Source organism: Massilia orientalis (assembly GCF_030411975.2).
Taxonomy (GTDB): domain Bacteria; phylum Pseudomonadota; class Gammaproteobacteria; order Burkholderiales; family Burkholderiaceae_D; genus Telluria; species Telluria orientalis.
The window spans coordinates 1-57671 of record NZ_JASNRB020000028.1 but is presented as its reverse complement, the minus strand read 5'-3'; the positions used below and the strand labels follow the sequence as shown (position 1 = coordinate 57671).

The following is a 57671-nucleotide window of genomic DNA, read 5'->3' as shown; positions in this document are numbered from 1 at the left end:
CAACCTCCCCACCTCGTCATTGCTCTTCCCCGCCCGCAGCCAGCCGATGATTTCGGTCTCGCGCGCGGAGAGCGCACGTGCCGGCGCCCCGTCCACGGCCGTCCGCGCCGCCGGCAGCCGCCCCAGCGCCAGGTGCAGGTGCGGCAGCAGCAGCTCCAGGAAATACGCGTGACGCGCCGTCGGCCGCGCCGCCAGGCCGAACATTAAAAACACGCTGCCCCCGGCGCTCGTCGGCCCGGTGCCATGCGCGAGCACGTTGTCGAACCCCAGCCGCAGGATCTCGCCGCCCAGGCCGTCCGGCGCCTCGTGCGCGTCGATCGCCGCTGCCAGCCGTCCACCGCGCGCGATGCGCAGCGCCAGATCGGTCAACGCCTGCTGCGCCCCCGGCGCCAGCACCGTGCCGTGCAGGCATTCCACCCGCGCCAGCGCGCCGCCATGGCCGAATTGCAGGCACACGAGCACCCGGTGCGGCAACAGCGCCTGCACCTGGCCCTGGGTCCACAGGAAGAACTGGTGCGGGCCGGCCACGCGCAGGCCGGACTCGATGGCGCACAGCAGGTATTCCTGCTCCTGGCGGCTGAGGATGACGACGGGGTCCACGGTCAGGCGACGAAGCGGTAGCCGGTGCCGCGCACCGTTTCGATATGCTCCTGGTGACCGCTCGGCTGCAGCGCGTGGCGCAGGCGGCCCACGTGGGCGTCGACGGTGCGCTCCTCCAGCACGGCGTGCCGGCCCCAGACCTTGTCCAGCAATTGCGAGCGGGTGTGCACCCGCTCCGGATGGTGCATGAGGAAGTTTAGTAAACGGAATTCGACGGGCCCCAGCGCGATGGGGCTCGCCCCGGCCACCACGCGCTGCGTGTACGGATCGAGGTGCAGGCCCGCCATCTGCACGGCGTCGACGGACGCATGCGGCGCACGCCGGCGCAGCACGGCCTGCATGCGGGCCAGCAGCTCGCGCGGGTTGAACGGTTTCGTCAGGTAGTCGTCGGCGCCGGCCTCCAGCGCGAGGATCTTGTCGTGCTCCCCTGCGCGCGCGGACACCATGATGATGGCGATCCCGCGCGTGCGCGCCTGCGCGTGCAGGCGCCGGATCAGCGCTTCGCCCGACTGGCCGGACAGGTCCCATTCCAGCAGCAGCATGTCGGGGACGGCATCGTCGAGCAGGACGAGCGCCGACTCGGCGTCCGCGCACAGGCGGACGTCGTGGCCGGCACGGGCCAGGTTCAGTTCCAGCAGTTGGCGGACGGCCGGGTCGGGGTCCACCACGAGGACATGTGCGCGCATATAAGGTCCTTGTCTCGGCGACAACAGGAACGAATATGCACTAAGCAAAGTCCTCTGAACAATATGATTTCTATTGGAAATTCATATGTTTATCGAATAAATGACCGACACGCAGCCCCGGTCATCCCCGCGCAAGCGGGGATCCATACTGAGCTGGCCTGAGTGGCTCAGCATGGACTCCCGCTTTCGCGGGAGCGACGGTGCAAAGTAACGAATCAGGCGCGGCGCCGCTGCATCGCCCCCAGCAAGACCAGGCCGGTCGCGACGATCAACCAATCCGCCGGCTCCGGCACCGGATTCACGGTCGCGAAGCCGGGATCGACGGCAATCGCCGCCGGCTCCCCCGCCACCAGGCTGATCTGCGCCGCCTGGAACGACAGGTAGTCGCCCACGCTGTCGAGCAGGCTGACCGACAGCCCGATGCTGCCGCCGTCCGTCGGCACGCCGCCGAACGTCACGTCGAAGCCGAATTTGCCGCCCAGCGTGATCGACTGGAAGAACTCCGAGAACGCGTCGCTCGAGAACGTGTATGAACCGCCCGATTGCACCACGTTGTCGAACGACGGCGTGCCCGTGAAGGCCCCGTCCAGGCCGCTGATCGTCGCCGTCAGCACGTCGCTCGTGGCGAACGGCAGGAAGTCGATCTGCATGTAGCCGTCGCCGCTCGTGCCCGTCGTGTCGAGGGCCACGTGGTAGACCGGGTTCGCGCTCGCGGCGCCGGCCAGCAGGGACAGCGCCAGCAGCGCGCGGGAGAAGAAGGTTTTCAGGTTCATCATGTGCGGTCTCTCAATCAAAAGGTGCCGGAATACAGTTTGGACGTGAACGTGATGCTCGTCTTCGACGGGTTCGTGAAGGTCAGCGCCACGGTCACGGCCGCGCCCGGTGCGAGGGTCGTGCCCGGCAAGGTCACGTAGGGCGCGCCGTTGAAAGCGCCGCTCCGGTTGTCGAGCGTGACGCCGGCCGGCAGGCCCTGCAGCACGTATTGCAGCGGGCCGGACAGCGCCGCACCGCTCGTGTTCGTGAACGTCACGTTGCCGCTGAATTTACCGGTGACGCGGTTGTAGCCGAGCGTGCCCGGCACGATCTTCACGCTGGCCGTGACGTCGGCGTAGGCCGGCGCCAGGTTCAGGCTCACGACGACCGGATCGTGGTCGGACGCGCGGAACGGATTGTTCACGTACGGGTCGTCGGCGGTGTCGCCGAGGTTGTAGTCGATCGCATCAGGCTCGTCCGCATTGTTGTGCCACTCGGTCACGCCGGCCACCTGCGGGTCGAGTGCGCCGCTGGCCAGCGCGTGGTCGAGGTAGCCGCTCTGGCCGTCGAACACGTACGAATACGGGGTGCCGTTCGGCCGCACGAAGCGCTCCAGCTCGTTGACCATGCCGTTGTCCGTCAGGTACGCGATCGGGTCTTCATGGCCGTACGCGTTGAAGTCGCCCACGGCGAGCACGTCCGGATCGCCCGCGGCCGCCACGACGGTCGGGATAAAGTAGGTGAACAGGCGCTTGGCCTGCAGTACGCGGGTGGCGGTCCAGCAACCCTGGCCGTCGCCGCCGTCCGTGTCGCCGGCACCGGCGCCGCCGCAGCTGCCCTTCGACTTCAGGTGGTTGACGATCAGCGAGAACTTCGCGCCGTTCGCGTTGACCTTGAACGTCTGCGCCATCGGCGGACGGTTGTTGACGGCGTCGCCGTCCGACAGCGCGCCGCCCACCGGCGTCAGCACGGCCGGTTTGTAGATCATCGCCACGCGGATCGCGTCCGTGCCCGTCGCGGCCGGTTTCGCCACGTAGGCGTACGTCGGCGTGGGCGCGCCGATCGCCTGGTTCAGCGCGTCGACGAGGTAGCTCACCGTGATGTCGCCGTTGTTCTGGATTTCCATCAGGCCGACGGCGTCCGCGTTCATCGCTTTCAATTCATTGACGATCTTGTCGCGCTGGCGGTTGAACTCGGCCAGGTTGTCGGCGCCGCGGCAATTGCTCCTGGACGGTGCGGACGAGCCGATCGTGCAGCCCTGCCCCGTGCGGCCCCATGCGTCGGTGCCGTCCGTGAACGTCGTGAAGAAGTTCAGCACGTTGGCGCTGGCCACGCGGACATTGCCCGCCACGACGGTCGGCGCATCCTCGCGCGCGTTCGTGCGGCTGAACACGGGCGTCTCGGTCGGTTGCAGCTTGTACCAGCCGCCGCCCCCGCCGATGGCGCCGAAGTCGAGTACGCCGACGAGGTCCGTCACCGTATCGCCCGCGCGCACGGTCTTGTCGGCAGCGAGGTAAGGGATGTGCGGCGGCACGGTGAAGATGCCGTCGTCCAGGACCACCATGTTCTGCGCGTTGGCGGCGATCAGCGCGTTCGCGTCAAGCGTGCCGGCGCGGTAGCGGTTCGTCGGCGTCTCGCGGCGGCCGTTGGCCAGCACCAGTTCGCCGCGGTCGCCCAGGTAGCTGTTGCCGTTGACGGTCAGCGGACTCGTGAAGCGCACGAGCATGCCTTCGTAGTGGCTCAACTCGGTCGGCAGGTCGATGTTGACGGGCTGGATCGTGTTGCCGCTGCCGAGGACCGTGGCGGCGCTGACGTCCTTCAGTTCCGTGTACGAGCGTTTCGCACCGTTCGGCGTGAACTCCGTCACGGTGCCCGTCACGCGCACGAGGTCGCCTTCTTTCACCGCGGCTGCGGTCGAGGCGCCGAACACGAAGATCGCGTCGGACGTGTCCGGGTCGCCGTCGCCCTGCGGATCCTGGATGGTGAAGCCGCTGCCCAGTTTCTTCGTGACGACGCCGGACGTGGTCTGCACCGTGTTCACGTACGGGCTCGCCAGGCCGCTGCCCTGGATCTGCGGGATCTTGACGAGGCCGCTGACGGCCACGTTGACGGTGCAGCTCGCGGTCTGGCTCGCGTCGTTGCCGAACGTGATCTCGACCGGATATGTGCCGGCCGGCAGGCTCGCGTCGACGACGAGGGTCGCGGTCGCCGTACGGTTATCAGAGGTGGCCGGCGTGAAGCCCGTCAGGCTGATGCCGGACACGGCGCCCTTGCTGATGGCGGCCTTGTCGACGAGGCTGTCGGCGTCGCTCGCCTGCAGCGGCGCGGTCGTGCCGGTGCCCACGTCGATGCCCACGCTGCCCGGGCAGGCCAGCACGATCGGCAGCGGCAGCGGTCCGCCGCTGCACGACATGCGTTCGCTGGCCGTGGTGCGCGGGCTTGCTGCGCCGGTGACGAAGTCGCTGCTATTGTCGTTGGAGTCCAGGCAGCCATTGTTCTTGCGAATCACGGCCAGCGTGTTCGACGGCGCCGGCGTCGCGCCCGAGCCTTCGTAATAGCCGGCGGTGGTGCCGAAGCCGACGAGGTCGACGACATTGTCGACCGGCTTGCCGCCCGCCAGTGCCGTGATCGAGTTGACGAGCGCGACCTTGCCGGCCGTCGCGCTCATCGGGATGGTGCCGGTGGTGTCCGGCGTCAGCGCATCCGTGCCGCCGCTGCCCATCGCCTCGTGCACGAGGTAGTACTGGCCGGCGGCCAGCGTGACGCTGGCGGGCAGCTTCGTCACCTGCCAGGTCGTCCCCGTGGCCGATGCGTATTGCACGCTCCAGTTGGTCAAGGTGACGGCCGTGTCGCCCGTGTTCAGCAGCTCGATGTAATCGTTCTTGTAGGTGGCGCCGGAATTGCCGCCGCCGCCATAGACCTGGCTGATGACGACACCGCCCGGCGCGGCGAACACGGGGGCGGACAGGCCGGCCAGCAGCGCGGCCAGCACGGTCATGCGTCCTGGAGAATGCAAATGTGTCATGGGTTATCCTGGAAATGATTTGTCAATGCAACACTTAACAAATGTATATTAAATGCACAAATTGACAACATCATGACCACGGATTAGTCCGAACGGACCAATCAGCGTTTGCGGTAGGGCGCAGCCAAGGGTTCGCCGATGAACAGGCCCTGCGTGGGCCAAGCGACGCTCTTCCAGTAGGCCTCGATTGCGCTATTGCCCTGCACATAGTGCTTGAGCAGCACCGCCGGATTCGGGAATTTCTGCCAGTGGTTGCAGGGCTCGCTGACGGTGCCGTAACTGGCGGTCGCGCCCGCTTCCAGCCAGCGCAGGCTGCTCATCTGCTCGCCGCCGAGCAGGTCGCCGCCCAGCGACGTCAGGTGATCCGCCAACGCGCCGGGCAGGAAATGCAGCGTGTCCAGTTTGGCGACCTCGGCCATGCCCGTCTCGTAGATCATGACGTCCTGCGCGCCGTCCAGCACGTCGGCCTGCATCGTCTTCGTCGCCAGCTTGCGCGCGGCGATCCTGCCGGCTGGCGGGAAGAACTGCGCGCGGGAATTGCGCGCCTTTTCCGACGTCGCCAGGAAGTAGGCGGTGGCCGGCACGATCCGGAAACCCGCGCTGGCGCCGCGGTCGATGAGGGCTTTTGCCTGCTCCACGGATTCCGTCGGCAGCAGCATCGAGATGCGGATCTTCAGGTCGGTGTAGGGACGAGGAGAACTGGAATTGAAGTAAGGGCTCGGCCGCCCCGGCAAACACGTCTTGATGCACTGGTCGGGATCGAACCCGAGGCTGTAGGCGCCCGTGATCGAATTGCACGCGACCTTGTACGGCGCCGTCCATACCATCAGCACGGCCTGCACCTCGGGCCGCAGGTGCGCGTCGATCTCTTCCTTCAATTGCGCGAAGCGTTCCGGACTGATCTCGTGCGGCTTGCCGGGAATGCGCACGTGCACGACATTGGCCGCCGGGATGCCGCGCCGCTTGCGGTAGTACTCGCCGACCTTGACGCTGTTCGGCTCGGCATCGTTGATGACGATCGCCAGCTGATCCGGCTGGAGGTTGGAAGCGCTGACGAACTGGGCGCGGGCCGGTGCCGTCAGGACGGCGGCGAGGAGCAGAAAGAGGCAGAGTCTCGGGATCCGGATCATAGGCAGTGGCAACGTAATGAAAGACGGGAGCGCGAGGCTCCCGTTCATCATGCCACAGCTTGCAAGGCAAACAACTTAGGAACGGCTTAGCGTACGCTTGCGCACGGTAACGCCGAGGATGCAGATGCCAGCCAGCAGCATCGCGACGTTCCCGGGCTCCGGCACGGGCGAAATCGCGAACACTTCCATTGCATTCAGCTTCACGATCTCGCCGTGCAGGCTGCCGTCGATGATGCTGTAGCCTTCGTTCGCCGGATTTCCATAGCTCAGTTGCCACGACGTGGCGGCCGTCAACGCGTCGTTGACGTACAGGTCCGGCCCGGAACCGAAGATGGGACCGTAGCCGACCTCGTTGTACGTCTGGCGCAAGCCCTGGCTCGGCAGCACGTAGTCGGTGAGGACTTGCCGGTACACGGCCGGGGTCGTCATGTTGAACAGGAAGGCCGTGCGCTGCCAGTCGCGCTGGGTCTCGTGCCAGCCTTCGCTTGAGGCCCAGCTCTGCGGGTTGTAGCCGCCCACGAGGTAGCTCGCGCCGGCGTCGTTCGTCACGTCGAACAGGGTGAAGGTCGCGCCCTTCCCGTCCGCGCCGGCATGGAAGGCGTCCGACGTATCGCCGGGACGCAGGGTGTACACATTGTTGAGGTTGAATTCGCCGGCGCCGAGCCAGCGTTCGAGTTGGGCGTGGCTGTCCGCGTCCAGCAGAGCAGATCCGCCGATGATATCGCCTGCCGCCGCCGTGCCGCCGACGCCGGCGAGCGCGCATGCCGCGATGATCGTCTTCATCTTCATGATGTTCCCCCGATGGGTTTCGACGATGCATTGTATGCCGCATGCGCGCGGCCATACGCACTGTAGCGCTACGGAATCAAGGGAAAGACGCGTCCGCACGGGCGGACGCGGGGAGACACGCTTACGCGCGTTTGTAGATGTCCTCGAAGCGGACGATGTCGTCCTCGCCGAGGTAGCTGCCCGACTGCACTTCGATCAGGTGCAACGGCAGCTTGCCCGGGTTTTCCAGGCGGTGCGTCATGCCGATCGGGATGTACGTGGACTCGTTCTCGGACAGCAGGGTGACGTTGTCGCCGCACGTGACGCGGGCCGTGCCGGACACGACGATCCAGTGCTCGGCGCGGTGGTGGTGCATCTGCAGCGACAGCTTTTCGCCCGGCTTCACGCAGATGCGCTTGACCTGGAAGCGGTCGCCCGCGTCGATGCCTTCGTAATAGCCCCACGGACGGTACACCTTCGTGTGGTACAGGTGTTCCGTGCGCTCGTTGCCCTTGAGGTGGTCGACGACGTTCTTCACGCGCTGGACCATGTCCTTGTGCGCGACGAGCACGGCATCGTTCGTCTCGACGACGACGAGGTCCTTCACGCCCACGACGGCCACGATGCGGCTCTCGGCGCGCACGAGCGTGTTGCTCGTGCTGTCGAGGTAGACGTCGCCGCGGATCGCATTGCCGTTGGCATCCTTGTCCTGCACGTCGGCCAGCGCCGACCAGGAACCGACGTCGCTCCAGCCGATGTCGGCCGCGACGACGACGCCGTCGCGCGTGTGTTCCATCACCGCGTAGTCGATCGAATCGGACGGGCTCGCGGCGAACGCGGCTTCGTCCAGGCGGCAGAAGTCCAGGTCGCGGTAGGCCGACTGCACGGCGGCGCCGGCAGCCTCGGCGATCGTCGGCGCGTGCTTCTCGATCTCGGACAGGAAGCGGTCGGCACGGAACATGAACATGCCGCTGTTCCAGTAAAAGCCGCCGTCGGCGACGAAGCCTTCGGCCGTGTTGCGGTCCGGCTTTTCGACGAAGCGCTCGATCTTGTAGCAGTCGTCGCAGCCCGGCAGCGGCTCGCCGCGGCGGATGTAGCCATAGCCGGTTTCCGGGGCGCTCGGCACGATGCCGAACGTGGCCAGCGCGCCCTGCTCCACCTGCGCCGCCGCGCGTTCCACGGCAATGCGGAACGCTTCGTTCTTTTCGATCACGTGGTCGGCCGGCAGCACGAGCATCACGGCGTCCGGATCCTGCGCTTTCAGGAAGGCCGCCGCGGCTGCCACGGCCGGGGCCGTGTTGCGGCCCGCCGGCTCGAGCAGGATGCCGTGCGGCGTGATGCCGACGCCGCGCAGCTGCTCGGCCACGAGGAAGCGGTGCTCATTGCCGCACACCACCAGCGGCGCCATCAACCCCGGCCAGCCGCGGACCCGCAACGCGGTTTCCTGCAGCATTGTCTTGTCCGTCACCAGCGGCAGCAGCTGCTTGGGCATCACTGCCCGCGACAGCGGCCACAAACGGGTACCGGCACCGCCGGAGAGGATGACTGGGTAAATTTTCATGCGTTGGCTTTCTCTAATGTCTTGTCTGTTTCTTCGGCCTGCTCTGTGCGCCGGCTGCGGCGACGGTCGCGCGCGTTCAGCCACTCCGACGAGCTGTACTCGGAGGAATGCTTCATCTCCCCGGCACGGTCGATGCTGTAGTCTTTGAAAACGATCATTTCATGTAATGTCACGTCGTTCAGCACGCGAGTGTACTCGAAAAGCACACTGCGGACGACCTCGGCACCCTCGCAGATATGGCTGCCGTGGCCGATCCACGTGGGGCCGATGATCGTGGCGCCGGCCTCGATCTTGACGCCGGAACCGATGTAGACGGGGCCCTTGATCGTCGTGCCCCGCCAGTCGATGCTCGTGTTCAGGCCGGTCCACAGGCCGGGCTCGATCTGGATGCCCGGCACATCCATATGGTTGACCTCACCAGTCAGCACGTTCTGCAGCACTTCCCAGTAATCGCTCACGCTGCCGATGTCCAGCCAGTTGAACGGACGGCCCTGGGCATAGAACGGCATGCCCTTTTCGGCCAGCAGCGGGAACAGTTGGGAACCGATGTCGAACTCCACGCCCGACGGGATCAGGTCGATCACTTCCGGTTCGAAGATGTAGATGCCGGTGCTGATGAAGTTCGACAGCGCGTCTTCCTGCTTCGGCTTTTCCTGGAACTGGGTGATGCGGCCGTTCTGGTCGGTCACGACGACGCCATAGCTCGACACCTTGTCCCACGGGACTTCCTTCGTGATGACGGACGCCATGGCACCCTTGCGGCGATGTTCCGCCAGGGCAGCCTTGAGGTCCAGGTCGATCAGCGCGTCGCCGCACAGGACGATGGTCGTGTCGTCGAAGAAGCCGCCGAATTCCTGGATCTTCTTCATGCCGCCGGCCGAACCGATCGGCACGGCGACGACTTCGCCGTCTTCCTTCGTGTAGCCTTCGAAGGAATAGCCGATCTGGACGCCGTACTGCTCGCCCTCGCCGAAGTATTCCTCGATCTTTTCGTGCAGGTGGCTGACGTTCACCATGATCTCGGTCACGCCGTGCTTGCGCAGGTGCTCGATCAGGTAGGCCATCACGGGCTTGCCCAGCACGGGGATCATCGGTTTCGGCAGGTCATAGGTCAACGGACGTACACGCGTACCTTTGCCTGCTGCAAGAATCATCGCTTTCATGGTTCGGTCCTCATACGTTTATTTTGGGGTAGTCTGGTAGCGCCAGGAATCAGCGCACATCTGAGCGATGTCACGCTGCGCGGTCCAACCGAGTTCCTCGCGCGCTTTCGTCGGGTCGGCGTAGCACTTGGCAATGTCGCCGGGGCGACGGTCAACGATCTGGTAGGCGATCGGCTTGCCGCAGGCCTTCTCGAAGGCATGCACCATTTCCAGCACGCTGTTGCCATTGCCGGTGCCGAGGTTGTACGTGTGCAGGCCGGCACCCTGTGCCAGCTTGTCCAGGGTCTTGACGTGGCCGATGGCCAGGTCGACGACGTGGATGTAGTCGCGCATGCCGGTGCCGTCCGGCGTCGGGTAGTCGCCGCCGAACACGGACAGCTTTTCGCGCTGGCCGTTGGCGACCTGGGCGATGTACGGCACCAGGTTGTTGGGGATGCCGTTCGGCTCCTCGCCGATCAGGCCGCTTTCATGGGCGCCGACCGGGTTGAAATAGCGCAGCAGGGCGATGCGCCAGTCCGGCTCGGCCTTGAACACGTCGCGCAGGATGTCTTCGATCATCAGCTTGCTGCGGCCATACGGATTGGTGGCCGACAGCGGGAAGTCCTCCTTGATCGGCACCGAGGCCGGATCGCCATACACGGTGGCCGACGACGAGAACACGAGCGTCTTGCAGCCGAACTTGGCCATCGTCTCGAACAGCGCGACGCTGCCGTAGACGTTGTTGTCGTAGTAGCGCAGCGGCTGCGCCACCGATTCGCCGACCGCCTTCAGGCCGGCGAAGTGGATCACGGCATCGATCTTGTGTGCACCGAACACGGCTTCCATGGCCGCGCGGTCGCGGATGTCGCCTTCGACGAATTCGAAGGGCTTGCCGGTGATCTTTTGCACGCGGTCTTGCACGGAACGCACCGCGTTGTACAGGTTGTCGTACACGACCACGTCGTGGCCGGCGTTCTGCAGTTCCACGACGGTGTGCGAACCGATGTAACCCATGCCGCCAGTAACGAGAATCTTCATGAATGCTCTTCTTTCTTAAAAGTGTTGCCGCCGCCGTGCCCATTCCTTGAGCCGGCGCGCATCGTTATGTTGTCGGCGCGGAACTCCTCCCGCGCCATCCCTGTCTGGTGTTTTGGTGTACTGCAACCTCGTGGACGCTATCGTGCGCCCTTCAACTTCAACTCCTTGAGGAACAGCCAGATGAAGGCCATGTCCTCGATAAAATACCGACGGAACATACGGCGCGGCTCCTGCAGGAAACGGTAGAACCATTCCAGCCCGGACTTCTGCATCCAGAGCGGGGCGCGCTTGACGTGTCCGATCGCCACGTCGAAGGTCCCGCCGACGCCCATGGCGAACGGCACCTTCATCTCGGCCTGCCAGCGGCCGAGGAACTGCTCCTTCTTGGGCGAACTGATCGCCACGAACAACAGGTCGGGGCGCGCGGCGCGGATCTGCTCGACCACGTCCGCTTCTTCCGCCTCGCCCTTCCAGTAACCGTTGCGGTAGCCGGCCAGCACCAGGTTCGGGTATCTGTGCCGGTACGTGGACGCCACCTTGCTCACCACTTCCTCTTTGGCGCCGAGCAGGAACACGCGCCAGCCCTTCTCGCCCGCGCGCCGCATCAGCGCCTCGAACAGGTCGCAGCCCGCGACCCGTTCCTTCAGCGGCCGGCCCAGCAGGCGCGACGCCCACACGACCGGCATGCCGTCGACATTCACGAGCGCGCAATCGTTGATGATCCGGCGCAGTTCCGGATCGCGGCTGGCCTTGACCAGCTTGTCGACGTTGACCACCACGTGTTGATGGGGCCGTCCGCTATGGATGAACCCCTCGACCGTCTGCAATGTCTCTTCCATCGTCAGGTTGTCGATGGAGCACCCCATCAGCGTGATGCGCTCGTTCATGTCTACTCCATGGCGTTATCCGCGGATTTCCTTCGTCAGGACGTCCACGATGCGTTCCGCCGCCTTGCCGTCCCACAGGTGCGGCCGGCGGCCCTGCTTGCCCTCGCCGCGCAGGATCTTGCGCGCCTCGAGGAGGATCGCGGCCGGGTCGGTGCCGGCCAGCACGTTCGAACCTTCGTCCACGGTCACGGGGCGTTCCGTGTTCTCGCGGATCGTGACGCAGGGCACGCCCAGCGCCGTCGTTTCTTCCTGCAGGCCGCCGCTGTCCGTCAGCACGACAGCCGCGTCCTTCCACAGGTTCAGGAACGCCATATAGGCCTGCGGGCCCGCCAGGGTGATGTTCGGACCGAGGTCGATGCCGAACTTCTCGATGTTCGCGCGGGTGCGCGGGTGCACGGGGAAGATCAGCGGCAGGTCGGCCGCGATTTCCTTCAGCGCGCCGGCGATGCGCGCGAACGTGGCCGCATCGTCGACGTTGCTCGGGCGATGCAGTGTCACGACGCCGTAGCGCTCGCCGGCGCCGTTGCCCCCTTTTTTGCGTTCGGCCTTCCACTTGCTCGTCTCGAACGCGGACGCGTCCGCGCTGCCGAGCTTTTCGGCCTGGTACAGCACGTTGTCGACCATCACGTGGCCGACGTAGTGGATCGCGTCCTCTTTCTTGCCTTCGCGGCGCAGGTGTTCCACGGCCGACGGCTCCGTGACGAAGAACCAGTCGGAGATGCTGTCCGTGACGAGACGGTTGATTTCCTCCGGCATCGCCATATCGAAGCTGCGCAGGCCGGCCTCGACGTGGGCGACCGGGATGTTCAGTTTCTTGGCGACGATCGAGCACGCGAGCGTCGAATTCACGTCGCCCACGACGAGCACGGCGTCCGGGCGCTCGCCCTGGCACAGCTCTTCGAAGCCGATCATGATCTTGGCCGTCTGCTGGGCGTGGCTGCCGCCGCCTGCCGCCATGAACACGTCCGGCTGCGGGATGCCCAGTTCTTCGAAGAACACATCGTTCATCTCGCGGTCGTAGTGCTGCCCCGTGTGGATGATCTTGAACGCCGGCGCATCCGCGCGTGCCTGCAGCGCGCGCACGATCGGCGCGATCTTCATGAAGTTGGGGCGGGCACCTGCGACCAGATAGATGAGCATTTGAAACAATCCCTTTAGTTATGGAAAAACGCTGTTAGAAAAACGTTATTGTAAACTTGCACTCGACCGGAACGGCGGACGATACGGTGCTGATCTTCAGAACGTCGCACGGCTGCCTGCTTTCATAGCAGCGCGAGTACCAGCCGAGCGGCGGATTTTCGTTGCCGCGCACCAGTTCCAGCTTCAGGTCGGCCCCATGCGCATGCATCTGCAGCGCGAAGCGCTTGCCCCGCACGTGCAGGCCGGCGCTGTTCAGGCGCACGTCCAGGCCGGGCGCGAAATGCCAGAACAGCTCGACCTGGTGATGTTTCTTGGCGGCGATCTCGTCGCGCACCGTCAGGGTCGCGCTCGCCGCGTCGAACCGGACACTGCGCATGTGCCGGACGGGATCGGCGAGGCGCTCGTAACCGTCGTGCGAACCGCGGAAATCGAATTCGTGCGGCGATTGCGGCATGCGCTCGATCGAGGCCCGCGCCTTTTTCAGCCACATGAAGCGCCCGCCGGACACCGACTGGTCGAGCCCGTCGATGCGCACCGTGTTGTGCGCCGACGTGCCGCGGAAATAGTCGCGCCACTTGGGTTCCTGCCAGTACGAATACGTGCCGGGATCGACGAGGCACTCCTCGCCGCCGATGGAGAGCGTCAGCGCCAGCGCGTCCGCATGGCCGTGCGCGGCGATGCCGAGATAGCCCAGCGGGCCGCAATCGACCATGCCCTTGATCTCGCCGGGCTCGCCGAAGTGCGACCCGAACAACAAATAGCCCCCGTCCGGGAACGCCCAGCCCGTCTCCGACTCGTGCGGATCCGCTTCCGGCCGCTTGCCGGGCAAGGTGTGCAGCAGCCAGCGCACGCCGGGATGCGTGGGCTGGCTGCGGCGCAGCACGGCGTCGCCCAGCGCCAGCAGTTGTTCGGCGCGGTCGCTGCCGGGAGAATCCAGCCGGAACACGATGCCGTCGTCCGCGTCACCGACCATCGGCACGTTGCCCTCCAGGTCGCGCACGGAGCGCAGGAAGCGCAGCGCGCGCAGCAACGCGGTCCAGTAGGCGCGCGAGAACGGGTGGTCGCAGGCCTGGCCGACGAGGCCCGCCACGAACAGGAATTCGGACGAAAAGATGTGGTACGCGAACGCCTGCTCGCGGTTCACGCCGTCGCGCGAGAACTGCGCCTGCGCTTCGTGCTCCAGCTCGCGCCGCGCCTGTTCCAGCCACGCGCCCGACGACTTCCAGCACGGCCAGATCGACGCGCCCACGTACAGGCCGGCCAGTTCGCCGATCAGGTGATTGTTCGCCGACGAATGGCGGGATAAATGCCGCGCGATCGCGGTGCAGTGGGCGTGGATGCTGTCCAGCCAGTCGGCGCGCAGGCGCTGGCCCTCCTCGCCCGCGAACAGGCCGCTGCCTTCGCCGCCGATCATCTGCCACACGAGGCCCCAGTTGATGAGGCGGATGCCCAGTTCCAGCGAGCTCGTCCAGTTGGGGCCGACGAGCGGCGGGCACTGGTCGAGCCAGCTGCGCAGCTGCGCCTGCAGCGCGTGCAGCCAGGCGACGTCGTTCGTCACGGCCCACGCCTGCGCGAGGCGCACGAGGTGCAGGTGGCGGTTCAGTTCCCACACGTGCTTGATGTCGCCGACCTGTTCGCGGTTCGTGATCGTGATGTCGCCCGCGTAGATGGCGGGTCCGACGACGCCGCTGTCCGGATCGCGGTTCCACACGGGCGGCATGCCGACATCGAATCTACGGTTGGCGAACAGGACGACGTGGCCGGCGCAGATGCTGTCGGCGTCCGCCAGCAATGCGTCGCGCTCGGCCTGCAAGATGGCGGGCAACGCGGTGGGTGCCCCGCGGACGCTGAACGTGCGGGCCCGGGGCAGCGGCGGCGCGGCGCGGGCGCGCATGCGTTTCGCCACGCGCGTGACAGCCGCCTGCTGGATCCGATAGCCGACCTCGGCCACGGACATGCAGCGCAATCGGTTGACCAGCCAGACCATCCCTGTCGCTTCGCTCATCATCGTGTCCCCGCCAGTTCACGGTAGATTGCGGACAATTGCCCGCACACCACCTCGGTTGAGTATTGTTGTTCGATGGTTGCGCGCGCACGTTCCGCCAGCCGGTCGCGCAGGGCGGTATCGCCCAGGAGTCGTGCAAGCGCCCTGGCGAGCGCCCGTTCGTCGCGCGGCGGCACCAGCAGGCCGTTGTCGCCGTCGCGCAGGGTTTCGGGAATGCCGCCGACGTGCGTCGCGACGACGGCCTTGCGCGCCGCCATCGCTTCCAGCATCGACATCGGCAAGCCTTCCGCGTGGGAAGGCAGGCAGAACACGCTGGCCTTCGCCAGCTCGGCGTCGCGCGCCTCGGGGCCGACCCAGCCCAGCAATTCGATGCGTTCGGCGATGCCCAGCTCGGCCGCGCGCCGGCGCACCCCTCGCGCGTCGCCTTCGCCGCCGAACACGAGGCGCAGCGGCGTCGGGCCCGATGCTTCGCGCACCATGCGGGCGCCCGCTTCCAGCAATTCATGCACGCCCTTGGCCGTTTCCAGCCGGCCGAGGAACAGGATGCGGCCGGGCACGGCGGCGTCCATGGACGGCAGCACCGGCAGCGGCACGGCATTCGGCACGACGGCCACGCGGGCGCGCGGCGCGAACGCGTGCACGAACTGGGCCCAGCTTTCGGACAGGGTGATCACGCGCGAACTCGCTTCCAGCGTGTGGCGGATCCAGCGCCGCAGCAGGAAGCCCGCTTCCTCGGCGGCGAACGTGCGGAAGCCGCCACCGTGCAGGTGGAAAATGGTCTTGCAACCGGCCAGGCGCGCGATCAGCAGCACGACCGACTTGCGCAGGAAGCTGGCGTGCGACGCCGCGTGCACGTGGACGACGGCCGGATGCCGCACCAGGCAGGCGACGAGCGTCTGCCAGAACCCGGCCAATGCACCCTGCACCTTCACGAGCGGCGAACCGTCGCGGTGCGTGGTCACGTAGCGCACCGATTCGCGCTCGAACAGGCCATGACGGCGCAGCACGGACACCACTGCCGCCACCCCGCCCCTGCCTTCGAGCGCGGTGCCGACCATCAGGACCCGTGGCGGGGCCTTCGTCCGCATCTGTGCTGGTCGTTCCAACGCTCAAGCCCTTATGAAATGGACAATATTTCGATAGTACATCATGATTTTTCCGCCGTGCGCACGCTTCAACTCTCGATCGCGATGAACTCGAACTTGCCGTTCGGCCCACGCGGAATCGCCGCCACGCGCTCGACGCGCACCTTCACACCGGGCACGCGCAGCAGGAACTTGTCGACCAGCGCCCGCTCGTCCGCATCCGAAAAACCGTCGGCCGTGACGACCCGCAGCACGAACTCGCCGGCGCCGCGGTACAGCACCTGCCCTTCGACGAGGTGCCGGTCATGGCCCTGGAAAACGCGGTCCAGCCGGGCGATGATGCGGCCGTCCGGCAGGGTGACGATCTTTTCCTGGCGCCCGATCACGGCCTTGATCGTCGGGAACACCCGGCCGCAGGGGCAAGGTTCTCCGTCCGGGATCACGGTGTCGCCCGTGCGGTAGCGCACGAGCGGCATCGCGGCATTGTTCAGCGACGTGCCGACCAGTTCGCAGGCACCGCCCTCGGTATCCAGCAGCGCGACGCCGGAATAATCCGTGAGCACGTGGTAACGGCCCTCCTCGCACGTGCCGATGGCGGCCACGCGCTCGGCCTGGCCGTACCAGTCGAACACCTTCACGCCGAATGCCTGCTCCACGGCCGCGCGCACGTCCGGCGCCAGTGTCTCGGACGACGTCATCACGCCCCGGAGGGCGCGTCCGCGATAGCTTCTACCGGCCGCGTTGAGCCACGCGGCCAGCGCCGCGATCGACGACGGGTACGCGTGGATCACGACGGGATCGAAGCGTTCCAGTTCGGCTATGTAGCGGCCGATCGTATCGTTCGACAAATGGTACGAGGACATCATGAGCATATTGCCCACCCAGTCGCGGCACCAGTAACGCCCGTCCGCCGGATGGTCGGGGCAGACGATGTCGCCGCGGATCCACGCGCGCGGCTGGCCTTTGCGCCAGCCTATCCATTGCAGCTGGCGGTGCACGAAACCTTCCTCGCGCACGAGGTTGGCGAGCGACTGCACGATGGTCAGCGGCGAGCCGGACGTGCCGCTCGTCTTGATGGTCGTGCGGATCCACGAACCGGGGCCGCGCGGGCGCACCAGTCGTTCCGGGTGCTGGCGCACGTCGGCCTTCGTCAGCATGGCGCTGCCGGCGGACAGCCGCGGCAGCGCCGTCCCGTTGCCGTCCAGCGGCACGCCGACCTGGCGGGCGCGCCGCGCGACGTACGCGGCGAGCGCCTCGCGCGAGCGTTCGTTCGCGACCAGGCCCGGATAGACGAACGCCCTGCCCCAGACGTTGCGGACCACTTCGCGCACGAGCGAACGCAGCGAGCACTTCAGCGAGTAGGTCCACATCGACATTGTTACCGCGACTCCGTCAGGATTTTTTTGTAAGTTTTTGCAACATTGTTACCGAGAATATCATACGTTCGGTGGCTGGTTACGTACGGTGGCCCACGTAATGCGAACTCGGCGGCAAGCGCCCCATCATTTAACAATTGCAGAACGGCATCGGCGAACGGCACCGGCTCCATGGTCACGCACAGGCCCGCCCCGCTCTCGTCGATGACAAGTTTCTGGTCGGGGATATCGTTGGCGACGCTGGGGATGCCGAGCGCCAGGTATTCGACGAGTTTCGTGGGCGACGACACGTCGAACAAGGTGCCGCGCGGGATCGGCGACAGGCCCACCTCGGCCCGCACGGCATAGCCGAGCGCCGTGCGCTGGGGCAGCCAGCCCGTCAGCAACACGTGGCCGTCGAGGCCGCGGCGGGCGATTTCGCGGCGCATCCACGCCATCTCGTCGTCGGACGGGGCGTCGCCGGCGATCACGAGCAGCACGTCGGGATTGTTTGCACGCAGCCTGTCCGCCACGTCGAGCAGGAAGTCGGAGCGGCGCGAACGGGCGATGCGGCCCAGGTACAGCACGACGCGGCGGTTATCCAGGCGCGGATCGTCGACCGGTTCGACATTGGCGCGGTCGAACAACTGGGCGTCCACGCCCATCGGCACGGCCGTCATGGTCGAACGATCGAAACCTTTCGCGGCGAGCCAGTCGGCCATCGCATCGCTCTGCACGAACACGTGGCGCGCGCCGGGCAGCACGAAGCGGTAGATGGCCGCGCGCGATGCCCACGCGCGCAGCGCATGGCCCAGCCATTTCAGGCCGCGGCCGTGACGCCCGATGTCGTCGCGCCGGACCTCGAAGCCTTCGACGATGGGGAACGACATCCAGTAGAGGAACGGCACGCGCAGCAGCGCGGCCACGATGCGTCCGAGCACGCCGCTGGCGATCTTGTCGCGCACCTGGATGCAGTCGGGCCGGCCGTGGCGCAGCGCACGCACGAGGCCCAGCAGGTCCCACAGCGGCGCGCACACGCTGGCGAAGCGGCTGCGCAGCGAACCGACGACGTGCATGCCGCCGGCCGGCCACGGCGACGCATCGCCGCTGCCGCCCTGCCCCACCAGCTCCGTCGCCACGCCGTAGCGGGGCATCTCCGTGCCGAACAGGGTGCGCACGTCGGCGCGGATGGGGGGCAATGGATCGCGGACGACAAAGAGGATGGAGCGCATGGATTCCTTGCCTTATGAACAACGCATGGAATCCGATTCTAGCTTACTCGTCACTGCGCACAATTGCGCGAGTCTTAAGGAAACCTAGGCGGCCCTGAGCGCGAGCAGGCGCGGCAGCAGCGCGGCGCTGGCCTCGCTGTCGATCTTGCGGCAGAAGTGGGCGCGCGACGCGGCGATGCGCTCGAAGTCGCCCTCGTCGAGGATTTTCGGGTTGCGGGCGCCGTGTTCGGGCCACTGGACGTAGCGGAAATTCTGGCCCAACACGCGGAGCGCGAACGGCGAATTCATCACGAGGGTCTGGAAGAACATCTCGTCCGGACACGCGCAGCGGCGGAAGAAGCGCACGAGGCCGGGGTCGCGCGCGACGCGCGCGAGGATGTCCTGCACGCAGGCGCGCGACAGCGCCCACCACGACGAGCCGCCGTATGGCCGCATGCCGCCAGGCAGGCGGCGCGTGATGCCCGTCGCGCGCATCGCGCGGTTGACGATGCGGCAGGCCCAGCGCAGCAGGCGCGGGCCGTCGTCGCGGTAGAAATACTGGTAACGGAAGCCGGCCGCCCACTGGCGCGGTCCGGTGCCGATGGCGACGGTGTCCAGCAGTTCCTGGTGGGCGTGGCGCGCGAGCGCTTCTTTCAGGCGCGCATTCGACAGCAACGGGAAGTCCTGGGCGGACAGGAAGATGACCTTGTCGAAATCGGGCACCTCGGCCACGATCTGTGCGAGGGAGTTCAGCACCGCCTGCACCTGGCTGAACGTGCCCCAGTGGACGTCGACGCGGTCGCGCACGAGCCGCGCGGACGGGTGCACGGCGGCGGGGTCGAGCGCGCACTTGCGGTCGAGGTTCACAACCACGCGAAAATCGTCGTCGCGCAGCTGCTCGACCAGCGCATTGAGCTGGTCCAGGTCCTTGTGTGCCTGGATCAGGAATACCTGTGTCGTCATCGCGCCGAGTCTAGCACGGGGCGTGACGACACCACGTGACGGCTGGGTCAGTTCAGGTTCACCGACTGCGTACCGACCGTCAGCGTGCGGGTCGTGCCCGACGTGGCGACCTTGGTGGTGGGACGCTTGCAGCCGACGTCGATCAGCACGAGGAACTCGGCCGCCGACTTGCCGTCGTTCTTCAGGTAGAACGCGCCGTGGTCTTCCGTCACGCCGGACTTGGGCGCCGGGCCGCTCCACTTGGCGAACGGCGCATTGCCGTTCAGGTCGCGCAGGCACACCGACTGGCCGCCCGCCGCGATCTTGACGCTCGACGGGCTTTCGACCGTCATCGCCACCGGCGCGTGGAAGTTCCACTCGTACGTGTGGGCGACGACCGCCTGCATCTTGTCGCGCACGACCATCGCGTTCTGGCCGTGCAGGTACCAGATCTGGCGCTTGGCCATCGTCAGCTGGCCGCCGTACGACGGGGTCGCGTCGCCTTCGGCGTAGTCGTAGGTCGACTGGGCCGAGAAGCCGGTGACGCGGCCGTTGCGCTGCAGCTGTTCGCGGTAGCCGGTGACCACCTGGCCCTTGCCGCCGTCGAACGTGACCGCGTTCTGCGACTTGGTCTGGTGGTACCAGTCGGTCCACAGCGGCGAACCGTACCAGTCGTACCAACCGGCCTTCACCAGCAGCGGCTGGCCGGCGACCGACAGCAGCAGGCCGTTCTGGTCGCCGTGGCTGTGGTTGAACGAGCCGTACGGGCTGGACTTGAAGTAGAACGATGTGCGGCCCGTCGAGCCGATGTCGCTGTGCATCGCGACCCAGCCGGTGCTCGGGTAGTAGGCCGAGTTCGAGGGCGGGACCTTCAGCGTCGTGCCGCTCACCGGCATCGGATACGGCGCTTCGACCACGGACAGCGAATCCTCGAGGCCCGGCAGGTTGGCCACGTACCAGGCGGCGCGCGGCGACACCATGCGGTTGGCGAAGGCGCGGAACACGCGCGGGTCCGGCTTCGTCTCGGAGCCGTCGCCGAAAGCGTGGACTTTCGAGCCCGGCGGCGTGAACTGCGTCGCGAAATCGAGGAAGCCCAGCGTCCACGGCTTGGCGTACAGGTTCACGCCGGTCGCCTGGACGATCGGGTCCCACAGCGCCGTCATGTAGCCCGCCGCGTACTCGGCGTAGGCGGTGCCGTTGGCGTAGCCGCCTTCCGCACCGGACCACGGCGACGGGGTGTTCACGTACGCGCGGAACGTGAAGTCGAACCACGTCTGCGCTTCCGGGATGTCGCCCAGCGCCAAGGTCGAGATCAGCGCCATGTAGATCATCAGCGTATTGCCGTGCGAATCGAACGGGTACTGGTCGAGGCGGCCGTTGTCGCCTGCGATGTTGCCGTACATTTCCGTCACGCGCGTCTTGACGACGCCGAGCCACCTGGCCTTGCGGGTCGCGTCCAGGTCACCGGCCAGCAGGTCCATGCCCTTCAGCAGCGACAGCGCGATCTGGCGCGTGGCCTGGTCCTGGTTGGCGTAGCTGGTGGGGCCGGCCGGATTCAGCGAGGCCAGCTGGTCGCCGCGCTTGAGCGCTTCGGCCAGGTGGACCGGGTCCTTCTTCAGGCGCCACAGCACCGCGGCCGCTTCCAGCTGGCGCGACGATTCGTTGATGCGGTTGCGCACGTCGGTCTGCTGCGAGGCCATCTGCGCCGTCAGCGGCGACGCGATCACGATCGGCCAGCGCGAATCGGACAGGTCGGGCAGCGCCGTCATCTGCAGCTTGACTTCGTTGATGATGCGGCTGACGTACGGATCCAGGTCGGCCTTCCTGGCCGAGCTCCACGTCGAGTACGCGGTGAACGACGGGGCCAGCGAACGGGGACGCGCCTTGTTCAGGATGCGCGAACGCAGCGTGGCGTTGTCGGGCACTTCGAACACGGTCGACTTGCTCGTGATCGCGAACGCGCGCGGGGTCGACCATTCCGTCGAACCGGCGGGGCGCACGCGCCACGTGTAATTGCCCAGCGCCAATGCCTTGGTCGGCAGGTACCAGTTGCGCTCGACCGTCGCCTTCACCGGCGAGCCGCCCGACGGGGTGATCTCGATCTCGTAGCTGGCCGGACCGGTCGGATGACGCGCCCAGGCAAATCCCGGCGGGTTCTGTGCCTGCACGGCGCCATTGGCCGGCGCGGGCTGGACGACCAGGGGATCGGTGGATTGGGCCCAGTCGGCGCGCGCGCTGAACGACATCAACAGCGACGACAGTGCAGCGACGGCGACGACGCCCTTCCGGTGAAATTTCATGTACTTGCTCCGAGAAATATTAACTGGACGACTAGAGGGTCAGCCCGTCGGCAGGAAGCCAGGGCCCGATTTGCTTGAAGCGCTCTGCTGATGCAAATGAGCGCTGTTCGATACGAGAAATAGTACCGTAAATAAATTTTCTCGCGGAAAAATCCCCTTAGAAATCAAAGATTTTTCTCGTATACCCCACAAATCGGACGACCCTGTAGACCCCTTATTAACGGTAATATTTCCAGGCAGCTAAAAGCTTTTTTTTAAAAGAAAAGGCTTTTTGAAAACTGTGCAGTTATTTCGGCAAAGTTGATCGATTCGTCATCGAATTAATGACTTCGACAATCATGTTATTTATTTAATCCGGAACAAACATTACGATTGCATTACCGGTACGCCGGCGTGCGCCTCGGCGCGCAGCGCGCGCATGCGCCTGGCGTAGCGCAGGCAATACAGGCCGAACGCGAGCGGCGCCTCCTTCAGGTAGCGGCGCCGGACCTGGAACTCTTCCTGGCGCGCCTTGATCTTGTTGGCGGACGAAACGCTGCCCGCATGGTCGCGGAACACGGTCAAGGGCCGGGCGATCGTGGCCGGCTGCGCCACCTTGCCCAGGCGCAGCCACAGGTCGATGTCCATCGCGTATTTCAGTGTTTCGTCGAACATGCCCACGCGGCCGAACGCGCTGCGGCGGATGAAGACGGCCGGATGCGGCACGGACGCGCGGCCCGCCGCGAACGCGTGGTAGCTGAACGGCACCATGCGGTACGGCGGAACCAGCTGGCCATCCTTTAACACCTGCACGGTGCCGAACACCCAGTCCACGCGTTCGCTGGCGAAGCGCTCCGCGACGACGTGCAGCACGTCGTCGCTGGCGTAGTAATCGTCCGAATGCAGGTGCGCCACGTACTCGCCGGTGGCCGCTTCGATGCCCTGGTTCATGGCGCGGCTGATGCCGCCGCCCACGTCGCGCAGCACGCGCTTCCTGCCCGGGTACGCGGCGATCATCTCCAGCGTGCCGTCGGTGGAACCGCCGTCGACGAAGATGTGTTCGACGTCCTGGCAGGTCTGCCGCTGGACGGATGCGAGGGTGTCGGCCAGGGTGGCGGCGCTGTTCCAGGTGCACGTGACGATCGAAAAGGTCGGTTTGTTCATGGGATCACTCGCGATAGAAGTCCAGGATCTGGGGGACGGCGTGGAACACGTCCATCGGAAAGGCATCGGGCAGCGGCACCGTCGCTGGCGCACGGCCGAGGGTGTGGGCCAGCCGCTCCACGAGCCGCGGCATGGTCTCGGCCAGTTGCAGCTGGCCGTCGTAATACTGGTACGCGGCCAGCTCCGGCGTGCCGCCGCGCGCCAGCGCGAGACACTGCTTGCCGAGGGCCAGCGCTTCCAGCACGGTGGTGCCGCACGGCTCTTCCCACACGGACGGGATCACGAGCACGTGGCTGCGCGCCGACATGCGGATCACCTCGTCGTACGGCAGCCAGCCGAGGAAGCGCACCTGCCCGTTCGCATGGCGGCGCTCCAGCGGGTTCCGCAGCGGTCCATCGCCGATGATGGTGACGCGCGCATGCTTCGGCAGCCAGCCCTGCACCTGCGCGAGGAATTCGCCGAAGCCCTTGCCGGCATCGATGCGGCCGACGAGCAGGACCTCCCCCGCCCTCACCTCGTCGGGCCGCGCCGCGCGCTCGCGCAGGTACGGGTAGCGGATGAAGTTGTGGATCACGCGGGCGCGCGACAGGTCCGCGTCCGGCACGGCGCGCAGGAATGCCTGGCGCAGGAAGTCCGACACGAAGATCGTCTTGTGGCGCGAGAACGCTTCCGCCGTCTCCGACCGGTAGCGGCGCACCGCCAGCCCGGACATCTCGCGCCGCACCGCATTCGGCGCCGGGTGGATGCACGCGGCGCAGTCGCGCGCGTCGAGCGTCGTGCACACGTGCTCCTGCCTGAAGCGCAAATGGATCACGCATTCGCTGCCCTGGTCGTGGCGTGTCTGCACGAAGTTGACGCTCCGCGGCACGTAGCGCCCCGCCATCGGCAAGTGGCCGTGGTAGTGCACGACGTCGTACTTGCCCGCCTCGCGCAAGAGCGCGCGCGCGATGCTGCGCGCGAACCATGGCCGCTTGACGGGATTGAAGAAGCCCAGCTGCGACTCCTTCCACCCCGGCCGGGAAAAATCGAAGCCGGGCAGCACGCGGCCTTTAAAACCGATCTCGGCCGCGCTGCCGCCGTGGAACCGGTCGCTGCGTCCCATGATGTCGACCTCGTGCCCGAGCTCGAGCAGCGCGTTCGACAACGTCACGACATGCTTGCCCAGGCCGCCCACCTGCGTGCCCGGCAAGTCTTCCGACACCATCAAGACTTTCAAGCCGCTTTCCTCATCGATAACAACCCTTTCACCCGCGTCCATGCCGTGCTCATGTCGTCCCGTTCGATCACGAACAGGCTGCCGTACGCGAGCAGCAGGCCCGCCGTCAGCAGCACGAGCAGGAGCAAATCGACCGGGCCGCCGTCGAACAGGCGGTTGCCCGCGTTGGCGGCGACCGCGACGACGGCCACGCCCGCCACGCTGGGCAGGTAGGCTTTACGGACGAGTTCGCCAAGCCGCGCGGGCACCGTGCGGCCGTGCACGGCGACGAGAAAGGCGCAGGTCAGCAGCACCGACGCGACCAGATGGCCCCACGCGGCCCCGTCGATGCCCCAGCCCGCAACGCCCACGTAGACGACCAGCAGGCCGAACACGGCGCGCGCCAGCGCGAACATGCCGGAAAAGCGCGGATGGCCCATGCCGTCGTTCACCAGGGACGGCAGGCTCGTCAGCGAATCGATGAATTGCGACAGCGCCATCACGGCCAGCACGACCTGCCCCGCGCGGGCGAACTGCGGGTTCATCCAGTAGAACAGGATCTGGTACGAAAACACGGCCACGAGCACGAGCACGGACGCGTTGATGAACACGACGTAGCGGCTCGCCTTCAGGTACAGCCGGTTCAAACGCTCGAGCTCGCCACGGGCCGCCAGCGCGCTCGCGGCCGGGAAGAACACGCCGGACAGGCGGTACGTGAGGCTGAGGATGCGGTTCGCGAGCGTGGACGCCACGGTGAAGTAGGCGAGCCCCGTGACGCCGACCAGCGCGCCGATGATGAGCTTGTCCGCGTACGCGTACGAGAGCGTCGCGAAGCGGCTCAGGAACGAGTACGCGGAAAAGCCCAGCAATTCCTTGCGGATCGCCGCGCCCGGCTTACGGTAGCGCAGGTCCGGCAGCAGGCGGCGGATACCGCGCCACAGCACGGCGCAATTGATCGCGCTCGCGATGACGCGCAGCAGGATCACTTCGAAGAGGCCATAGCCCAGCATCAGCACGGCCACCGTCAGCAGCGGCACGGCGGTGCCGAACAGCATCTCGATGCGGCTCGCGATGTCGTAGCGCATCAGCGATTGGGGCACGCTTTGCAGATAGCTCTGCAACTGGCCGAGGAAGAAGCCGAGCGCGGCCAGTTGGAGTGTCGCGACCGCTTCGTGTTCGAGCGCGGCCGGTACGGAGAACACGCGGGTGACGAAGAAGTGGGCGCCGAAGAACAGGCCCAGCCCGCCGACGAGGCCCACCAGCGAGTACACGGACAGGCCGAAGAACACGGTCTCGCTGATGCGTTCCTGGTCCTTGCGGGCGTTGAATTCCGCGATGTATTTCACGGAACCGGCCGTGACGTTGATGTCGATGACGGCGAAATAGCCGACGATCGCCGTCACGAGCGAATACACGCCATAGTTCGCATCGCCCAGCCCTTGCACGACGAGCGGCACGGTGCCCAGCGCCACCAGCGCGGGGATCACGGCGCCCAGCAGGTTCGAGAAGGCGTTGCGGACGAGGCTGAGGTTCATACGTGCGCCGGCACCAGGTTGACGTGGCGGCGCTTGCGGGACTCGACGGGCTGCACGGCCGGCTGCGCGCTCGCCACGGCCATCGCCACGTACGGCAGCGCGAGGCAGATCGCCAGCATCTGCGTCGTGCGCACCTGCGGGAATGGCGTGCCGACGAGCAGGTCGGGCAGCATGAACGCGAGGCCCGCGGCGCCGGCCGTCGCCAGGCCCAGCAGGTCCGGCGGCAACGTGCGCAGCGCGTGGCGCGCGAGTCGGGTGAACGCCCAGATGGTGCCGCCCAGCAGGATCAGCCCAGGCAGCCCAGCCTTCAGGGCGATGTGCAGCACGCCGCTGTGCACGAACAGGCCGCCGTCCTGCCCCGCCTGCCACGAGATGTGCTGGTAGCCCGTGTAGCGGCCCCACGTGCCGATGCCCGTCAGGGGGTGCGAGATGAAATCGGCCAGTGCGAATTTCAGTTCCAGCACGCGCTCGCTTTCCGCGCCGAAGCGCTTCGATTCCATGTCGTAGAACAGGCTCGAGAAGCCGCCGCTCGCGCCCTTCGTATGGCCCAGGCGCCTGAATGCCGCGTACAGCAGGCCCGCGCCGAGGACGGGCGCGCCCAGCGCCATCATGTGGATGCGGCGCTGCAGCGGGAAGCGCATCATGATGATCAGGAAGGCCAGCACGAAGCCGATCCACGCGCTGCGGCGGTACGACAGCACGATGCACGCGGCCGTCGCGAGCAGGGTCGCCCAGTCGATCGCGGTCCAGAACAGCGAGCGCCTGTGTTTCACCACCTGGAACAGGTTGACCGCGGCGATGGCGAACGCGATCGTGCACAGCAGGCTGTCGTTGATGTCGAAGAACGTCAGCTTGATCTTGATGGCGTTCATGTTCGCATACACGTTGTTCGGGTCGCCGCCGAGGAATGCCCAGCGCGCAAGGCCGAACAGGGCGCGCCCGAGGCCCGCCAGCATGATGAAGCGCGACAGTTCGATCGCGTGCTCGCGGGTGCGGAACGCCAGCAGCATCAGCGAGACGAGCGGCGCCATCCAGACGATGTTGGAAAAGCCGGACGGCGCCAGCGCTTCGGCCAGGGTCACGTTGGAGAACAGCGCCACCGCGACGTGGCCGCCCAGCAGCAGGACCCACGCGAGGAACCACGGCCGCAGGTTGCACGGCGGCGCCGGATAGCGCTGGAAGCCGGCCGACACGCGCGCGCAGCACCACGCCCCCGCCATGCACCACAGCAGCAGCGGGAAGAACAGCACGCCCGAGCCGCGGCTGTAGATGCCCGGCGTGGCGGCGGCCGCCAGCGAACCGTAGCTCGTCGAATTCTTGAAGAAGAACACGGCGATGTACACATAGGCGAGGAAGCGCGGCCACACCATCCCGACGCCCATCCCGGCCACGGCCATGATGGCCAGCACCACGACGGCGATGAACGGCAGCGAGGTATAGAAGACCAGGAGGAAGTTCTGCATGTCCCGTCAGCCCTTGTTGGTGGCTGCGCCCAGCAGCTTGGTGCGGTCGTGCGGGGACATGGCGTCCAGCATCTGGTTCACGAAGCGATCCTGCACGCGGTAGGCGCTGTGTTCGTCGGCCTCGATGGTCGACACGCGCACGAGCATGCCGTCGGGGATCTTGCCCGTCAGGCCGTACAGGAAGCGCTGGTATTTCTGGCCCAGGCCCGACATCACGGCCTTGTCGCCGACCGTCACCCAGTACGTGATCGGCTCGTTGCGCGCGTTCTGGCGCGCAACGAGGCGTTTCACGGGGACGCTGCCATAGTGGGTCGGAAGCTCGGCCTTGTGGTCCTGCACCATGTCGAAGCCTTGCGCCACGTAGCAGACTTCCGGCAGGTGCAGCTGCAGCTGCTTGCTCTGGTCGCCGCCGTATGCGATCGACAGCATCACGCGCTGGCCCGCATCGTTGACGTAGGTGCGCGCCAGGGTCTGATCATACAGGGTGGCGATGAGTTCCTTCTGCGTCTCGTCGGGCGTGAGCGGCACGACGGTGTTGTCGACCGTCCAGTTGCCGAAGCGCTTGGGGATCATCGCCTCGAGGTCGAACCGTTCCTGGACGGCGGCCACCTTCTGCTTCGGCGTGAGCGCGCCCGTCAGCGCGGACGTGCCCGCCATCGCCACGCCCAGGAGCACGCTGGCCATGAATCGGCGGTTCATGTTGCCTCCCTGCGCCGGATGAACCACTGCAGCGCGGAGTCGATCGACAGGATCAGCACGAGCGCCGTGACGAACAGGACCATGCCGGCGAACCCGTGCAGGAAGCCCTGCCCCGCCGCGTCGCCGAAGTAATACGTGATCAACGTGAGCACGACGACGCGAATGACGTTGGCGGAGAACGAGATCGGGACGATGAACAGCGCGAGGCCGATGTTGCGGAACGCGGACGGGTGGCGCATCAGGTTCAGGTAGAACAGGCCCAGCGCTTCCAGGGTCAACAGGGTCTGCAGGCCGGCGCACGCATCCGCCACGAGCAGCTGGTACTGGCCGATCTGCAGGATCACGCCGGAGCGGCTGATCGGGTAGCCGAACGCGAACAGCAGGTGTTCCGTCGCCCACGACACGGCCATCTTCATCGGCATCGTCACCGCGGCGACGAATTCGCTGGGCAGCGGCACCATGAACAGCATGAAGAAGAACGGGAACCACAACACCCGGAGGGCGCGGCCGCCCCGCTTGACGAGCAGCACGGCCGCCATCACGAGGATGATCGCGACGATCTGCAGCATCAGGATGTTCTGCGACCGGCCCAGCAGGTGGGCGGCCAGGCCGATGGCGAGGATCGGCCAGCCGGCCCAGCTGGCGCGCGGGGGCGTCGTCGCCTCGATCACGTCCGGCCATTTGCGGTAGATGAGCCACAGCGCGAGGCCGAAGATGATGGGCCCGTGGCCCTGCTCCTCGCCGACCCAGGCGCCGGTGAACAGGTCGTAGAACGTGGGGACGAACAGGATGGCCAGGCCCAGGAAGACCGGCCACCATTCGGGCAGGACGCCGCGCAGTGCGCGCAGGTCCGGTGCATGCTGCCGCACGGTGCTGGCGCGTGCTCCGGTGTCCATGTCAGAACTCCATCACCACCGAGCCGAGGACTTCGCAGCCGGCGTCGACGAGTTGCTCGGCGGCGCGGCCGATGTGCGAGATCCGCGTGTAGTTCTTGCGCGTGACGAGCAGCGCGCCGCCGGCGCGGCTCGCCACCGCGACGGCATCCATGCCGAGCTGGAACGGCGGCACGTCGTACAGCACGATGTCGTAGCGGCTTTCGAGCTGCGTGTTGAGGTTGCGGAAGCCTTCGCGCGCCAGCAGTTCGCCCGGGTTCGGCGGGAGCGTACCGGCCGGCATGATCGACAGGTCGATGAACGCCGGCACCCGCGCGATCACGTCGAGGTCGGCGCGGCCGGCCAGCAGGTCGGACAGGCCCTGGCGCGGCTTGAGCGCGAACGCGTCCTGCTGGCGCGGGGCGCGCAGGTTCGCGTCCACGAGCAGGGTCTGTTCGCCCAACTGGGAAAACACGATCGCCAGGTTCGAGGCGAACAGCGCGGACCCGTCTTCCGGGTCCACGCCGACGATGGCCAGCGCGCGGCGCCCGCGCGCGAACCAGCGCAGCATCAGCTGGCTGCGGATCGCGCGCAGCGATTCGACCTGCGGGCAGAACGGATCGTAGGCGGCGAGCAGCTTCGGCGACAGGCCGGCCTGGCCCTTCTGCAGATACGGGTACGAGAACTGGCGCGCCAGCACCTGCTGGATGTCGTCCTCGCTGACCAGGCCCAGCCGCACGGCCGCTTCGCCGAAGCGGATGCCGGTCTCCTTCTGCATGCGCAGCACGCGTTCGGCGTCTTCCGGCTTGAGCTTGCCCGAGTCGAGCAGCAAGGCACCCATGCTGGTCTCGGGACCGGCGCCGGCGCCGGCGGGGAGCGTGTTGAATATCGGAGAGTTCATGGTGGGATCCAGGATCAGTTAAGACGGAGCAGGCGGCGCGGCGTCATCAGCGAGCGGATGCCCCCCGTCCGTCCACGCGGCGACTTCCATTCGATCGTGCCCAGCACGGGGATGCCCAGCATGTCCTTGACGTCGCTGGCCGAACGCACCGGACGGTTCAGCAGTTCCAGCAGCAGCGCCACGCCGACACCGAGGATCGTGCCCAGCAGGAACCCGATCAGCGTGTTCAGCAGCACGCGCGGGCCCGACGGCTGCGTCGGCGCCACGGCCGGGTTCAGCAGGGAGATGTCGGATTGCTCGGATTGCGCCTCGATGCGCGTCTGCGAGAAGCGCTGCGACGCGGAATCGAACGCGCGCTGGGCGCTGTCGAGGTCTTTCAGCAGCACGCCCAGTTCGTCGCGGGCGCGATTCATTTCAAGTACCTTCGCCTTTTGCTCGGCGACCGCCTGGCGCAGTTCCGCCTCGCGCTGGCGCAGTACCTGGGCGTTCGCACCCACGCTGCGCGAGACAGTGCCCAGCGCGGCATTCAGCTCGCCCTGCACCTTGTCGAGCTCGGCCTTGGCGGCCTGGTATTGCGGATGGTTCTTGCCGTAGCGCTGCGACGTGTCGGCGAACTTGCCGCGCGCCTGGGCGACGTTGGCGCGCATCGTCTGGATCAGGGCGTTGTTGGCGACGTCCGGCGACGTCAGCGCGGAGCCGGCCGCGGCCTGGCGGGAGTTGCCTTCCATCGCGGCCGTCTGCGCCGCCACCAGTTGGGCGGACAGGTCGTTCAGGCGCGCCAGTTCGACGTCGACGCGGTTGTTGTCGAGGCTGACGATGCCCTTCTCCTGCTGGTACTTGGACAGGCGGGCCTGCGCGGCCTCGACGTTGTCGCGCAGTTGCTTGGTCTGTTCGTTGAAGTACGAGGCCGTCTTCTTGGCCGGATCGGTCTTCAGCTGGACGGTGATCTTCTGGTACTCGTCGGCGAACGCATTCGCCACCGCGGCCGCGAACGCGGGGTCCGCGCCCTTGAAGCTGATCTCGACGACGGACGATTCGCGCGACGGCACGATCTCGAGTTTCTTCAGCAGCAGGTCGGCCAGCCAGTCGCGCACCGAACCCTTGCCCTCGGTCGCATCCTTGAACTGTTCGACGACGGCCGGGCTATTCGCCAGGTGCAGCGCGTCGACGACCCGCAGCGCCACGTTCTTGCTGCTGATGATGTCGATCTGCGTGGCCATATACCCCGGCAGCAGCTGCCCTGGCATCGTCAGCCCGGTCAATGGATCCACGCCTTTGTAGTTCAACAGAACGGATGCCGTTGCCTTGTACGTCTTGGCCTGGATCAGGCTGAACCCGAGGGCCAGCGCGACCGTGACCAGCAGGGTCGTCAGGATGATCTTCTTCCGTGCAAGCAAGATCAGCAGGAATTGATGGACGTTCATGATGAACCTTTTAATTCGGAGTGGAACGAAAACCCAAGACCGCGTTACCTATACAAACAACAAAAAGATACTCTGCACACCACTAGCGTATCGGGACCTCGAGAAACCGTAGCGAGCGGAAGCAGCTTTGGCCGAGAAGCGCAGCCGTACATCCGGTACGGCGAGCATCGCAGGCCAAAGATGCGACGCGCAGTAGGTTTATCGAGGTTCCCTCAAAACCAGGACTCTTTGACCGTGATGACGTCGTCGACCTGGACCAGGTCATCGGCCTTCGCTTCGATGGTGTGCGGCGTGCCGCCCGCGTCGCGGCGCGTGATGCGCAGGCCGCGCTGCGTGCCGCGCTGGGTCAGGCCGCCGCCGGCCGACAGCGCCTGCTGGACGGTCATCGCGCGTTCCAGGCGGAACGGTCCCGGACGCTGCACTTCGCCCGTGATGTAGGCACGCGGCGCGCGTTCGACGAAGATGATGTCGCCGCCGGCGACTTCGTAATCGCGGTTCAGCTCGCCCTTGCGCACCATCTCGACGACGTCGATGGTTTCGCGCGTGGTGACGCCGTTGCGGGTGCGCACGAGGCTGACCATGTCGCCGCCTTCCGGGCCGATGCCGCCGGCCAGCGCCAGCAGATCGAGCACCTTGCGCGGACCGTCGACCGGATAGCGGCCCGGACGGTTGACCTGGCCCAGCACGGACACCTGCTGGCTCGCCAGCGTGGTGATCAAGAGGTTGACCTGGGCCTTCTTGAGGTAGCCGCCCTTTTCGAGCAGGCCGCCGATTTTCTTTTCCGCCTGTTGCGTCGTCAGGCCACCGACCTGCACTTCGCCCAGCAGCGGGAACGTCATGGTGCCGCCTTCCGAGACGCGCGTCTCGATCGCGAGGTCGGGGCTGCCGTAGACCGATGCCTTGACCACGTCGCCCGGGCCCAGCAGGATTTCTGCCGCACCGGCCATGCCCGCGCCGAGCATGAGGACTGCCGCAACCATCCAGTGTACGAGTCGTTTCATCTTCTTCACTCCTTATGGGTCGTCAATGTTGGGATTACTTCAGTCCGGCGACGCCGCGGTCCAGCGCTGCCTTGTCGGCCCCGGATGCGTTGTCGGCTGGTGCGTTGTCCGCCGCGGGCATGGCGGCGGGTGGCGCCGCGGCGGGATCGGCATTCGCCACCGCGCTCGCCGGCGCGGCCTTGGGATCGGGCACCATCGATTTGTTCAGGTACTCGATCTTTGCGGTGGAACGCAGGCGCTGCAGCTCGGCCGCGGCCAGTTCCTTGTTCTTGCGGTTCACGAGGAATTGCTCGATCTGGTTCGATGCGACCTGCAGCGAGACCGGCGCATCCTTGACTTCGGCGACGGAAATGAACATCGCGCGCGGCCCTTCCTTGACGACGAACAGCTGCCCCTTGGGCATGCCCAGCAACTTCGAGGACAGCTGCGGCGGCACGTCGGCCGTCGAGCGCGTGACCTGGTTACGGCCGTACTTGATCTTGTGCGTGTCCAGCCACACGGCGACCTCTTCCAGCGACTTGGCGCTGTCGGCCGCGCTGCGTACCTCGGGCGTCAGGTCGTTGGCGGAGATCACGAGTTCGTTCATGCTGAACTGCTTACGATTGGAAAAGAATTCGGGATGCTTGTTGTAGTAGTCCTCGACTTCCGCCGGCGTCGGCTTCGCCACGTTGCCGACGCGCTTTTGCAGATAGGCCTGAGCGATGATCAGCGATCTGGCGCGGTCGATCGCCTGCATGACCTTGGGATCGCGGTCGAGGTTTTCCTTGGCGGCCGCGTCCTGCAGCAATTGGCGGTCGATGAGAACCTGCAGCAATTGCTTGCTGGCGGCATCCTGCTGGGCGGCAGAGACGCCCGCGCGCTGCAGTTCCTCGTTGAGCTGGAGTACCGTAACCTCTTCCCCATTCACGCTCGCCAGCGCCTGGCCGGGTTTCTTTTCTTTCGCCTTGTCGCCGCACGCGCTCAAGGTTGCCGCAACCAGGATCAGCGCGGCGCACAGCACGCGCTTCGGAGTCGTAGGAGAGGATGTGTTCATGTTGGCAGCCACGTGGTTGTTGTTCACTGGGTTTCCTTGGGAATGGGGTGGAACTCTTGTTATAGCCCGCTCATTCTGGGAGCCGCACGACGCGGACTCTGTTCGTCAATTAACACTCTGCCGTACGGCTCCCGCCGCGATCGCTCAGGCGGCGGCCCGCTTTTCCTGGTCCGCCACCAGGTCGACGAAGGCCGCGTACGCGCGCCGCAATCCTTCCGGCAACGGTGTGCGCGCCTGCCAGCCGAGGGATTTCAGCTTGGACACGTCGAGCAGCTTGCGCGGCGTGCCGTCCGGCTTGGTGGGATCGAATGCGATGCGGCCGCGGTAGCCGACGGTCTCGCCGACGAGCCACGCGAGGTCCGCGATCGTGACGTCCTCGCCCGTGCCCACGTTGATGTGCGAATGCATCGGGTCGGTGTACGACGCATAGGTGGCGTGGTCGAGGTTCATCACGTACACGCTCGCTTCCGCCATGTCGTCGACGTACAGGAATTCGCGCATCGGCTTGCCGCTGCCCCAGATCACGACTTCGGGCGCGCCGGCGAGCTTCGCTTCGTGGAAGCGCCGCATCAGCGCGGGGATCACGTGGCTGTTTTCCGGGTGATAGTTGTCGCCGGGACCATACAGATTCGTCGGCATCACGCTGCGGTAATCCGTGCCGTACTGGCGGTTATAGCTTTCGCACAGTTTGATGCCGGCAATCTTCGCCATCGCATACGGTTCGTTGGTCGGCTCCAGCATGCCGCTCATCAGATACTCTTCCTTGATGGGCTGCCGGGCCAGGCGCGGGTAGATGCACGAGGAGCCCAGGAACAGCAGCTTGTTCACCCCGTTGCGCCAGGCTTCGTGCACGACGTTCGCCTGCACCATCATGTTGTCGTAGATGAAGTCGGCCGGATACGTGTTGTTCGCATGGATGCCGCCGACCTTGGCGGCGGCCAGGTAGACCTGGTCGATGCGCTCGTTGCGGAAGAACTCTCGGACCTGGGCCTGGTCGGTCAGTTCGAGTTCCGCGTGGCTGCGCGTGACGATGTTCGTGTGGCCTTGCGCGCGCAGCACGCGCACGATGGCCGAACCGACCAGCCCGTTATGGCCGGCCACATAGATGCGGGGTTGAGTATTCAACGTTCACTCCAGTGAAATTGCAACGTTGTAGCCATGCGAGGCGAGAAGCTTGTGGCGACGCGCCGTCTCGAGGTCGTGCGCCACCATCTCCTGCACCATCGCTTCGAAAGAGGTGCGCGGCTCCCATCCCAGCCGGCGGCGCGCCTTGCCCGGGTCGCCGAGCAGCGTGTCGACTTCGGTCGGACGGAAGTATTGCGGGTCGACGGCGACGATCGGTTGGCCCACCACGACGCCGGTCGCCTTGTCGCCATGGATGGCGGCGATCACGCCGCGTTCGTGCACGCCCTCGCCCTGCCATGCGATCTCGATGCCCAGCTCGCGTGCGGCCACCTCGACGAAGTGCCGCACAGAATACTGGCGGCCCGTCGCGATGACGTAGTCCTCGGGCGTGTCCTGCTGGAGCATCAGCCATTGCATCTCGACATAGTCGCGCGCATGCCCCCAGTCGCGCAGCGCGTCGAGGTTGCCCAGGAACAGTTGCTGCTCCAGGCCTTGCGAGATGTTCGCGAGGCCGCGCGTGATCTTGCGCGTGACAAAGGTCTCGCCGCGGCGCGGCGACTCATGGTTGAACAGGATGCCGTTGCATGCGTACATGCCATACGCTTCGCGGTAATTCACTGTGATCCAGTAGGCGTACAGCTTGGCGACGGCATACGGGCTGCGCGGATAGAACGGCGTCGTCTCGCGCTGCGGGGTTTCCTGGACAAGGCCGTACAACTCCGATGTCGATGCCTGGTAGAACCGGGTCGTCTTTTCCAGGCCGAGGAAACGGACCGCTTCCAGCAGGCGCAGGGTGCCGAGGCCGTCCACGTCGGCCGTATATTCCGGCGATTCGAACGACACCGCCACGTGGCTCATCGCACCGAGGTTGTAGACTTCGTCCGGCCGGACTTCGCACAGGATGCGGTTGAGGTTCGACGTGTCGGACAGGTCGCCGTAATGCAGGTGGAAGTGATTGTCCTCGACGTGCGGATCCTGGTAGATGTGATCGATCCGCTCGGTATTGAAGAGCGAGGCGCGCCGCTTGATGCCATGCACTTCGTAACCCTTGGCCAGCAGCAGTTCCGCGAGATAGGAACCGTCCTGGCCGGTGACACCCGTGATCAACGCTTTCTTCATTGGCTGTTGTCCTGGCGAATTGTTATGCAAAATCAATAAAAAATTGCAATCTCAGCAATTATTTTCACGCAGCCCATCGGGCGCCGCAAGCGCCGATCCGATTGAATCGGCCTCTTTAAGCGGGAGCTAAGCGACCCGGCATGTGCGCGCATTTAACGCGCGGCATCAAGACGCGCGCGTTTCAAAACGCGTTCTCGCGCGTGAGCACCACTTTCACGGTCTTGAGAACGATCCACAGGTCCAGCCACAGGGACCAGTTGCGCAGGTAATCGAGGTCGTACTGGATGCGCGCTTCCATCTTGTCCAGCGTGGCAGTTTCACCACGCAGCCCGTTGACCTGCGCCCAACCGGTGATGCCTGGTTTGACCTTATGGCGCAGCATGTATCCCTTGATCAGCTTGCGATACTGCTCGTTGTGCGCGACCGCGTGCGGACGCGGCCCGACGATGCTCATCCTGCCCTGCAGCACGTTGACGAACTGCGGCAGCTCGTCGAGCGACGTGCGGCGCAGGAAGCGGCCGATGGGCGTCACGCGGTCGTCTTCCTTGCGCGCCTGCACGATGGCATCGCCGTTTTCCATCACCTTCATCGAACGGAATTTGTAGACGATGATCTCTTCGCCATACAGGCCGTAGCGGCGCTGGCGGAAGATCACGGGGCCCGGCGAACTCATCCTGACGACCGCGGCGATCACGAGCATCAGCGGCGCCAGCAGTAGCAGGATCAGGCTCGACAGCACGATGTCGGAACCGCGCTTGATGGTGCTGTTCAGGCCCATGAACGGGGTCTCGCAGATCGCGATCACGGGCATGCCGCCCACGTTGTCGAAGCGCGCCTGCATCAGGTCGAAGATATAGACGTCCGGCAGGAAATAGACGGACGCGGTCGTGTCCTGCAACTCGTCGATGAGCTTGCGGATGCGCGGCTGCGCGGAGATCGGCTGGCTGATGAAGATCATCTTGATGCCGTTATCGCGCACGTACTGCACCAGCTCGCTCGTCTTGCCCAGCATCGGATGCGGCAGCTCGGCCGGGTGCCGTTCGCCGTCGCGGTCGTCGAAGAAGCCGCGCACCTGCATGAACAGGTTCGGATGGCGGTCGCAGATGCCGGCGAATTTCAGGCCCACGTCGTTGACGCCGACCACCACCACCGAGCGCACTTCCTTGCTCTTGCCGGGCCGGCTCGCAATGCGCACGGCGATGTGGCTGCCCAGCAGAATGAGCGGCGTGGCAACGGCCCAGGCCAGCAGCACGCGCTCGTCGTAATAGTATTTGAGGCCGCTGGACGAGCCGAGGAACATCAGCACGGCGATCGTCACGCACCAGCCGAACACGGTGTCGCGCGCGTAGGCCCACATGCGCCCGCCGCGCCACGTGCGGTACGGATCGACGTGCTGGTACACGGCCGACGAAATGAAGAAGGCCAGCACCATCAATACCAGCAGGTAGCCCGAGAACGGCTCATGGAACAGCACCGCCGACAGGTACAGCGTGCCCATGATGATCAGGGGATCGAGTACGCGCTGGAAGAACGAGATCAGCGGTATGTCATTGACCGTCATGAGAATGATCGGAAGCTGCGCATTCAAAACTGCGCATTGGCCGACAGCGACACGCTGTTCGACTTGAAGCTGCCCGTACCGAGCACGGGCGATCCGCTGCGCGCCTGGTGCGCCAGCCCCGCCGACACCTGGATGGTCGGCCGCGGCGTCCACGTCGCGGACAGGCTCTGCGTGCGGATGGAATCGCGGATGTCGCCCGCGCTGGCGAACGACGCGCGCGCGTTGTAGTTGCGCCGTTCGTAGACGGCGTCGGCATTCACCTTGATCTTGGCCGTCGCATCCCATTGCGCGCCGACGCTGGCGCCCTTGTTCAGCGTATAGCTCACGACCGTGCTTTCCAGCGGCGCGAAGTCGCGCCAGACGGCGGCCCGGTACGTCATCTTGCCGCGCGGCTGGTACGTGGCCTTGATCTTGCCGGCCACGCCGCTCGTCTTGCCGGTGCCGAACGACGGCTGGTCGCGCCGCGTGTAGCCGACCAGTGCATCGAACGTCGTGGAACCCGTCGCGATCCACAGCACGCGCGCCTTCAGTTCGTCCTGCGTGAAGTTGTCGTTGAGAAGATTCGGACCGACGGGGCGCGGATAGGGATACTTGCCCTTGACCCGCCGCGCCACGAGGCCGACCGTGCTGCCGCTGCTGGGCAGGTAATCGAGTTCGACCTCGCTCGCATCTTCCGTGCGGTTGTTGTAGCGCTGGGCGAACAGCTCGTAGTCGTACTTGTCGCGCTGGAAGCCCGTGCGCACGCGCCAGGACGAGTGAAAGCGCCACGCGCCTTCCGCGAAGTGGCTGCGGCTGCGGCGCAGGTTGCGCTCGTTGCTCTGGAAATCGGTGTAGGGCGCCAGCACCTGTTGATAGGTGGTGCCGACCTTGCCTTCGAGGCGGTTGCCGAGTTGCCAGAACCAGGTTGCCTGCAAGTCCTTGCCATCGTAATTCAGCTGTTTGAAGTGGTCGAAGTCGTATTTCGACAGCTTGGCCACGATGGAAATCCGCTGGCGGCTATAGGTCTTATCGAAGATCAATCCGCCCTCCCGCATCCACCAGGAATCGGCCCGGGTGCCGTCGAACCCGGGCTGCCCCTCCGGCACACGCAGCAGGTTGTCGTCGTGGCCGTAGCCGACGCCGGCATACAGGTGGAGCGCATCGCTGGGACCGGCGCCGGCCGGCAACGTGAACAGGGTGCAGAGCAACAGGGCAAGGGGACGCACGCGGAAATTCAGCATGATGGTTAGTCTTTTTCTTGAAGTTAATGGCGGACGGCTTACCAGTAAGACCAGCTGCCGGTCCGAACCACCCACACGCCCAGCAGGCCGTTGGTGACGGCGTGCGCCAGGATCGGCGACCACAGGTTGCGGTGACGCATGTACAGCAGGCTGTAGGCCGCGCCCGCGACGATCCCCGCAAGCCAGAGGTTATGTTCGACACCGAACAGCACGACAGTGATGACGAAGCTTTTGATGGAGAGTTGAGAGGGCTCAACCGACGCGAAGTCTGGCGCATCCACCCACCGCATTAGGAAAGAGCGCCAGAACAACTCTTCCATGACGGGCACGACGAGCGCGGCGCCGGCGATGCGGATCGCCACGAGCAGCCAGTCGATGCGGCCGTCGACGCGCGGATCGAAGCCGGACGGGGAACCGAACACCATCCAGCCGGCGTCCAGGCTGATCCACAGGACGAGCACGAGCACGCCCGTCGCCAGCGCGGTCAGAGCGTGCAACGGTGCGAGATAGAAGGGGGTAAATTCGCGGGAAAGTTCTTTGTACTGGCGCCAGAACAGCGCCAGCAACAGGGCCACGAGGGCGATCTTGGCGGGATACAGCCAGCGCAGGGTGTCCGGCGCGACACCCAGGCGTTGCAGCACGTCGCCGATGACGATGAAGGCCAGGTAGGCGGCGAAGGGCAGGATGCGGAGCCAGGCCGCGCGGTTGAACATGGGAGCGTCGGTGCGGATGGCTGCCGTGGCGGGCACGGCGCAGCGGTCGTCATGCTCAGTCATGTCTCTCCGTCAGCGGGCGCCTGGCCCGCGCTCAGCGATGCGCTAACGCATGGGCTAGTCTCCCCGCGCGCGCGCTTCGAGGCCTTCCCAACGCTCCAGGGCGTCGAGCAGAAGCTCCTCGATTTCCGCGTAACGCGCATTGATCCGGCGCGCGTCAGCGGGATTGGTCTTGTAGAAGTCGGGCGCATTCAGCTGTGCCGCGATGGCCGACTGCTCGTCTTCAAGGCTGGCGATAAGCTGCGGCAACTCCTCCAGCTCTCGCTGTTCCTTGTAGCTCAACTTTACCTTCTTGCCCGACGCGTTCTGTGCGTTGGATGACATATCCTGCGCTTTCGCCGGCGCGGCCTTTTGTGCCGCCGCGGGCGCCGGCGCCGCCTTCACGCGCTCCCAGTCGCTGTAGCCGCCGACGAATTCGCGCCACGTCCCCTGCCCTTCGGAAACGATGACCTGCGTGACGACGTTGTCGAGGAATGTGCGGTCATGGCTGACGAGGAACACCGTGCCCGAGTAATCCGTCAACAGTTCTTCGAGCAGTTCGAGCGTCTCGATGTCGAGGTCGTTGGTGGGTTCGTCGAGCACGAGGCAGTTGGCCGGCTTGGCGAACAGGCGCGCCAGCAGCAGGCGGTTGCGCTCGCCGCCGGACAGCGATTTCACGGGCGAACGCGCGCGCTCGGGCGCGAACAGGAAGTCGCCCAGGTAGCTCATCACGTGCTTGCGCTGGCCGTTGATCTCGACCCAGTCGCTGCCCGGCGCGATCGTGTCGGCCAGCGTCGCTTCCTCGTTCAGTTGCGCGCGCATCTGGTCGAAGTACGCGACGTTCAAGCGCGTGCCCAGCTTGACGTTGCCGCTGTCCACCGTCTCTTCGCCGAGAATGATCTTCAACAGCGTCGTCTTGCCCGCGCCGTTCGGGCCGATCAGGCCGACCTTGTCGCCACGCATGATCGTGCCGGTAAAGTCTTTCACGATCACCTTGGCGCCATACGACTTCGAGATGTTTTCCAGTTCCGCGACGATCTTGCCGGAGCGCTCGCCGGTCGCCACGTCGATGCGCACCTGGCCCTGCTGGTCGCGGCGCGAAGCACGCTGCAGGCGCAGGTCTTCCAGGCGGCGCACGCGGCCTTCGTTGCGGGTGCGGCGCGCTTCCACGCCCTTGCGGATCCACACTTCTTCCTGTGCAAGCACCTTGTCGAACTTGGCGTTCTCGACCTCTTCGATCGCGAGCAGTTCCTTCTTGCGTTCCTGGTACTTGCTGAAATTGCCGGGGAACGAGAGCAGGCGGCCGCGGTCCAGTTCGACGATGCGCGTGGCGACGTTGTCGAGGAAGCGGCGGTCGTGGGTGATGAACAGCACGGAGCCGCGGAATTCGCGCAGCAGGCCTTCCAGCCACTGGATCGACGTGAAGTCCAGGTGGTTCGTCGGTTCGTCCAGCAGCAGCACGTCGGGACCGGACACGAGCGCGACAGCCAGCGCCACGCGCTTCTGCATACCGCCCGACAAGGTGCCCATGGTCGCATCGCCCGCGAGGCCCAGGCGGCCCAGCGTCGTCTCGACGCGGTTGCCGAGGTTCCACGCATCCGTCGCATCGAGCTTGGCCTGCAGATCGTGCATGCGCTCCATGATCGCGTCGTCATTGCCCTGGCCGAATTGCCCCGTCAGCGATTCGTACTCGGCCAGCATCGCCTGCTGGTCGCCCATGCCGGTGGCGACGGCATCGAACACGGTCATCTCCGGATCGAATACGGGCTCCTGCTCGACGTACGCGATCTTGACGCTCTGCTGCATGACGAGCAGGCCGTCGTCCAGCTTCGAGCGGCCGGAGATGATTTTCAGCAGCGAGGATTTGCCGGTGCCGTTGCGCCCGATGAGGCCGACGCGTTCGCCGGCTTCCAGCGAGAAATCGGCATGGTCGAGCAGCGCGACGTGGCCGAAGGCCAGTTGCGCGGAAGAGAGGGAAATGACAGCCATGGTGTGAGCGGCCGCGACGCGGATCGTGCGCGGGTATCAGTAAGAGTGTGAGAAAGCAGGCATTGTACCGAAGGGGGACGGCCTGATGCGGCTGGGGGAAGGTGAAACTGGTGTCGCCAGCAGGAATCGAACCTGCATCTAAGTCTTAGGAGGACCTTGTACTATCCATTGTACTATGGCGACACTCTGCGTACTGCAGCCAGCTATTCTACAGCAGCCACGCCCCGCCCACAACGTTCGCCCCCTCTCCCGGCATCCGCGCATTTGGCAGATTCCCAATTCGGCGTTATTTAAAGCAATAAAAATACCCCGAGAAAAACCGCTTTTATTCAAATCCATTCGCCCGAAAGAATTGTAACGTTTGACCGTGCATGCTGGACGCATTTGCAAACTGCATGTTATATTTTTTCCCCGTCGTTTTAACAATCGACGCTCCTGAAAATGCATCGAAACGGTGCATTGCACCGTTTTGGTTCAATCCAAATCAAACGTTCATACATCCGGTTCATCGGCCATAGACCGATGTAAATCGCGATGTAAATCGTTATATCGCCATGCGCAAAACGAATCAGCGCATTCTGACTGACAACCATCGTTCTTCCGTGAGATTCCCATGCATACGAATACCCTCAAGTACGATTTGCCGGCCGGCATAGTAGTGTTTCTTGTCGCCTTGCCCCTGTGTCTCGGTATTGCCCTCGCCTCCGGCGCCCCTTTGTTTGCAGGGATTATTTCCGGCATTATCGGCGGCATCGTCGTGGGTGCCATCAGCGGTTCCCATACGAGCGTCAGCGGCCCCGCGGCCGGGCTGGCGGCCGTCGTCCTCGCCTCGATCACGAAACTCGGCGCTTTCGAAATCCTGCTCGCGGCAATATTGCTTGCCGGCGTAATGCAATTGGCCATGGGTGTCGCCCGTGCCGGCTTTATCGCCAACTACATTCCCTCGAACGTAATCAAGGGATTACTCGCGGCGATCGGCATTCTGCTGATACTCAAACAGATTCCCCATGCGATCGGTTATGACGTCAATCCGGCCGATGAAACGTCGTTCATCCATGCCAATGGCGAAAACACGTTTTCCGCGATTGCGCATGCATTCAGCGCGATCACGCCCGGCGCCATGATCATTGCGCTCCTGTCGATGCTGATCCTGGTGTATTGGGACAGGACGCCATTAAAGAACATTAAATTGCTGCCGGCGCCATTGTTCGTCGTGGCACTGGGTGTTGCACTGAATGTGACATTCGATCGTTTCTTTCCCGCACTGAGTATCGATCCGGAACATCTCGTCGATATTCCGCCCCTCGATATCGGTAACCTGGGTGCCTACCTGAATTTCCCGGATCTCGCCCATTTCACGAACCACGACGTCTGGATCGTCGGCTTCACGATCGCCATCGTCGCGTCGCTGGAAACGCTGCTGAACGTGGAAGCGGTCGACAAGCTCGATCCGCACAAGCGCGAAACGCCCACGAACCGCGAACTCGTCGCACAAGGCGTCGGCAACATCTGCGCCGGCCTGCTGGGCGGCCTGCCCGTCACGTCCGTCATCGTGCGCAGTTCCGTCAACATCCAGAACGACAACCGGACCAAGGCCTCGACCATCCTCCACGGCGTGCTGCTGCTGGCCAGCGTGCTCGTGCTGGCGCCCATGCTGAACCTGATTCCGCTGGCCGCGCTGGCCGCGATCCTCATCGTGACGGGCTACAAGCTGGCCAAGGTCTCGCTGTTCCGCGACATGTACAAGAAGGGCTGGTCGCAATTCGTGCCGTTCGCCGTCACCGTGGCCGCCATCGTGCTGACAGACCTGCTGACCGGCGTGCTGATCGGCCTGGCCGCCAGCCTGTTCTACCTGATGCGCAGCCACTTCAAGAATCCGTTCTCGATGGAGCAGTACCGCCTGCACATCGGCGAGGTCGTCAAGATGGAATTGCCGAACCAGGTGTCGTTCCTGAACAAGGCCACGATCAAGAGCGCGCTGTGGGAAATCCCGGAGAACGCGAACGTGCTGATCGACGCGGCCAACTCGGACTACATCGACCACGACGTGCTGGAAGTCATCAACGACTACCGCGTCGTGGCGGCGGAACGCAACGTCAAGCTGAACGTCGTGGGCCTGCGCGACGAGTACAGCCTGCACGATCCGATCCAGTTCGTCCCCGCCCTCGACAAGGACACGCAGACCAGGCTGGCTCCGGAAGACGTGCTGCAGCTGCTGCGTGACGGCAACGAGCGCTTCCGTGCGGGCCGCACGACGAAGAAATACTATCTGCACCAGGTCGAGGCGACGGCGGGCGGGCAGCACCCGATGGCCGTCGTCGTCAACTGCATCGACTCGCGCACGTCGCCGGAAATCATCTTCGACGCCGGCCTGGGCGACCTGCTGACGGTCCGCATCGCGGGCAACGTGATCAGCCGCGAGATCATCGGCAGCCTGGAGATCGCCCATAAACTGGGCGCGAAGCTGATCGTCGTGAAGGGCCACTCGAGCTGCGGCGCGATCGGCCTCGCGCTGCAGAACGAAGGCGCGCACAGCATGGGGGCGATCACGGGCAAGATCCGCAAGGCGGTCGACCAGTGCAAGTGCGGCGCCCACCATCCGCCCGAGGGCAAGGCAATGCTCGAGGCGGTCACGCGGCGCAATATCGAGAACTCGCTGGACGAGATCATCGCCGGCAGCGCCTTCCTGCGCGAGCGCATCGCGCGCGGCGAGATGGGACTCGTGGGCGCATACCACGACATCGCCACGCGCACCGTGCAGTTCGGGGAACCGGTCACGCTGGACGACGGCCGGAACGACCTGGCCGCCTGATCCCGCCCATTGAAAAGCCCGGGCCGCTCAGGCGGCTTCGGCCCCCGTCTCCGCGCCCACGGTCAGCGCCAGCATGCACCCGACCTTGTCCACCAGCGCGTTCATCGCGAACGGCTTGGTCAGGATCTCCATCTGCGCGGGCAGCTTTTCGTTCTTCATGACCGTGCTTTCCGCATAGCCCGTCACCATCAGCACGGGCAGTTGCGGCCATTGCACGCGCACGTGGTCGGCCAGCTGGCGGCCGTTCATGCCGTTGGGCAGGCCGACGTCCGTGACGAGCATGTCCGGCCGCGTGTCCTTCAACAGGCGCAGCGCCTGCGGCGCATCGCCGGCGACGAGCACCGTGTAGCCCTGCAATTCGAGCACCTCGGTCATCACGGCGCGGATGTCCGCCTCGTCGTCGACGACCATCACGACACCCTTGCGCGTGCCTGCTTCCAGCGGCGGTTCGACGTCGGGGCTCGCGGCCGGCTGCGTCTCCACGAGATGGCGCGGCAGCAGCAGGCGCACTTCGGTCCCCTGCCCCGGCCGCGACTCGATGCGCACGTTGCCGCCCGACTGGTGCGCGAAGCCGTACACCATCGACAGGCCCAGGCCGGTCCCCTGCCCCATCGGCTTCGTCGTGAAGAACGGATCGAACGCGCGCGCGACGACGTCGGGCGCCATGCCGGCGCCGTTGTCGCGCACGCTCACCTGCACATATTCTCCGGGCCGCAGGTCGCCGTGGCGGCGCGCCTGGGCTTGTGTCAACGTGACGTTCTCCGTCTCGATGACGAGCTGGCCGCCTTCCGGCATCGCGTCGCGCGCATTGTTCGCGAGGTTCAGCAGCGCGCTTTCCAGCTGGTTCGGATCGCACAGGGTCGTCCACAGCGCGGCCGCGAGACGCGTGCGCACGGCGATCGACGGGCCCGCCGCGCGCTCGATCAGGTCCGTCATCGACATCACGAGCGCGTTGACGCTGGTCGGCTTCGGATCGAGGGCCTGGCGGCGCGAGAACGCGAGCAGGCGGTGCGTCAGGGCGGCCGCGCGCTGGGTCACGCCGAGGGCGGCGTCGATGCGCGTCAGCAGGTCGCCGCTCTGGCCCATGCGCAGGCGCAGCTTCATCAGTTCCAGGTGGCCCGTGACGCCCGCCAGCATGTTGTTGAAATCGTGCGCGAGGCCGCCCGTGAGCTGGCCCACGGCTTCCATCTTCTGCGACTGGCGCAGCGCTTCCTCGGCCTGGCGCAGCGCGTCGGCCTGGTGTTTTTCCGCCGTGATGTCGCGCGCGACGCCGTACAGCAGCTCGCCTTCCGGGGAGATCGTCCACGACACCCAGCGGTACGAGCCGTCCTTGTGCAGCACGCGCGTCTCGTAGCCGACGAGCGGCGTGCCGTCGGCCAGGATCTGCATCTTGCGCAGCACGTCCTCGCGGTCGTCCGGGTACACCATGTCCATGAACGGGCGCGTGGTCGCTTCCTCGGCGCTCCAGCCGAAGCACGCGGTGAACGCGGGATTCACGGTAAGGAAGCGCCCCGTCGCCAGCGACGCCGCGGCCATCACGTCGGGCGAGATGCGCCACAGGCGTTCGCGGTCGCTCGCGTGCGACGCCACCTGGTGCGTCAGCGCCTCGTTCAGGCGGCGCAGCGACTCTTCCTTCTGGCGCAGGGACGCCAGCGCGCGCACCTTGCCCGTCGTCTCGACGACCGTGCACAGGATGCCGCCGACGGTGCCGTCGTCGTCGCGCACGGGGCTGTACGAGAACGTGAACCAGCGCTGTTCCGGATAGCCGTGGCGCGCCATCGGCACGGGCATGTCTTCGTGGTGGCAGGCTTCGCCCGCATGGGCTTTCGTTGCGATCGGCCCGACGGTGTCCCACACCTCCGGCCAGGCCGTGCGGAACGGCCGGCCCAGCGCGGCCTTGTCGCCGAGCAACGGCATGCAGGCGTCGTTAGGAAAGCTGATCAGGTCGGCGCCCCAGCACAGCAAGGTGGGGAACCGGGAATTCAGCGCCAGGCCCAGTGCCGTGCGCAATGCGGCGGGCCAGTCCTCGATGGGGCCGAGTGGCGTGATGTGCCAGTCATGGTCGGCGATATGCGCGGCCATCTGGCCGCCGCCGGTAAGGAAGGTCAGGCTGGGGGAAACCGTGGTCTTCATAGTCCTCGCTCATGCAATCCCTGGTCGATAGTCCATCCCGACAGTTCTCTGCTGCCGTGCAAAGTCGACTATTTTAATGACAAGCTCGTGACGGACGGCGCGCGCTTGGCGTGGTCCGAACGGGGCAAAAAAGCCGCCCGACAAGTTGCCGTTCTGCCTGGAAGGTGCTGCATGCCGGCCACGGCAAAAGATCAGTATGCCGGATTCCGTGGCCGTGTGGAGGGGTGATTTACAACATTTCCGACAACAATTTTTGTCGTTTTCCAGCAGGAATTTAACGTTGCGGACAGGCGCGCAACCTTACATCGCCAGGTGCCGCGTGGCGTCGGTCTGGCGCAGCACGGCGCGGTGCGCGGCTTCCAGTTCGCGCGTCAGGGCGGCGCCGTCGGGGGCGGAGCGCAAGGCGTCGAAGCCGTGCGCGGCACCGTGCAGGCCCAGCGTACGGCACCCTTCGCACAGGCGCGCCAGGTGGGCGCGGGCGGCGTCGAGCTGGCTCGTGGCCAGCAGCGCGGCCAGGTCGGTACCCGCGCTGACGAGCTGGCGCTGCAGGCCGCCGAGATACAGCAGCAGGCGCGTGGCGTCGATGCCGAGGCGGCGCAGGGTGGCGTCGGGCTGCTCGTCCGGCGCGCGCATCAGGGGTTGCAGGTGCTGCGCGACGCGCGCGGCGTCGAACGGCTTGACGATGTAGCCGGCGGCGCCCAGCGACAGCGCCTGTTCCATCGTCGCGCCGTCGGCCGCGGCCGAAACGAGGACGAACGGCAGTCCGGCGAAGCGGGCGTCCGCCTTCACGCGCGCCAGCAATTCCATGCCGGACAGGCGCGGCATGCGCAGGTCGCAGAACAGCAGCGCGGGGTCCGCGCCGGCGTCCAGCTGCGCCCAGGCGTCTGCGCCATCCTCCGCTTCCAGTACGTCGAACACGCCGCTCGCGGTGTTGTCGATCATGTGCATCAGCATCATGCGCGACACCACGTCATCGTCGACTATCAATACCTTCATCCCTGCCCCATTGTGTCGCAATTGTTAAATGGCAATTATACAGACTGTGAGACGCGCGCACGATTCAGGCAGTCGCCGCCTCGAAGCGGGCCAGCAGGTCCCACAGGCGCGGCAGGCCCGCGCGCACGGCGTCGAGCTGGCCCGCGTCCGCCAGGGCCTCGAGTTCGGCGCACAGCGCGCGCAGCCCATCCTCGCCCAGGTAGCCGGCACTGCCCTTCATGCCGTGCAGGACGCGTCCGGCCGTGTCGCGGTCGCCCGTCGCCAGCGCCTTGTCCAGTTCGATGCGGCGGCGCGGCAGGTCGGCCAGGAAGGCGCCGCGCAGGCGGTCCTTCAGGTCGCTTGCGCGCCGGATCGGGGGCGGCGGCGCGGCGGGCGCAACGGCGTCGCCCGGCACGTCGAACATCGCGTCCAGCTCGGCCGTCGACGGCGCGCGCGCGGCCGGCTCCGGCATCGGTGCGAGTTCGATGCCGCGCTGCAGCTGGCGCTCGATGGCGCGCGTGAGGTGGTAATGCAGTTGCGAATCGTCGATGGGCTTGGTGATGAAGGCATCCATGCCGCAGGCCAGGTAGCGCGTCCGGTCTTCCTCGCTGACGTTGGCGGTGAGCGCGACGATCATCAGGTGCTGGTCCAGCACGGGCGCTTCCAGCGGACCGCCGGCGCGGATCAGGCGCGTGGCCGACGCGCCGTCCATCTCGGGCATGCGGCCGTCCATCAGGATCAGGTCGTAGCGCGTGCGGGCGCAGGCCATCACGGCCAGCAGGCCGTTCTCGACGACGTCGACCTGGTGGCCCAGCTCCTCCAGCATCATGCGCACGATGATCTGGTTGGTCGGATAGTCTTCCGCGCACAGCACGCGCAGGCGGTGCGTGTGCGGCGCGCGCGGCTGGTCGGCGACGGAGTGCGGTTGCACGCCGTCCGCCAGCGGCAGCACGAAGCTGAACGTGGAGCCCACGCCGGGCGTGCTGGCGACGCCGATCGTGCCGCCCATCAGTTCGACGAGCTGGCGGCAGATCGCCAGGCCCAGGCCCGTGCCGCCGTAGCGGCGCGTCGTCGTCGCGTCGGCCTGCTCGAATTTCTGGAACAGGCGCGGCAAGGCGTCCGGCGCGATGCCGATGCCCGTGTCTTCGACCGAAAAGCGGATCATGTTGCGGCCCGCGCGGTCGTGCTGGTCTTCCGCGCGGCGCTCGACGCGCACGGTGACGGAGCCGCTCTCGGTGAACTTGAAGGCGTTGCCGACGAGGTTCACGAGGATCTGGCGCAGCCGGGTCGGGTCGCCCACGACGAAGCGCGGCAGGTCCGGATCGAGGCGCACGGCGAACCCCACGCTGTGCGCGCCGGCCTGCTCCTCGAACAGCGTGCCGACATGCGAAATCGATTCGTCGAGCGCGAAGTCGATGTTCTCGATGGTCAGCTTGCCCGCCTCGATCTTGGAAAAGTCGAGCAGGTCGTTGATGATCGCCAGCAGCGACTGGGCGTTCGCCTGGCCGCGCAGGATCTGCTCGCGCGTGCAGTCGCGCAGCGCCGTGTCGCGCAGCGCGAAGCCCAGCATGCCGATCACGCCGGCCAGCGGCGTGCGCATCTCGTGGCTCATGTTGGCGAGGAATTCGGACTTCTGGCGCGTCGCGTCTTCCGCGCGCTGCTTGGCCTGGTACAGCCGTTCCTCGTTTTCCTGCAGCGCGTCGTTGGCGAGCGCCAGCTCGTTCGTGCGGCGCCGCACCTGCCGTTCCTGCTCGCGCAGTTCCTCGGTCTGGCGTTCCAGCAGGCGGTTCTGCTGTTCGATGCGTTCCGTACGCGCGCTGACCTGTTGTTCCAGCATGGCCTTCTGGCGCCGCAGGACGTCCACGCGGATCCGATACGCGCCGTAGCCGCAGCCGATCACCACCAGCGCGCACAGGGTGCGGAACCACCACGTCTTCCAGTACGGCGGCAGCACGGTCACTTCCAGCGTGGCGGCGGCATCGCTCCACACGCCGTCCTTGTTCGCCGCGCGCACCTGGAACGTGTAGCTGCCCGGATCGAGGTTCGTGTAGGTCGCGAAGCGCTTGCTGGCGTCGACGCCGATCCAGTCCTGGTCGAAGCCGACGAGGCGGTAGGCGAAGCGGTTGCGGCCCGGCGCGGCGAAGTGCAGCGCCGAGAACTCCAGCGAGAACACGGAGTCCTGCGGCGTGAGCGTGATGCCGGACAGGCGCTCGATCGGCCCCGGCAGCATGCCCGGCCGGACGTCCTGCCACGGCTGGCCGAAGATCTGCAGGCCCGTGATGACGGCGCGCGGCGCGATCAGGTTGTCGTGCAGCGCGCGCGGATTGAATGCGGTGATGCCGTTGTTGCCGCCGAAGTAGAGCGTGCCGTCGGCCACGCGCAGCGCCGAGGCGTCGAAGTACGCCCCTTCGATCGTGCCGTCGGTCGCGTTGTAGTTGCGCCAGGCGCCGCTGGACGGATCGAGCCGGTGCAGGCCGCTCGAGCTGGACACCCAGATGAAGCCGTCGAGGTCTTCCTGCATCGCGGCCACGACGTCGTCCGCCATGCCGTCGCGCACCGTGTAGCGCTGGAAGCGCGGCGTGCCGTCGCTGCCGATCACCATGCGGTTCAGGCCCACGGCCGTGCCGACCCACAGGTCGCCGCGCCGGTCTTCCAGCAGGTAGTGCACCTCGTCGTGCGACAGGCTGGTGGGATCGTCGGGATCGTGGCGGAAGTGGCGGAACTTGCCGGTGGCGCGGTCGAGCAGGTCCAGGCCGTCGAACGTGCCGACCCAGAACCGGCCGTGGCGGTCTTCCAGCATCGGCCGCACGATATTGTCGGCCAGGCTCGCGGCCGCGGTCGGGTCGTGCTGGTACGTCGTCTGCTTGCCGTCCGGCGCGATGCGGTGCAGGCCGCCGCGGGTCGCGGCCCACAAGGTGCCGTCGCGCGTGACGTGCACGTTGCGCACGTAGTTGGCGTCGACGTCGTCGGTGGACAGCGGGCGCCGCGTGATGCGCCCGGTCTTCGGATCGAAGTGCGCGAGGCCGTTGCGCGTGCCGAGCCACACGGTGCTGTCGCGGCCGAGCGCCACCGACGTCGCCATCGCGTCGCCCGACAGCCCCGCTTCGACCGGCGCGAGGCGCCACGCCTGGTCCGCGCCGGTCGCCGGATCGAACAGGTGCAGGCCGCCGTTCGTGGCGAGCCACAGCTTTCCGCCGCCGTCGCCGACGATGCCGCGCACCTTGTTGTCTTCCAGCGCGAGCGGCGTGTCGTCGCCGCGCACGATGCGCGCGAAGCCGCCGCTGCCCATGTCCGCGCGCGACACGCCGCCGTACCACGTGCCGACCCAGAACGTGCCCACGCGGTCGCCGTACAGCGCCGTGACCTGGTTGTCGCCCAGGCTGTAGCTGTCGGTGATGCGGTGCGGATGGCGCTCGAAGCGGCCCAGCGCGGGCAGCCAGCGGTACAGGCCGCGGTCGTGCGAGCCGACCCAGACCTGGCGCTCGGCGTCCTCGTACAACACGCTGATCTCGCCGGGCGGCATGCCGTCGTCGAGCCCGAACGTGCGCACGTCGCCCTTCGGCCCGAGCGACAGGCGTTCCAGGCCGCCCATGCTGCCGACCCACAGGCCCTGGCCCGCGTCGACCATCAGCGTCTGCACGAAGTCGTACTTGCCGCCGCGCGGCGACGGGTGGTGGCGGAAGTGCATCCGCTCGGGATCGAGGCTGTCGAGGCCCGCCGCGGTGCCGATCCACAGGCGGCCGTCGCGCCCGCGCGCGAGGGCCGTCAGCTTGTCGGACGCGAGGCTGTCCGGCACGCCCGGCACGTGGTGCCACGTGTCGAAGCGGCCGGTCGGGATGTCGAAGTGCTGCAGGCCGTCGGCCGTGGCGAGCCACAGGCCTTCCTTGCCGTCGTCGAGGATGGCGCGGATGTGGCGGTTGCCGTTGCCCCGCTTGGCCGGTTCGTCCGGCAGGAAATGGCTGAACGTGCCGGTCTGCGGTTCGTAGCGATCGAGCCCGCCGTCCGTGCCGATCCACAGCCGGCCCTTGCGGTCGGCGTACAGCACGCGCACCCAGTTGTTGGCGAGCGTCTTCGGATCGCCGACGACGTTGCGGAAATTCGTGAAGCGGTAGCCGTCGTAGCGCGACAGGCCGGACTGGGTGCCGAACCACATGAAGCCGTCCGGGTCCTGGACGATCGACAGCACGGATTCCTGCGCGAGGCCGTCGTCCACCGACAGGTGCTCGAAGCGCAGGGTCGGCGTCGGCGCGGCCTGGGCGACAATGGCCCACAACAGCGCGAGCACCAGGAACAGGCATCGTTTCATGCTTCGAAAAACTCCAGTACGTCGCGGCGCCGGGCATAGGTGTCGCGCTGGCCCAGCGCCATCAGTTCGCGCGTGTAGCCGCCTTCGAACAGCAAATAGGACGCCAGCGAGGCGCCGCGCGCCTCGATCGCCCCGATCCCGCCCAGCAGCGTGCGCACGGGCCCCGGCAGATTGGCCGCGTGGCGCGCGGCGATGTCGTCCAGGCGTTCCGACGGCACGATCGCGAGCAGCTCGATGCGGCGCAGCGGCGTCTTCGCCAGCGCCTCCTCAGGCAGCATGGAGAGCGTGTCGTTGATGCGCTGCAGGCGCTCGATATCCATCGCGAGGCCGTCCAGGAAGATCGACGACAGCGCGTGGCCGGCGATCTGCGCCAGGCTCGGATAGCGCACGTGCGCCGGCAAATGGTTCACGGTCTCGTTCATGCGTCCCGCCCCCACGACGAGCACGCGGCGTGCGCCCAGGTGGATCGCGGGCGCGATCGGCGCCAGCTGGCGCATCGAGCCGTCGCCGCAGTATTCGAGGTGGCCGTCGAAGTACAAGGGCACGGCCGGGAAGATGAACGGCAAGGCGCTCGACGCGAGCAGGTGCTCGACGCCGATCTGTTCCTGCAGGGCGAGACGCTGGTGCCGCTTCCACGGTGCGATCTGGCGTTCGCTCTGGTAGAACGTGACGTGCTGGCCGCCGCTGTACGACGATGCGGTGACCGCGAGGGCGTCGAGGCAGCCGCTGGCCAGCGCCGCGTCCAGGCGCGGCAGGTCGAGCATGCGGTGCAGCAGGCCCACGAGCGGCGTGTTGTCGAGCAGCGACGTCGGCGGCGCCGCGTGCCACTGGCGCAGCATCCAGCCGAACGACAGCAGCGACAGCCAGCGCGCCCCGGAACGCAGCACGCCCAGCGAATCGGCGCGATAGACCTGCGTGACATCGATGCCCTCCCACACGTCCGCCAACTCGTCGACGGCGTCGCCGAAGTCGTCGGCGCGGCACGCCAGCCCGGCCGCGTTGAGGGCGCCGGCCGACGTGCCGCAGATGATCTCGAACGGATTGCGCGCAGCGGGCCAGCCCGCCTCCCCCAGGATGCGGGAGATCGCCTGCAGGACCCCCGCCTGGTAGGCCGCGCGCGCGCCGCCACCGCTGAGGATCAGCCCCGTTTTACATTCAATATCCACAGAGCAAGATTAGCAAACTCTGCCAACCTTGCGTTGAATAAATAGCTCTTCGACAAACACTTCGTTGTATTAGGGCCTCGACAAACAGTCAAAAAGCGCGCCCGCGGCGCATCAGGGCCTCGAGAAACCGTAGCGAGCGATGCGCAGCAGGTTGATCGAGGCCCCACCACTAGTCACCTTTTGCAATACCTTCGCGCCGCGGGTCGGCACCGCCGAACCACAGCGGCACGCCGTGGATCTCCATGCGCGCGATGCCCTGCAGGCCGGACGTCTGCTCGAACACGCGCACGTCGTGGCCGCGCGCTTGCAGGGCCTTCACCTCGGACAACGGGAAGCGCCCGGCCTCCAGCTCGGTCGGGCCGTTGCGGCTGCCGAAATTCGGCAGCGAGATCGCCTGCTGCATGTCGAGGCCCCAGTCGAGCGTGCCGACGAGGACCTTGGCCACGTAATTGATGATCAGCGGACCGCCCGGCGAACCGACCGCTTCCACGAATCTGCCCGTCTTCTTGTCGAACACGATCGTGGGGCTCATCGCGCTGCGCGGGCGCTTGCCCGGTTCCACGCGGTTGGCGATCGGCCCGTTCGCGTCGCGCGAATCGAACGAGAAGTCGGTCAGCTGGTTGTTGAGGATGAAGCCGTCGACCATCTGGCGCGAGCCGAACGCATCCTCGACGCTCGTCGTCATCGACAGGCCCGCGCCATACGGATCGACCGCGACGATGTGCGACGTCGAATGCGCCTCGATCGAGTTGTCCAGGCCCCAGTGCCACGCCGTCTCCACGCCCGGCGGATGGCCGGCTTGCGCCTTGCCCATCGAGCGCTGCTTGACGAGGCTGGCGCGCTGCGACAGATAGCCCTTGTCCAGCAGCGCGGGGATGCCGCGGCCGGGCAGCGGGACGAAATCCGTGTCGGCGGCGTAGCGGTCGCGGTCCGCATACGCGAGGCGGCCCACTTCCGAGAACACGTGCACGGCGTCCGCGCCCGGGATGCCGTTCGCGGGCGCCAGCGCTTTCATGTCGCGCGTCGCGAACATGCCGAGCATCTGCGCGACGGCGATCCCGCCCGACGACGGCGGCGGCATGCCGCACACCGTGTATGCGCGGTAGTCGTTGCAGACCGGCTCGCGCAGCTTCGGTTGATACGCGGCGATGTCGGCCGCGGTCAGCAGGCCCGGATTCGTCGGGTGGCTCTTGACCTTCGCTTCGATGTCGCGCGCGATGCGGCCGGTATAAAACACCTCGGCGCCGCCGGCGGCCAGTTCGCGCAGGGTACGCGCCAGCTCGGGATTCTTCAGCACGTGGCCGACGGGCCACGGCTTGCCGTCCGGCGCATAGAAGTAGGCGCGCGCGGTCGGGTCGTTGCGCAGATAGCGGTCCTCGGCCAGCAGGCTGTTCAGGCGCGGACTCACCGCGAAGCCTTGCTCGGACAGGCGGATCGCGGGCTGGAACAGCGTCTTCCACGCCAGCTTGCCGTGCTGGCGATGGGCCAGCGCCAGCATGCGCAGCACGCCCGGCGCGCCCGTCGAACGGCCGCCCACGATGCCTTCGGCCCGCGACATCGGCGTGCCGTCCGCATGCTGGAACAGGTGCTCGTCCGCCTTCGACGGCGCCGTCTCGCGGCCGTCGAACGCCTGCACCTTCTTGCCGTCGTAATACATCAGGAATGCGCCGCCGCCGATGCCGGACGATTGCGGCTCGACGAGCGTAAGGACCAGTTGCGTCGCGATGCCTGCGTCGATCGCCGTGCCGCCCTGTTTCAGCATCTCGTAGCCCGCTTCGACCGCCAGCGGATTCGCGGCCGCCACCATGTACTTGCGGGCGGTCCAGCCGGCCTTCTCGGCATAGCCGCTGGCGGCCTCGGGAGCCCGCTGCAGGGCCGAGGCGTCCTGCGCGAGTGCGACTGCGGGGTGCAGGGCGGCGGTCAATACACCGCCCAAAACGAGGACGAGCAACTTCTTGGTCATACGATTTCTCCGGGAATACCAGAGGGCATCGTACCCGAAATTGCTCAAGGGCTCACTTCGGTTGCATGCGGATGGCGCCGTCCAGGCGGATCGTCTCGCCGTTCAGCATGACGTTCTCGATGATGGTCTTCGCCAGGTGCGCGTACTCGCGCGGCATGCCGAGGCGCGGCGGGAACGGCACCATCTTGCCCAGCGAATCGCGCACTTCCTGCGGCATGCCCATCAGCATCGGCGTCTCGAAGATGCCCGGTGCGATCGTCATCACGCGGATGCCGCTGCGCGACAGGTCGCGCGCCATCGGCAGCGTCATGCCGGCCACGCCCGCCTTCGATGCGCCGTACGCGGCCTGGCCGATCTGGCCGTCGAACGCGGCGACGGACGCCGTGTTGATGATCACGCCGCGCTCGCCGTGTTCCAGCCCCTCTTCCTTGCCCATCGCATCGGCCGCCAGGCGGCACATGTTGAAGGTGCCGACGAGGTTGATGTTGATGGCGCGCTGGAACGCGTCCAGCGGATGCGGACCGTCCTTGCCGACCGTCTTGATCGCCGGCGCCACGCCGGCGCAGTTGACGAGGCCGCGCAGGCTGCCCAGTTCGAGAGCCGCCGCCACGACGGCCTGGCCGTCCGCTTCCGACGTCACGTCGCATTTCACGAAACGTGACGCTGCACCGAGCTCGGCGGCCAGCGCCGTGCCGGCTTCCTGCTGCACGTCGGCGAGCACGACCTTGCCGCCCGCTTCGACGATGGTGCGCGCGGTGGCCGCGCCCAGGCCCGAGGCGCCGCCCGTCACGATGAACACGTTATTCTGGATTTGCATCTGTCTCCCTTTCGATATGCTTCGCGTTAATTTCCGCTTATTTTCCGCTCATTTCCGTTTACGTAAACGTCAACTAGAAGATTCTAGCGGGGATTGGGTCGACACGTCAAAAACAAGTGACGGTGGTCCCGTTCCGCACACATGCGCGGCCCGTGCTGCTGACGCCGGCACTGCCGCCCGCATTGAACGTATTGCCGGCCCCATCCGTGCAAACGATGCCCTGGCAGCCGCGGATGACGCTCGTGCTGGGCACGGTGGGCTGCGGCGCCGTCGCCGGCGGCGGAATCGGCACGGCGGCCGTCGCGGGCGGCGTCGCGCCGGACCGCAGCGGCCGCGGCGCCATCGCCCCTTCTCCCTGCCACGCCGGGTGGCGGCGTGCGGCGCGGCGGCGCAATTCCTCGATCTGCTTGTCGGTGAGTGGCTTGTCTTGCGGCTGGGCCTGGCGGGCCAGCGTATCCGCTTCGTCGTGCACCTCTGCCGGGTCCTTGCGGACGGCGTCGGCGCCCTGCTGTGCGCGCGGATTCAGCACGGGGCCATAGCTCAGCGTCGCCGGCGGCGGCGTGCGCGCCGGCCTGGCCGTGCTCGCTTCATCGGCCACGGTGGCGTCGCGGTTGGCCTGCTCCGCACGCTGGGCCTGGTTCTGCGCGTGCGCCATGCACGACCACGTCAGCAGCATGCATGCAGTCAGTACATATCGTTTCGGTTCCATGATGGGTCGCTCCTCGCGTTCCATTATCGGCCGCGCGGCGCCTCGCCGGCGCGCTGCTGTGCGCCGGATGCGTGTCAGGTGAGCGTCAGTTTCCTGCGCCACGCTGTTAAGCTGCCACGGTGCATGTTTTTCAAACAAAAACGACACAGGAGACGACCATGCAGACCCTGCAGGAGATGTATCGCGCCAAGCGCGGCAGTGCCTTCGATGCCCTCAACCACGTCCGTGACGGCGACATGATCGTCGTCCCGACCGGTGTCGGCGAACCGCCCACCCTGCTGCACGCGCTGTCGCAGGAATGCCGGGGCTTCCACGACGTCCAGGTGGCGCAGATCCTCGCGATGCGCAAGTTCGGGTATTTCGCGCCTGAATGCCGGCCGCACGTGCGCCACGCGGCGCTGTTCTTCGGCGGCGCGTCGCGCGCCGGCGGCCAGGGCGGCTGGTGCGACTTCATCCCGAATTATTTTTCCGAAATCCCGCTGCTGATCGAACGGGGCCTGATGCCGTCCGACGTCGTGTTCGCGATGGCGTCGCCGATGAGCGCCTCCGGCCACTTCGCCCTCAGCCTCGGCACGGATTACACGATGGCGGCCATCGCCAAGGCGCGCACTGTCGTGCTGGAAGTGAACCCGCACGTCCCGTTCACGCACGGCCAGTGCCACGTGCACATCTCGCAGGTGACGGCGCTGGTCGAAAGCGAAGACCCGATCATGGAAGTGGGCCTGCCTCACATCGGTCCCGTGCAGGAAGCGATCGGCCGTCTCGTGGCGGAGCACATCGAAGACGGTTCCACCCTGCAGATCGGCTACGGCGGCATTCCGGACGCCGTCGTCATGCAGCTGACGGACAAGCGCGACCTCGGCATCCACACGGAGATGATCGGCGACGGCATTCTACGACTCGTGGAAGCGGGCGCCGTCAACAACCGCCGCAAGACCCTGTTGCCGGGCAAGATGGTGGCGACGTTCGCGCTCGGCTCGCGCCGCCTGTACGAGTTCATGCACCACAATCCGATGCTGGAGATGCACCCGTCGAACTTCACGAACGACCCGTACATCGCCGGGCAGAACGACAAGCTCGTGTCGATCAACGCGAGCCTGCAGGTCGACCTGCTCGGCCAGTGTGGCAGCGAGAGCATCGGACACCTGCCTTACTCCGGCACGGGCGGCCAGGTGGATTTCGTGCGCGCCGCGAACCGCTCGCGCGGCGGCAAGTCGTTCATCGTGTTGCCGTCGACGGCGAAGGACGGCACCGTCTCGCGCATCGTGCCGACCCTGTCGCCGGGCACCCACGCGACGACGAGCAAGAACGACGTCAACTACGTCGTCACGGAATGGGGTGTGGCGCAATTGCGTGGCAAGTCGGCCAAGCAGCGCGCGCAGGCACTGATCGGCATCGCGCATCCGGACTTCCGGCCGTGGCTGCGCGAGGAAGCGGACCGCATGTGCGTGTTCTGAAATAAAAAGGCTGTGTTCGCGGTAATTCGGTAACCCGCTCGTCTAGCCGAGCTGGACCGCAGCGCACAGCAGATGAGCCGGCTTCGTGAGCCGACGATCGTCCAGCACGCGCTGCCAGCCCGAGTAATGGATCAGGTAGCGGCTCGCCACGCCGCGAAACCGCACCAGCCAGCTTTTGAACCGGCTGTGCCAGCTGTTCACGTTTTGAATGTGAATCGCGCCGCGCGCCCGGACGCCCGCTTCCACGTTCACCGCTTCATGCGCGATGCCGGCCTGCTCCGCGAAATGCTGATAGACGATGGCGCCGTCGGTGATCAACAGGGCGTCGTCCGGCAAAACGGGTTTGAGGCACTCATGCAATTGCCCGACCGTCACCTGGCCGCGCCCCGTATGAAAATCAAGTGTCCGGCCGCTGCGGTCGCGCGCGACGAGCAGGCAATCGTGTTCTCGATTGATACCCCGCCGTTTGGCGACGCCACCCCGTTTTCGGGGTGGCCGCGTCAGGTTGCGCGCCCCCTTCTGCGATTCGAGCCGATACGTCTCGTCGGCCTCGACGATGGCCGACAATGTCGCCGGCCGGTCGCGCATGGCGCCGGGCACGAACCGGTGGCGCCACCGGAAGCTGGTCGTGCGATGCACGCCGACGACTCGCGCGGCATCGCGCACGGTGCGC

43 protein-coding genes and 1 tRNA gene (1 of these 44 running past the window's edge) are annotated in these 57671 nt (G+C 66.3%); 2 read left to right on the top strand and 42 right to left on the bottom strand.

Going from position 1 to position 57671, the window contains the following annotated elements; all coding sequences use genetic code 11:
- From QPK29_RS29465 to QPK29_RS29300, 34 genes are all read right to left on the bottom strand, one after another.
- A protein-coding gene (locus tag QPK29_RS29465) for a LuxR C-terminal-related transcriptional regulator (protein ID WP_371771764.1) crosses the window boundary here: on the bottom strand, positions 1-600 show its 5' portion. The gene continues 120 nt to the left of window position 1, outside the view; the window shows 600 of its 720 coding nt (coding positions 1-600); its start codon is at positions 598-600; its stop codon lies beyond the left edge, outside the window.
- Positions 601-602: 2 nt separating this feature from the next.
- Positions 603-1286, bottom strand: coding sequence for a winged helix-turn-helix domain-containing protein (locus tag QPK29_RS29460; protein ID WP_371771765.1), 684 nt, complete (start codon positions 1284-1286; stop codon positions 603-605).
- Between the two features lie 215 nt (positions 1287-1501).
- Positions 1502-2062 carry an NF038129 family PEP-CTERM protein gene (locus tag QPK29_RS29455; RefSeq protein ID WP_371771766.1) on the bottom strand — a complete coding sequence of 187 codons (561 nt, stop codon included), beginning with the start codon at positions 2060-2062 and terminating at the stop codon, positions 1502-1504.
- Positions 2063-2076: 14 nt separating this feature from the next.
- Complete coding sequence (locus QPK29_RS29450; protein WP_371771767.1) at positions 2077-5064, bottom strand: ExeM/NucH family extracellular endonuclease; 2988 nt, start codon at positions 5062-5064, stop codon at positions 2077-2079.
- 101 nt (positions 5065-5165) lie between these two features.
- Positions 5166-6194, bottom strand: a complete 1029-nt coding sequence (locus tag QPK29_RS29445; protein ID WP_371771768.1) for a TIGR03790 family protein — start codon at positions 6192-6194, stop codon at positions 5166-5168.
- 75 nt (positions 6195-6269) lie between these two features.
- On the bottom strand, positions 6270-6983 hold the full coding sequence (locus QPK29_RS29440; protein WP_371771769.1) for a PEP_CTERM-anchored TLD domain-containing protein: 714 nt from the start codon (positions 6981-6983) through the stop codon (positions 6270-6272).
- A 121-nt stretch (positions 6984-7104) separates the two neighbouring features.
- Positions 7105-8523 (bottom strand): mannose-1-phosphate guanylyltransferase/mannose-6-phosphate isomerase, encoded by a 1419-nt coding sequence (locus QPK29_RS29435; RefSeq protein ID WP_371771770.1) that lies wholly within the window; start codon positions 8521-8523, stop codon positions 7105-7107.
- Positions 8520-9686: a sugar phosphate nucleotidyltransferase gene (locus QPK29_RS29430; RefSeq protein ID WP_056127070.1), complete on the bottom strand. Its 1167-nt coding sequence runs from the start codon at positions 9684-9686 to the stop codon at positions 8520-8522. The genes QPK29_RS29435 and QPK29_RS29430 overlap by 4 nt, the downstream gene beginning before the upstream one ends.
- 18 nt (positions 9687-9704) lie before the next feature.
- A complete protein-coding gene (galE, locus tag QPK29_RS29425) occupies positions 9705-10703 on the bottom strand; it encodes a UDP-glucose 4-epimerase GalE (protein ID WP_056127067.1) in 999 nt (332 codons plus the stop codon).
- 137 nt (positions 10704-10840) lie between these two features.
- Entirely contained in the window at positions 10841-11590 is a 750-nt protein-coding gene (locus QPK29_RS29420; RefSeq protein WP_371764728.1) for a WecB/TagA/CpsF family glycosyltransferase, read from the bottom strand.
- A 15-nt stretch (positions 11591-11605) separates the two neighbouring features.
- Positions 11606-12730, bottom strand: coding sequence for a non-hydrolyzing UDP-N-acetylglucosamine 2-epimerase (gene wecB, locus QPK29_RS29415; RefSeq protein ID WP_371771771.1), 1125 nt, complete (start codon positions 12728-12730; stop codon positions 11606-11608).
- 34 nt (positions 12731-12764) lie between these two features.
- Positions 12765-14735: a heparinase II/III family protein gene (locus QPK29_RS29410; RefSeq protein WP_371771772.1), complete on the bottom strand. Its 1971-nt coding sequence runs from the start codon at positions 14733-14735 to the stop codon at positions 12765-12767.
- Entirely contained in the window at positions 14735-15823 is a 1089-nt protein-coding gene (locus tag QPK29_RS29405) for a glycosyltransferase family 4 protein (protein ID WP_371771773.1), read from the bottom strand. Before QPK29_RS29405 ends, QPK29_RS29410 begins: the two co-directional genes overlap by 1 nt.
- Before the next feature lie 86 nt (positions 15824-15909).
- Entirely contained in the window at positions 15910-17196 is a 1287-nt protein-coding gene (locus QPK29_RS29400) for a phenylacetate--CoA ligase family protein (protein WP_371771774.1), read from the bottom strand.
- 2 nt (positions 17197-17198) lie between these two features.
- A complete protein-coding gene (locus QPK29_RS29395; protein ID WP_371771775.1) occupies positions 17199-18407 on the bottom strand; it encodes a glycosyltransferase in 1209 nt (402 codons plus the stop codon).
- An 84-nt stretch (positions 18408-18491) separates the two neighbouring features.
- Complete coding sequence (locus QPK29_RS29390) at positions 18492-19349, bottom strand: beta-1,6-N-acetylglucosaminyltransferase (RefSeq protein WP_371771776.1); 858 nt, start codon at positions 19347-19349, stop codon at positions 18492-18494.
- A 47-nt stretch (positions 19350-19396) separates the two neighbouring features.
- On the bottom strand, positions 19397-21628 hold the full coding sequence (locus tag QPK29_RS29385; protein ID WP_056127057.1) for a heparinase II/III domain-containing protein: 2232 nt from the start codon (positions 21626-21628) through the stop codon (positions 19397-19399).
- Positions 21629-21994: 366 nt separating this feature from the next.
- A complete protein-coding gene (locus QPK29_RS29380; protein ID WP_082579125.1) occupies positions 21995-22771 on the bottom strand; it encodes a glycosyltransferase family 2 protein in 777 nt (258 codons plus the stop codon).
- A gap of 4 nt (positions 22772-22775) precedes the next feature.
- Positions 22776-23987, bottom strand: coding sequence for a glycosyltransferase family 4 protein (locus tag QPK29_RS29375; protein ID WP_371771777.1), 1212 nt, complete (start codon positions 23985-23987; stop codon positions 22776-22778).
- Positions 23984-25501, bottom strand: coding sequence for an oligosaccharide flippase family protein (locus QPK29_RS29370; protein WP_056127055.1), 1518 nt, complete (start codon positions 25499-25501; stop codon positions 23984-23986). Before QPK29_RS29370 ends, QPK29_RS29375 begins: the two co-directional genes overlap by 4 nt.
- A complete protein-coding gene (locus QPK29_RS29365; protein ID WP_371771778.1) occupies positions 25498-26964 on the bottom strand; it encodes an O-antigen ligase family protein in 1467 nt (488 codons plus the stop codon). Before QPK29_RS29365 ends, QPK29_RS29370 begins: the two co-directional genes overlap by 4 nt.
- A gap of 6 nt (positions 26965-26970) precedes the next feature.
- Positions 26971-27663, bottom strand: coding sequence for an exosortase-associated protein EpsI, B-type (gene epsI, locus QPK29_RS29360; RefSeq protein WP_371771779.1), 693 nt, complete (start codon positions 27661-27663; stop codon positions 26971-26973).
- Positions 27660-28559: an exosortase B gene (xrtB, locus tag QPK29_RS29355; protein WP_371771780.1), complete on the bottom strand. Its 900-nt coding sequence runs from the start codon at positions 28557-28559 to the stop codon at positions 27660-27662. The genes epsI and xrtB overlap by 4 nt, the downstream gene beginning before the upstream one ends.
- 1 nt (position 28560) lies before the next feature.
- Positions 28561-29436, bottom strand: coding sequence for a chain length determinant protein tyrosine kinase EpsG (epsG, locus tag QPK29_RS29350; RefSeq protein ID WP_056127047.1), 876 nt, complete (start codon positions 29434-29436; stop codon positions 28561-28563).
- A 14-nt stretch (positions 29437-29450) separates the two neighbouring features.
- Entirely contained in the window at positions 29451-30860 is a 1410-nt protein-coding gene (epsF, locus tag QPK29_RS29345; RefSeq protein WP_371771781.1) for a chain length determinant protein EpsF, read from the bottom strand.
- A 212-nt stretch (positions 30861-31072) separates the two neighbouring features.
- Entirely contained in the window at positions 31073-31861 is a 789-nt protein-coding gene (gene epsE / locus QPK29_RS29340; protein WP_056127043.1) for a polysaccharide export protein EpsE, read from the bottom strand.
- A 34-nt stretch (positions 31862-31895) separates the two neighbouring features.
- Entirely contained in the window at positions 31896-32921 is a 1026-nt protein-coding gene (locus tag QPK29_RS29335) for an EpsD family peptidyl-prolyl cis-trans isomerase (protein ID WP_371771782.1), read from the bottom strand.
- A 117-nt stretch (positions 32922-33038) separates the two neighbouring features.
- Positions 33039-34019, bottom strand: a complete 981-nt coding sequence (gene fcl, locus QPK29_RS29330) for a GDP-L-fucose synthase (RefSeq protein WP_371771783.1) — start codon at positions 34017-34019, stop codon at positions 33039-33041.
- A gap of 3 nt (positions 34020-34022) precedes the next feature.
- Positions 34023-35138 (bottom strand): GDP-mannose 4,6-dehydratase, encoded by a 1116-nt coding sequence (gmd, locus tag QPK29_RS29325; protein WP_371771784.1) that lies wholly within the window; start codon positions 35136-35138, stop codon positions 34023-34025.
- Positions 35139-35319: 181 nt separating this feature from the next.
- Positions 35320-36699, bottom strand: coding sequence for an undecaprenyl-phosphate glucose phosphotransferase (locus QPK29_RS29320; protein WP_371771785.1), 1380 nt, complete (start codon positions 36697-36699; stop codon positions 35320-35322).
- Between the two features lie 23 nt (positions 36700-36722).
- A complete protein-coding gene (gene epsL, locus QPK29_RS29315; RefSeq protein WP_371771786.1) occupies positions 36723-37919 on the bottom strand; it encodes an XrtB/PEP-CTERM-associated polysaccharide biosynthesis outer membrane protein EpsL in 1197 nt (398 codons plus the stop codon).
- 38 nt (positions 37920-37957) lie between these two features.
- Positions 37958-38695 (bottom strand): CAAX prenyl protease-related protein, encoded by a 738-nt coding sequence (locus QPK29_RS29310; RefSeq protein ID WP_371771787.1) that lies wholly within the window; start codon positions 38693-38695, stop codon positions 37958-37960.
- Between the two features lie 54 nt (positions 38696-38749).
- Positions 38750-40660 (bottom strand): ATP-binding cassette domain-containing protein, encoded by a 1911-nt coding sequence (locus QPK29_RS29305; RefSeq protein ID WP_371771788.1) that lies wholly within the window; start codon positions 40658-40660, stop codon positions 38750-38752.
- Between the two features lie 108 nt (positions 40661-40768).
- Positions 40769-40843 (bottom strand) — tRNA-Arg (locus QPK29_RS29300).
- Between the two features lie 430 nt (positions 40844-41273).
- Here QPK29_RS29300 and QPK29_RS29295 point away from each other — a divergent pair.
- Positions 41274-43472, top strand: a complete 2199-nt coding sequence (locus tag QPK29_RS29295; protein WP_371771789.1) for a bifunctional SulP family inorganic anion transporter/carbonic anhydrase — start codon at positions 41274-41276, stop codon at positions 43470-43472.
- Positions 43473-43499: 27 nt separating this feature from the next.
- Here the strand turns inward: QPK29_RS29295 and QPK29_RS29290 are convergent, their stop codons facing one another.
- The 7 genes from QPK29_RS29290 to QPK29_RS29260 all read right to left on the bottom strand — a co-directional run bounded on the left by QPK29_RS29290 (position 43500) and on the right by QPK29_RS29260 (position 55541).
- Entirely contained in the window at positions 43500-45605 is a 2106-nt protein-coding gene (locus tag QPK29_RS29290; protein WP_371771790.1) for a hybrid sensor histidine kinase/response regulator, read from the bottom strand.
- A gap of 300 nt (positions 45606-45905) precedes the next feature.
- Positions 45906-46601 (bottom strand): response regulator, encoded by a 696-nt coding sequence (locus tag QPK29_RS29285; RefSeq protein ID WP_371764750.1) that lies wholly within the window; start codon positions 46599-46601, stop codon positions 45906-45908.
- 64 nt (positions 46602-46665) lie between these two features.
- Positions 46666-50886 carry a hybrid sensor histidine kinase/response regulator gene (locus QPK29_RS29280; protein ID WP_371771791.1) on the bottom strand — a complete coding sequence of 1407 codons (4221 nt, stop codon included), beginning with the start codon at positions 50884-50886 and terminating at the stop codon, positions 46666-46668.
- Entirely contained in the window at positions 50883-52052 is a 1170-nt protein-coding gene (locus QPK29_RS29275; protein ID WP_371771792.1) for a patatin-like phospholipase family protein, read from the bottom strand. Before QPK29_RS29275 ends, QPK29_RS29280 begins: the two co-directional genes overlap by 4 nt.
- Before the next feature lie 169 nt (positions 52053-52221).
- Entirely contained in the window at positions 52222-54015 is a 1794-nt protein-coding gene (locus tag QPK29_RS29270) for a gamma-glutamyltransferase family protein (protein ID WP_371771793.1), read from the bottom strand.
- 52 nt (positions 54016-54067) lie between these two features.
- Positions 54068-54832, bottom strand: coding sequence for a 3-hydroxyacyl-CoA dehydrogenase (locus QPK29_RS29265; protein ID WP_160408342.1), 765 nt, complete (start codon positions 54830-54832; stop codon positions 54068-54070).
- 106 nt (positions 54833-54938) lie between these two features.
- Positions 54939-55541, bottom strand: a complete 603-nt coding sequence (locus QPK29_RS29260) for a hypothetical protein (RefSeq protein ID WP_160408340.1) — start codon at positions 55539-55541, stop codon at positions 54939-54941.
- Positions 55542-55699: 158 nt separating this feature from the next.
- Here QPK29_RS29260 and QPK29_RS29255 point away from each other — a divergent pair, with 158 nt between their 5' ends.
- Complete coding sequence (locus QPK29_RS29255; protein ID WP_371771794.1) at positions 55700-56998, top strand: acetyl-CoA hydrolase/transferase family protein; 1299 nt, start codon at positions 55700-55702, stop codon at positions 56996-56998.
- A 42-nt stretch (positions 56999-57040) separates the two neighbouring features.
- On the opposite strand, the gene QPK29_RS29250 is transcribed toward QPK29_RS29255, so the two are convergent.
- Positions 57041-57671 (bottom strand): IS1595 family transposase (locus QPK29_RS29250; protein ID WP_400189882.1); only part of this gene is annotated, 631 nt, incomplete at its 5' end.

Coding starts and splice junctions, on each gene's coding strand:
- QPK29_RS29460 (WP_371771765.1), bottom strand. CDS start 1,286: ATGCGCGCACATGTCCTCGTGGTGGACCCCGACCCGGCCGTCCGCCAA.
- QPK29_RS29455 (WP_371771766.1), bottom strand. CDS start 2,062: ATGATGAACCTGAAAACCTTCTTCTCCCGCGCGCTGCTGGCGCTGTCC.
- QPK29_RS29450 (WP_371771767.1), bottom strand. CDS start 5,064: ATGACACATTTGCATTCTCCAGGACGCATGACCGTGCTGGCCGCGCTG.
- QPK29_RS29445 (WP_371771768.1), bottom strand. CDS start 6,194: ATGATCCGGATCCCGAGACTCTGCCTCTTTCTGCTCCTCGCCGCCGTC.
- QPK29_RS29440 (WP_371771769.1), bottom strand. CDS start 6,983: ATGAAGATGAAGACGATCATCGCGGCATGCGCGCTCGCCGGCGTCGGC.
- QPK29_RS29435 (WP_371771770.1), bottom strand. CDS start 8,523: ATGAAAATTTACCCAGTCATCCTCTCCGGCGGTGCCGGTACCCGTTTG.
- QPK29_RS29430 (WP_056127070.1), bottom strand. CDS start 9,686: ATGAAAGCGATGATTCTTGCAGCAGGCAAAGGTACGCGTGTACGTCCG.
- galE (WP_056127067.1), bottom strand. CDS start 10,703: ATGAAGATTCTCGTTACTGGCGGCATGGGTTACATCGGTTCGCACACC.
- QPK29_RS29420 (WP_371764728.1), bottom strand. CDS start 11,590: ATGAACGAGCGCATCACGCTGATGGGGTGCTCCATCGACAACCTGACG.
- wecB (WP_371771771.1), bottom strand. CDS start 12,730: ATGCTCATCTATCTGGTCGCAGGTGCCCGCCCCAACTTCATGAAGATC.
- QPK29_RS29410 (WP_371771772.1), bottom strand. CDS start 14,735: ATGAGCGAAGCGACAGGGATGGTCTGGCTGGTCAACCGATTGCGCTGC.
- QPK29_RS29405 (WP_371771773.1), bottom strand. CDS start 15,823: ATGCGGACGAAGGCCCCGCCACGGGTCCTGATGGTCGGCACCGCGCTC.
- QPK29_RS29400 (WP_371771774.1), bottom strand. CDS start 17,196: ATGTCGATGTGGACCTACTCGCTGAAGTGCTCGCTGCGTTCGCTCGTG.
- QPK29_RS29395 (WP_371771775.1), bottom strand. CDS start 18,407: ATGCGCTCCATCCTCTTTGTCGTCCGCGATCCATTGCCCCCCATCCGC.
- QPK29_RS29390 (WP_371771776.1), bottom strand. CDS start 19,349: ATGACGACACAGGTATTCCTGATCCAGGCACACAAGGACCTGGACCAG.
- QPK29_RS29385 (WP_056127057.1), bottom strand. CDS start 21,628: ATGAAATTTCACCGGAAGGGCGTCGTCGCCGTCGCTGCACTGTCGTCG.
- QPK29_RS29380 (WP_082579125.1), bottom strand. CDS start 22,771: ATGAACAAACCGACCTTTTCGATCGTCACGTGCACCTGGAACAGCGCC.
- QPK29_RS29370 (WP_056127055.1), bottom strand. CDS start 25,501: ATGAACCTCAGCCTCGTCCGCAACGCCTTCTCGAACCTGCTGGGCGCC.
- QPK29_RS29365 (WP_371771778.1), bottom strand. CDS start 26,964: ATGCAGAACTTCCTCCTGGTCTTCTATACCTCGCTGCCGTTCATCGCC.
- epsI (WP_371771779.1), bottom strand. CDS start 27,663: ATGAACCGCCGATTCATGGCCAGCGTGCTCCTGGGCGTGGCGATGGCG.
- xrtB (WP_371771780.1), bottom strand. CDS start 28,559: ATGGACACCGGAGCACGCGCCAGCACCGTGCGGCAGCATGCACCGGAC.
- epsG (WP_056127047.1), bottom strand. CDS start 29,436: ATGAACTCTCCGATATTCAACACGCTCCCCGCCGGCGCCGGCGCCGGT.
- epsF (WP_371771781.1), bottom strand. CDS start 30,860: ATGAACGTCCATCAATTCCTGCTGATCTTGCTTGCACGGAAGAAGATC.
- epsE (WP_056127043.1), bottom strand. CDS start 31,861: ATGAAACGACTCGTACACTGGATGGTTGCGGCAGTCCTCATGCTCGGC.
- gmd (WP_371771784.1), bottom strand. CDS start 35,138: ATGAAGAAAGCGTTGATCACGGGTGTCACCGGCCAGGACGGTTCCTAT.
- QPK29_RS29320 (WP_371771785.1), bottom strand. CDS start 36,699: ATGACGGTCAATGACATACCGCTGATCTCGTTCTTCCAGCGCGTACTC.
- epsL (WP_371771786.1), bottom strand. CDS start 37,919: ATGCTGAATTTCCGCGTGCGTCCCCTTGCCCTGTTGCTCTGCACCCTG.
- QPK29_RS29310 (WP_371771787.1), bottom strand. CDS start 38,695: ATGACTGAGCATGACGACCGCTGCGCCGTGCCCGCCACGGCAGCCATC.
- QPK29_RS29305 (WP_371771788.1), bottom strand. CDS start 40,660: ATGGCTGTCATTTCCCTCTCTTCCGCGCAACTGGCCTTCGGCCACGTC.
- QPK29_RS29295 (WP_371771789.1), top strand. CDS start 41,274: ATGCATACGAATACCCTCAAGTACGATTTGCCGGCCGGCATAGTAGTG.
- QPK29_RS29290 (WP_371771790.1), bottom strand. CDS start 45,605: ATGAAGACCACGGTTTCCCCCAGCCTGACCTTCCTTACCGGCGGCGGC.
- QPK29_RS29285 (WP_371764750.1), bottom strand. CDS start 46,601: ATGAAGGTATTGATAGTCGACGATGACGTGGTGTCGCGCATGATGCTG.
- QPK29_RS29280 (WP_371771791.1), bottom strand. CDS start 50,886: ATGAAACGATGCCTGTTCCTGGTGCTCGCGCTGTTGTGGGCCATTGTC.
- QPK29_RS29270 (WP_371771793.1), bottom strand. CDS start 54,015: ATGACCAAGAAGTTGCTCGTCCTCGTTTTGGGCGGTGTATTGACCGCC.
- QPK29_RS29265 (WP_160408342.1), bottom strand. CDS start 54,832: ATGCAAATCCAGAATAACGTGTTCATCGTGACGGGCGGCGCCTCGGGC.
- QPK29_RS29260 (WP_160408340.1), bottom strand. CDS start 55,541: ATGGAACCGAAACGATATGTACTGACTGCATGCATGCTGCTGACGTGG.
- QPK29_RS29255 (WP_371771794.1), top strand. CDS start 55,700: ATGCAGACCCTGCAGGAGATGTATCGCGCCAAGCGCGGCAGTGCCTTC.